Below are 57,671 nucleotides of genomic sequence, written 5' to 3'. Positions count from 1 at the left end.
CGGCCTGGTGGGCAGTGCATTGGGTATTATCTCCGGGTACACAGGTGGTATTGTGGATACGGCCATTATGCGCACCGTTGATATTCTGATGGCTGTCCCGGGAGTGCTGCTGGCTCTGTCCGTAGCCGCTGCACTGGGCCCCGGACTGATTAACATTGCACTGGCCGTAGCCGTAGCCTCCATTCCGGGATATGCACGGGTCATGCGCGGGCAGGTGATGTCTGTCAAAAGTCTGCCGTTTATTACAGCGACACGATCACTTGGCGGCTCGAGTGGACGCATTTTCTGGCGGCATGTCCTGCCTCATTCCTTGTCTCCCCTGCTGGTGATGGCAACATTGGGGGTTGGAACTTCCATTCTGACAGGTTCCGGGCTCAGTTTTCTTGGACTTGGCGTGTTGAAGGAAATTCCGGATTGGGGAGCATTGCTCTCGCAGGGGAGAGGTTACCTTACAGTAGCCTGGTGGATCTGTACCTTCCCCGGACTTGCCATTACCATGTTTGTACTTGCAGTGAATCTGATTGGAGACGATATTCGTGACCGGCTTGATCCAAGAGTAAAAGGAGCGGCTTGACCGCTATTTCAAGGAGGAGATATTCATGTCTCATGTTGTTATTATTGCCGGAGCACCTTCCAAACGTTCGCGTTTGACCGGCCTTACCGATTACAGTGAACATAAATTGGGCGAAGCAGGGATTACCGTTGAAGTCATCCATGTAGCTGACCTGCCTGCGGAAGATCTCGTGCAGGCCCGTTTCGACAGCTCCTTTGTTCGCGATGCGCTCGCTGTGGTTGAGGCAGCAGATGCGGTCATCGTGGCTACGCCGGTGTATAAAGCATCCTATTCCGGTGTGCTGAAGCTATTCCTTGATCTGATTCCACAGGAGGGGCTTCGCGGCAAAGTGTCACTTCCGCTTGTCATTGGCGGCTCCATTGCCCATCTGCTGGCCATCGACTATGCATTGAAGCCCGTGCTCGCCGCACTTGGGGGTAGACATATTCTGGGCGGTGTTTACGCGGTTGATCAAGGGGTAGATCGTCTGGATGACGGGAAATATGCGCTCTCGGAAGACATTACTGCCCGATTGGATCGTTCGCTGGATGAATTGATATTGACACTGGAAAAGAATGGTATTACGATAGCTTAAAACCGAGTAAGTTGATTGGTTAAATTGATATAAGGTCAAACGTCTGTGGACGTGGATGCGGAGGCGCTTATGAATATTGAGAACATTGAAGCATTTGTATATATCAATCATTACGGAAGCTTCAATAAGGCTGCCGAAGTACTCTTTTTGTCCCAACCATCTGTCACGGCTCGCATTCAATCACTGGAACGTGAGCTCGGCTGCAAGCTGTTCGATCGACTTGGGAAGCAGATCGTGCTTACGGATGAGGGGAGAAAATTTCTCCCCTACGCCCAGCAGGTGCTGCAGGTCATCCAGAAGGGCAGGCAGAAGATTCAGCAGCGCCGTACAACACCGGATGCGCTGCGGCTAGGTAGTACGGTGTCTGTGTCCAACTACGTCATTCCGGACTTCCTGCCCAAAATCAAGGAAGCTTACCCGGAGGTCAGCATCAAGCTGACAACGGCAACAACAGACCAGCTGATTGCCAAGCTGCTTGCTCAGGAGATTGATCTCGCCTTTGTGCGCAAGGTCATGCACCCGGCCATCCGCACGATCGCTTTTTATGAGGATCCAATCCAGCTGTATGTGTACAAGGGACATCCATTTATTGAACGCGGACATGTCAGTATGGAGGCAATTCGCAATGAGCGGCTGGTCTTCTTCGAATGCGGTTCCCTGGACTGGCTGCGTATTCACCGGGCATTCGACTCCCTGGACCACCCGCCGGATATTACATATCATGTGGATCACTCGGAAACGGCGAAGAAACTGGTTCTGCAGGGAGCAGGGATTGCTTTCCTGCCGGGGCTCACGGTGCAGAAGGAAGTGCAGGATCAGGAACTGTTTCCCATTCAGGTCCATGAAGTCGCAGGGGTATCGCTGCAGATTAGTGTCGTGACGTTAAAAGAAGAACATTCACCGTTTGCAGAGCCCTTTGGGGAGCTGCTGCGGCAGTTATAGAAGCAATAACGGGCTTGGAAGCTGACGTCGGCAGCATAATTGGAGGAGGAGAATATATGGGAATTCGTCTTGGCATATTGGATCAGACCCCGATCTATGAAGGGGAGACGCCGGTGGATGCATTCCGGCATACGATTGAACTGGTGCAGCGCGCAGAACAGCTTGGATTTCACCGGTTCTGGGTATCGGAGCATCATGATTCGGGACATGTGGCAGGTTCTTCACCGGAGGTGCTCATCTCCCACTTGTTGGCTCACACAGAGCGGATTCGTCTCGGTTCCGGAGGGGTCATGCTCCAGCATTACAGTCCTTACAAAGTTGCCGAGAATTTCAATGTGCTTGCAGCGCTTGGTCCAGGAAGGATCGATCTTGGAATCGGGCGTGCGCCAGGGGGACTGCCTCGTTCCACGCAGGCTCTGCAGCAGGGGATCCAGGAGGCAGCTTCACTGAAGGAGAAAATACGGCAAGTGAAACAGTTTATCCATAATGAACCGTATGCAGATGAATCCCATCCACTCGCTGGCCTAAGTGCTGCGCCCGTGTCTGAAATCCCTGCAGAGCTGTATGTACTCGGAGCAAGCGTCGATAGCGCCGGCATGGCGGCGGAACTTGGACTCCCTTATGTGTTTTCCTTGTTTATTAACAGCAATATTGAAGTGGCACAAGAAGCTCTCCGTGTCTACAGGGAGCGATTCGATCGTTCGAATGGCCGAGAGCCTTACGCCGTGCTTGCCATATCATTAATTGTGGCGGAGAGTGAAGAAGAAGCAGAGGAGCTGGCGAGTGAGCACATGCTGGTCAAGATCCATCTGGAGAATGGCAAAGTGCTGACGGTTGGCTCGGTGGAGCAGGCAGAAGAATTCGGGCGGCAATCGAATGAGAAATATCGCATCGAGGTCCTGGAACCAAGCGTAACCCGCGGAACGAAGGAAAAGGTAGGTCAGGCTTTGCAGAAATTTCAGAATGATTTTGCCGTGAATGAATTGATTGTCACGACAGCCACGCGTGATTTTGCCAAACGCATTCGCTCTTTTGAATTGCTGCGCGAGGCATTGGAAGAACAGGGGTTGGCCGAATTCGGGATTGAATCCCAACCTGCGCAAGCTGCTATTGGTTAGAAGGACGCAGATCTGAACGTCGTCTGCCCATAAATGAATGACGATCGAAGGAGGCCATGTTGTGAAGAGTGAGCTGAAACAGCCCGAGCAGCAAGTAGGGCAAGAAGAAGAGAGTCGCACGCAGACCATTTCTGCTGTACCGGATGAAGCATTCGCGGAGCGGTTAATTGCAATTCGTCGGCATTTGCACCGCAATCCGGAATTGTCAGGCGAGGAAAGGGAAACAACGACTGCCATTCGCGGTTGGCTGGAGGAGGAAGGGGTACGCATTGCAGATGAATATGTACTGCGTACGGGCCTGATTGCCGAGGTCGGCCAGAGTGAAGGTCCTGTGGTGGCCCTCCGAGCAGATATTGATGCCCTGCCCATCCAGGAAGAGACGAAGCTGGAGTTCGCCTCCAAGGTTGCAGGCAGGATGCATGCTTGCGGGCATGACGCACACACGGCCATTTTGGTTGGTGCCGCACGATTGCTGAAACAGCGTGAATCCCGGCTGCCGGGCAAAGTGAGGCTGCTGTTCCAGCCTTCGGAAGAAAAAGCAACGGGGGCGAGGCAGGTCATCCAAAGCGGGGCGCTGACTGACGTCCGCGCCGTGTTTGGTCTCCATAACAAGCCGGATCTTCAAGTCGGTACAGTCGGCATCCGGGAAGGAGCGCTGCTGGCAGCGGCGGACGGTTTTGTGGTGAACGTCGAAGGAGTGGGAACACATGCGGCAGTGCCGGAAGCCGGAATCGACCCGATTGTGGTTGCCTCACATATTGTAACAGCCTTGCAGGCGATCGTGAGTCGCAATGTGGGCGCACAGGAGAGCGCCGTCATCAGCGTGACCAAAATTCACAGCGGTACAGCCTGGAATGTCATTCCGGATCAAGCGATATTGGATGGCACGGTCCGGACCTTCGACGAGAAAGTCCGTGCACGTATTCGTGAACGATTCAACCAGGTCGTGGCTGGTGTGGCAGCAGCATACGGGACACGGGCAACGGTTCGCTGGATTCAGGGGCCACCTGCGGTGGTTAACGATGCTGTCCTGGCAGCCGCGGCTGAACAGGTTGCGGGGGAAGTAGGGCTGAACAGTGTCAGACCGCTGCCTTCTCCGGCAGGCGAGGATTTTTCCTTTTATCAGAAGGAGGTTCCGGGCCTCTTCCTCTTCCTGGGTACATCCGGACCGCATGAGTGGCATCATCCTGCTTTTGATCTGGATGAACGGGCACTCCCGCTGGGAGCGCATCTCCTCGCTGCTTTGGCGGAGCAGGCTCTGCAAAACTTGCAGTCACAGGGTGAATGATGCGACATGTGTAAAAACCGAATCAATGGCGACAAAAGACGGTTACCTTCATATGGTGATCGTTTTTTTTGTCTGCACAAACAGAGCAAAAAATATGAAACAAAGATACATGAGTATCCAAGAATACCAACGTACAGGAAGCATACAGGGGTGACCTCGAAATGGAAAAATATTGTTGACGGTCTCAAATTTGTATGCTATATTTTTCACGATTATTAATCGTAATAATTACTATTAAAACCACGCCGATGGAGTCAGGTGAAGCTCATCCGAATTCGAATGAACAAGAATAGAGGTAGCTGGGATGAAACAGGAAATCGAATTTATCAAGTTTAATCCAACACAGAATATGACGGTTTTGATTAAAACAAGTCACCCAGCGGAGGAATACCAACACATCGCTTCAAGGATCATGTCCTACGATCATGTGTATGCCGAACAAGTCGGATTTATCGTACCTCCCCTCAGGCGCGAAGCTGCAGCACACTTACATATGGCTGGAGGCGAGTTTTGCGGTAATGCCTGCATGGCTTTGGCAGCATATATTGCATCCGAACAGGAGATGGGACCGCAAGATTTTACTGAATTGCTGTTGGAGGTCTCCGGTACAGAGCAATTGATTGCCTGCCAAGTGAAGAAGCGGCTGAATGAATACGACTGCCAGGTGACCATGCCGCTTCCCAAACAGATTGAACGACAGACGATAAAATACGAAGGAATCGACCTGGATCTGATTATTGTCCGGTACGAGGAGTTCATCCATATCGTGGTGGAAGTCGACGAATTCGATGATGCGATCCAAAAAAGAGCGCAGAACCTGGCACGTCTGCTGGGCTTAACTCTGGGAGACAAACTGATTGGCATTTTGTTATACAAACCCCAATCGGAAGAGTTGGCTCCGCTGATTTATGTCCCTGGACTGGATAGCCTGATATGGGAAAGGGGATGCGGTTCAGGCACGGCTTCTCTGGGAGCCTATCTGGCCTGGAAGACAGGGAGAGAAATTACGGCCCGAATTAAACAGCCTGGAGGTTCAATCCAGGTCGTTGCCCAATTTGATGAGAAAGGCCTGGGGAGTATCCATATTGAAGGGTCTGTTGGCATTGTGGCACAGGGTAAAGCTTTTATTGACGTTCAACATCTGAACTTGAATAAGGGGGAAGCACATGAGTACGGTCATGGATTTTACCAAACAGTTGAATGATTTTTCAACTACTTTTGAACAACTGGCAAAGGTATACGATCATTCCGTTCAGCATTCGGAACAGATGGAGAATGCCATCAACTCCTATTCCCATTGGATCACCGATAAGCATCACGAGTCGTTTTGGGCAGATAAGGAACTGGAGAGAAGCGCGGATTTTGAACAGCTTGTACTGAATCTGAGGCAGCAATCCTCCCTTTGTGTAGCGATCATGGAGAAGTACCGGGCGATGAAGCTGCAGCAAGGTGAAGTGGAAATAGCAGATTATTTCAAAAATATTGAGGAGTGCATTGAAAAGGAATTCGGCAGCTTTCATGTCACTTCAGACTCCAAGGTGCTGCTGATTGGCTCGGGTGCATTTCCGATGACGCCCCTGCTTATAGCAAGAAGAACGGGAGCGCAGGTGGTTGGCATTGATATTGATGAGGAGGCGATTGGGCTCGGCCAGGCTGTAGTCGAAACATTGGGCGCTGGTCTCCGCATTCATTTGCAGAAGGCACTCGTTCAGGAACTCGCATATACGAAAGAAGCCACTCATATTATTTTCAGTTCCACGGTTGCCATGAAGTATGACATTCTGGATCAGCTTTATTCATTGACGAATGAACATGTGATTGTCGCGATGCGATATGGCAATGGATTGAAGTCTTTGTTCAATTATCCTCAGCAGGCGACGGATCAGCAGAAATGGCGATTGGTGGATAACATTTTGCGCCCGGACGATGTATTTGATATTGCACTGTACCAGAAAGCTTCACATGCCGGATAGTGATGAAGGAGGCCAGATATGATTGATTTTAACCGGGTCTTAATTATGGGGACAGGGCCTGCATCCGTTCAGTTAGCAGTACTTTTCAAGAAACAACGAGGGTCCTACATTGGCATTGCCGGAAGGCAATCGGTCAGATCCGATGATTTCTTCGCCTCATTAAAACAAAATGACCAGCATATTCGCGTAAGTGTTCAGAATGAGAAACACCGGAACGTGGAAGGCCAGTGTACTGTGGATCGGGTTTTTACCGCGTACAGTCGAATTGAAGGCGAGTGGGACACGCTGATTCTGTCTGTCACGACAGACGCATATATCGAGGTCTTGAGTCAGATCGACCCGGTAGTACTGAAAAAGGTTCGATGCATGGTGCTGGTGTCCCCCACATTTGGTTCGAATCGCCTCGTTCATCACTATGTCTGTGAATTAGGGTGCAGGGCCGAAGTGATTAGTTTTTCCACCTATTGCGGGGATACAAGGTGGATGGATGGTCATCCCTCCAATCATGTTGTGACAACTGGGGTGAAGAAAAAACTGTATATCGGTTCTACGCAGAATCCTTCAGAACGGATATACGAATTATGCAAAATGGTTGAGCAGCTCGGTATGGAGTTGGAAGTGATGGACTCTCCGTTTGAGGCGGAGACACGAAACATCTCGCTTTATGTGCATCCTCCATTATTCATGAACGATTTTTCTTTGAATGCGATTTTTGGAGGCTCTGATATTCAAACGTATGTCTACAAGATCTACCCGGAAGGGCCTGTAACCCAATATCTGATTCGGGATATGCTCAGAGGTTGGAAAGAAATTATGGGTATTACAGACCGGTTGAACATACCATCTCTCAACCTGCTTCAATTCATGACAGACGATAACTATCCGGTTCGTTTACAGAGTTTATCGCGTCATGATATCGAAGAGTTTATCGATTTGCAGGACATACATCAGGAGTATTTGCTGTACATACGGTATACCTCATTACTTATCGATCCTTTCTCGAAGCCGGATGAACAAGGAAAATATTTTGACTTTTCGGCCGTTCCCTTTCGAAAAATGTTCGTGAACCGGGAGGGACAGCTTGAAATCCCGAGGATGCCCAAAGAAGATTATTACCGCATCAAAATCATTCAGGGCATTGCAAGGCATCTCAGGGTGAGTTGTCCCACCATAGATAAATTCATTGCAGCCTATGAGAACAAATTGGTGCAGGTGGCACAGGAACAGAGAGATCTGCCATTGTCGGGTGCATTCCGGGTTCAAACTTTTGCTGAAGATTTGAACATGATCTGCGAGGGACTCGAAATCAATCATCAGGAGGACATGTTGTGAAAAAGGGAATATCCAGATTTGGCGTAAGTATTGTATTTGCACTGGTTTTGACCGTCATGACCGGTTGCGGCGAAAAGGGGGCCGAGCAGACAGGAGCGGCAGAGGGAGAGAAGAAAACGAGTTTAATCTATGCCTCTGCCAAAGACATTAATGATATGAATCCCCATCTATACACAGGCTCCATGCCTGCCCAAGGTATGATGTATGAGTCGCTGGTAGAGAACACGGCTGAGGGAATCAAGCCCCTGCTTGCCGAATCATGGGATATTTCTGAAGACGGAAAGACCTACACCTTTCATTTACGAAAAGATGTGAAGTTCCAGGATGGGGAACCCTTCAACGCTGAGGCGGTGAAAGTCAATTTTGACGCGGTTCAGGCGAATCGCGAGAAACATGCGTGGATTAAACTGTCTACCAAAATTGTGAGTACAAACGTCATAGATGAATATACCGTTGAATTGGTGTTGTCCAGTACCTATTATCCCACATTGGTGGAATTGTCCATGACCAGACCCTATGTGTTCCTGTCCCCCAAAGATATGATCAATGGTGGAACGAAGGATGGAGTTAATGGTTACCATGGAACAGGGCCGTACATGCTTACGGAGCACAATGTAGATGAAAATGCCACGTTCCAAGCGAACGAAAACTATTGGGGTGGCAAACCCGAAATTCAGAGCATTGTTGCCAAAGTTCTCCCGGCAGGCGAAACCACTTTTCTGGCATTGCAAAAAGGAGAGATCGACTTCGTGTTCACGGATGACCGGGGTGCTGACAGCATTGACGTCGAAGCGATGAACCAACTGGCAGATTCGGGAGAGTATCAGGTGGTACGCAGTGAACCGATGAACACAAGTATCATTGCGGCCAACAGCAGCAAAAAGGATAACCCGGTCAGTGATAAAGCGGTTCGGGAAGCGATCTGGCATGCCATAGACCGGGATACCATCAGCAATGATATTTTTGACGGGACACAGACGCCTGCTCAGACCTTGTTCTCTTCCAATGTAAATTACGCCAACGTTGAATTAAAGGTACGTAACTATGATGTGAGCTCTGCCCAGAAGCTGCTGGATGAAGCGGGCTGGATTTTAGGGAGTGGTGATGTTGTTCGAACCAAAAATGGGCAGGAGCTGGCGATGGATCTTTATTACGACAGTAACTCCTCCACCCAAAAAACGCAGGCTGAATATATTCAAAATGAACTGAAAGGCATTGGTATTCAGTTATCCATTATTGGGGAAGAATCTTCTTCTATCGCAAACAGAAGATCCACGGGTGAATATGATCTGCTGTTCAACCAAACCTGGGGACTGGCTTATGATCCTCAGAGCACGATTTCCGCTTTTGCCTCCAGTTCAGCCTATCTGCATACAACAAGCGGGATGGCTGGTGCCAAGGAATTGTATGCCAAGATTGAAGAGGTCATGGTGTCCACCGATGAGGATACAAGAAAATCGCTGTACGCTGACATTATGACCATGGTCCATGATGAGGCTGTGTTTATTCCGATTACGAACGGAAGCATGACCGTAGTTGCACCGAAAAATTTGGATGGCATTACGTTTAAGCAGACCCAATATGAACTGCCATTCGAGCGAATGAAGTTCCAATAGAAGCAATCCGATCTTGTGTGAAAAGGAGCTGGATATGGGGAGTTATATCGTCAAACGGATTCTGCTAGCAATACCCCTGCTGCTGATTATTTCGTTTCTAACCTTTGTTCTGATCAATCTCTCGCCGCTGGACCCTGCTGTTGTTGTATTACAGGCACAGGAAGTCCCGCAGATTACGGACGAATTGATTGCAAAAACCAAAGCAGAGCTTGGGATGGATCAGCCTTTTCTGATTCAGTATTGGAACTGGCTGATGGCCTGCCTGCAATTGGACTTTGGTGATTCCTATGTCACTGGTAAATCCGTCTGGTCATTGATCTGGCCCGCATTTGTGAATACGCTCAAATTGACGATCATATCGTCCGTGTTCATTATTCTGTTCTCGATCCTGTTAGGTGTGGTATGCGCCATGAGGGAAGGAAAGATGACAGACAAGTCCGTACGAGGATTCTCTTTCTTGCTGACTGCGATTCCATCTTACTGGCTTGCGGCCCTGCTGATCTGGTATTTCTCCGTCAAGCTTGATCTGCTGCCCACCAGCGGGATGGATTCGGTTCAGAGCTACATTCTTCCGGTGATCGTCATTACGGTAAGTTATGTAGGGATCTATTTCAGGAATGTGAGAAGCTCCATGCTAAGCAATTTAAATGAAGACTATGTCCTGTATGCACGAGCCAGCGGAATTCCGGAGAGAAAGGTAACTCTCCATATTTTGCGGAATTCGCTGCAGGTTTCGGTTTCGATCTTCTGCATGGCTATACCGATTGTACTTGGAAGTACGGTTGTTATTGAGAACGTGTTTGCCTGGCCAGGTCTCGGAAGGTTAAGCGTCAGATCCATTCTCAGCCGGGATTTTCCGATCATACAGGCATATGTGCTTATTTTGGCGGTCACGTTTGTATTATTCAATACGCTCTCCGATATCATTAATGCGGCGATGAACCCCAAGCTCAGAAAGGATTTCTAATGAGAATACTCCGGAATTTAAGCCAGGATAAACTCGCCATGACGTCTCTTGTCGTCATCGTTGTGATGGTCATAGCTGGCATAATTGCTCCTTGGATTGCACCGCATGACCCCGAAGAAGTGAATATGAAGCTCAGATATGCATCTGCATCCTGGTCGTACCTGCTCGGCAATGATCATTTGGGCAGGTGTATTCTGTCGCGGCTGATTTATGGCATTCGTCCCAGTGTGCTGTGGGTTCTGGTTGCCTTGCTCGCCTCTGTTCTTCTGGGGGCGCTCATCGGGTTTATCTCCGGTTATTTCAAAGGGAAAACCGATGCAATCTTGATGAGAATCTGTGATATTATGCTTTCTTTTCCGGGTTACGTGATGACACTTGCGGTGGTTGGCATTTTGGGTGCCGGCCTTGAAAATATTTTGATTGCCTTTGTTGTCATGAAATGGGCATGGTTCGCCCGGGTTATTCGTACATCGGTCATGCAATATTCGGAGATGGACTATGTGAAATTTGCCAGGGCGTCCGGAATCAGCCACCTGCGCATCATTTACAAGCACATTGTGCCTGTTACGTTCTCGGATATTGCTGTCATTTCAAGCAGCTCCGTCTGTTCCATGATCCTGCAAATATCGGGTCTGTCTTTTCTCGGATTAGGCGTTCAGGCACCGCAAGCCGAGTGGGGCATGATGCTGAATGAGGCAAGAGAGGTCATGTTCTCCAGGCCGGAGCTGATGCTCGCGCCAGGTCTGGCGATTGTTCTGGTTGTATCGGCATTCAATTTCCTGTCCGATGCGCTGCAGGTGGCTCTTGACCCCAAATTGATGACCTCCAAAACGAGCATCAAGCCTCGCGGAAGGAAGAGAGGTGAACAGGTCTCTTATGAATATATTGGAAGTTAATCAACTGAGAATATGGGATGGACACACGGAAGAGGTTATTGTACACAACAGTTCATTTCACTTAAAGCATGGTCATTGTCTCGCCATTGTAGGAGAGAGTGGAAGTGGCAAATCGATTACATGCAGGTCCATCATGCGCTTGAATAAACCGGCCATCCGGCAATCGGGTCAGATTCTGTTCAAAGGGGAGGATCTGAACAGGCTCACCGAACAGGAGATGCGAAAAAGAAGAGGTCGTCATCTGTGCATGATTCTCCAGTACGGAATGAGTGCATTCGATCCCTCCTGTGTGATTGGCGTTCATCTGAGAGAGACCCTTCAAGCCCATTACGGTTGGAATGCGAAGGAAGTGGAGCAAAACATGAAATCAGCCATGGAACGGGTGATGCTGAAAAATCCGCTGGAAATCATGAATCAGTATCCTCATCAGCTGTCGGGAGGCATGCTGCAGCGGATCATGATCGCTCTTGCGCTGGTTCTGGAGCCCGATGTGATCATCGCGGATGAACCCACAACAGCTCTGGATACAATTTCTCAATATGAAGTGGTTGAGCAGCTCATTCAATTGCGTGAACGGATGGGATGTTCGATGATCTTTATCTCGCATGATTTGGGGGTCGTACGAAAGATTGCGGATGACGTTCTGGTCATGAAGGACGGGAACATTGTGGAGTCAGGCAGCATCCGCTCGGTCTTTACGAAGCCACAGCATCCGTACACGCAGTATTTGGTATCCACCCGCTGGGAGTTAAGCAATCATTTCAGGCAATTGATGCAGGAGGAACAGATCATTGCTAAAAGTTGACCATGTTCATAAGTCCTATTCACAGGGCGGTTTGTTTACAAGGAACAAAAAGCCAGTGCTGCACGATGTCAGTTTCGAATGCTTACGCGGGGAATGCCTGGGCATCATCGGCGAGAGCGGCAGCGGGAAGTCAACCTTGGGCAGATTGATGATGGGGATGGAGCGACCGGATCAGGGGACGATTTTGTTGGAGGGAAAATCCGTGCTGGACAGCAAAGTGAGACGTGGCAGGATCAGTGCAGTATTCCAGGATTACAAGTCGTCTATCAATCCGTTTTTCACTGTCGAGGAAGCCATTATGGAACCGTTGCGAATACAAAAGAAGAAGCCGGAAGGAAACTCGGATTCGCTCAAAATAGATGTTTTGCTCAGCCAAGTCGGACTGGACAGCTCATACAGATCCAGATACCCGCATGAATTGTCCGGGGGAGAGGTACAACGGGTTTGTATCGCCCGAGCGATTTCCACAGAGCCTCAGTGCATTGTGCTGGACGAAGCGATCAGTTCGCTGGATGTATCGGTCCAGACTCAGGTACTTCATGTGCTGAAAGAGCTGAAGGAAATGTATCATATGAGTTATGTTTTTATCACCCATGATATACAGGCGGCTGCTTACATTTGTGACAGGGTGATCATTTTTAGAGAGGGCCAGATTGAAGAAATGGTACCCACCGAGCAGTTGAAACACGTGAAGTCCGAGTATGCGAGGAAGTTACTGGATCATTTAATCACATTCTAAAGGAGAACTCAGCGTGAGTGGAGCATTGTCATGGCCTTTTCTGCGTTTATATATATTGGCCCTCTTTTATTTTAGTGCTAACGCTATACTCAACGTGATTATCCCTCTTCGGGGTGAATCGTTGGGTGCAAGCAGCACAGTCATCGGCCTGGTCATGGGAGCGTACATGTTCACAACGATGTTTTTCCGGCCGTGGGCTGGCCAGATTATTCAGAAACATGGACCAATCAAGGTACTGCGGATCATCCTGATCCTCAATGGATTAGCCTTGATCCTGTATACCTTTACCGGATTGGGGGGCTATTCTGTAGCCCGTGCTCTGCAAGGTGTGTCTACCGCCTTTTTCTCCATGGCGCTCCAGATCGGTATTATTGATGCACTGCCCGAGAAGGATCGTTCACAGGGGATCTCATACTATTCACTCTTTTCCTACATTCCCGGCATTGCTGGTCCTGTTCTTGCTCTGGGACTGTGGAATACAGGAGGCATGGATTATTTCTCGATATTCATGATTGCCATTGCCATGGTGACGGGACTTTTCGGTTACAGTGTCAGGATGGACAAGACGAAGGAACACGTTAGAGAGACCACTCCGGATCAGGCAGGGAAGAAGTCCAAGATGCTGGAGTCCTTCGGTGAACTGGTCCGGAATCCGTTTTTGTTCAAATGCAGTGTCATGATGCTCATCTCGTCCATTATATTTGGCGCCATTACGGCGTTCATTCCTTTGTATGCCCCACAACTGAATAACGGAAATGCCGGTGTTTTTCTGATGATCCAGGCTGCGGTCGTGGTGGTTGCCCGCATTCTTCTCAGAAAGCGGATTCCTTCGGACGGAAGGTGGCACTCATCGTTTATGATGGGAACCATGCTGCTTCTGACATTGGCTGCAGCGTGCGTCGGTTTCTCCATCCAGGCAGGTGCGACCATTTTCTATATAGGCGCTGGGCTTATGGGGATTGCGCAGGCTATCGTATATCCAACGTTGACGACCTATCTGTCTTTTGTTTTGCCACCGTCGAACCGGAACGTATTAATCGGTTTGTTCATCGCGACGGCTGATCTGGGAGTCTCGCTTGGGGGAGTCATGATGGGACCCGTTGCCGATGTATTATCCTTTTCCTGGATGTATATCATCTGTGCCCTATTGGGAGCAGCCATGATTATTTTTGCGTATGACCGCAGGGGATTAATTTTAGGTACGAAATAGATGGAAGGCTGATGCAATGAGCGTCAGCTTTTTTTTATTCCATTCGTCATGCTGTTTAATCGTAAAGATTACAAATTCATTGACAAGAAAAGCAGTATAAGATAAATTGATTTTTTAATCCTAACCATGACGATTTAAGTGAAATTGACAGGCTAATTAACCTTGCGTTATCGACAAGCGTGCTCCGGCAATAGAGAGAAAGTGGGGACGACAGATTGGATTCTTCTGCAAAGTCATATGGCAAATTAAATCCGGTATCCTTTTCGTTTATCCGGTTTTATGTTTTGGCCTTTTTATTTTTTGCCGCCAACTCGGCTTTAACGATTATTCTTCCTCTGAGAAGTGAGGCAGCTGGTCTGAATCAGGCCGAGATTGGCTTGATGATGGGGGCGTACATGTTCACTTGTATGCTGCTGAGACCATTTGCGGCACAGCTTTTGGGGAAGTATGGCCCACTCCGGGTCATGAAGGGGTTACTCATTTTGCATGCCGTAACGCTGCTGCTGTTTATGATCGGTGATGTGGATACGTACCTCTGGCTGCGGGCATTGCAGGGCGTGGCGACTGCGTTTTTCTCCATGACCATGCAGGCTGGCATTGTGGAGAAGCTGGAGGACAAGGACCGGGCACAGGGACTGTCCATGTATACACTTTTTACGATGGTTCCATCTCTCGTTATACCGATACTGGCTATACAGATCTGGGAAAATGCCAGCGATATCTGGTTTACTGTACTGATGATCGGTTTGGCTGCATGTCCACTTCTGATCGGATATCGTGTGGATCTGCCTGGGCAGACAGTGCAAAATAAATCATATACGCTGCGGGACATGGTGTGCTCATTCAGCGGCCTCTGGCGCAGTACACCGTTATTAATCAGCAGTGTGGTCATGCTGTTCGTTTCCTGTGTATTTGGAGCAACCGCGACCTTTCTTCCGCTGTATATGGTTTCGACCGGAATGGCGAGCGCCGGGGTGTTTTTAACGATTCAGGGGCTGGTTGTTATTCTGTGCCGATTTATTTTGCGCAAAAAAATACCGTCTGACGGCAGCTGGAATACCTGGCTGATGACAGGATTGCTGCTGTGTGCGGCGCTGGGAACCCAGATGCTCGCACTGCTGGAGTTCATTGGACCACTGGTGTATCTGTCTGCAGTGTTCAGTGGTTTTGCCCTGGCCTTAATGTACCCGACGTTAACCACCTACCTGTCTTTCGTTCTCCCTGCCGACTCCAGGTATGTGCTTATGGGCATTTTCATGTCATCCTATGATCTGGGGTTCTCCCTGGGCGGGCTGGCCATGGGGCTGATTGTTCAGAGCAGTTCATACTCTACCATGTTTACGATCTGCACGTTTCTTTCGGTGGCAGCCATGATTCTGGTCTGGGCTTTCGGGCAGCGGATGGAAGCAGGGAATGGGAAAAGATCCGCTGCTGCGAACTAAGGGAGATTGGTGTGCAGAGCAAGTGTTATGTGGGTGTTAAGCACCACCCGTGCGGCTTGATTCGAACGCCTATCTGAAAGAAAAAAGTTAAAGGCTTATGGACTGACTTTTCCGGTGCGTATCATGATGATCCGAACCTGCCGGAAACAGGCCGTAGGTCTTTTTTTATAAAAATGATTTGACAACAGGAGCCAACAGGATTATAGTCATTGTTGTTAATCGTAATAATTACTAATAAGGCCGAAACCATATTGGCTGCCACTATAAGGAGTAGATTCAAATGACACAAAAGCAAGTTCCGGTAACGGTTCTCAGCGGTTACCTTGGTTCAGGCAAAACGACAGTTCTTAATCATGTACTGCACAATCGGCAGGGGCTTAAGGTCGCAGTTATTGTGAACGACATGAGTGAGGTGAATATCGATGCAGCGCTGGTCAAGGGAGAGGCAGCACTTTCGAGAACAGAAGAGAAGCTGGTCGAGCTGTCCAACGGCTGCATCTGCTGTACGCTCAGGGATGATCTGATGCAGGAAATTGAGAAGCTGGTGAATGAAGGGCGGTTCGATTATATCCTGATTGAATCCACGGGGATCAGTGAGCCTGTTCCGGTTGCACAGACCTTTACATATGCGGATGAAGAGTCGGGGATTGATCTGACGAGTCTGGCGAAGCTGGACTGCCTGGTAACGGTGGTGGATGCCAACCGGTTCTGGCATGATTTTGCCTCAGGACAGAGTCTTCTGGATCGAAACCAAGCCACAGGAGATGAAGATACCCGTGACGTGGTGGACCTGCTGATTGACCAGATTGAAACTTGTGATGTCCTGCTGCTGAACAAATGCGATCTGGTTGATGACGTAGAGCTGAACAAGCTTGAAGGTGTCATCCGTAAGCTTCAGCCCCATGCCAAAATCATTCGGACGGTGAATGGGCAGGTGAATCCTGCTGAGATTCTGAACACGGGCCTCTTCGACTTTGAAAAAGTGAGCATGTCCGCCGGATGGATTCAGGAGCTGGAGAAAGAGTCACATACCCCGGAGACGGAAGAGTACGGGATTGGCTCCTTCGTTTATCGCCGCAGAAGACCATTTCATCCCTCACGTCTGGCTGAATTCATGAGCTGCTGGCCGGAAGAGGTCGTTCGTGCCAAAGGGCTGGTTTGGCTGGCAGCCGATGGAGATGTGGCGGCAAGCCTGAGTCAGGCAGGTCCTTCCATTCAGTTCGGTCCCGCCGGACATTGGGTTGCGGCCTTGCCAGAAGCGGACAGGGAATTCATTTTTCGTACCGAGCCGGATGTGCTGGACAAATGGGATACCCAGTGGGGAGATCGTCAGACTGAGCTGGTGATGATCGGGATTGAAATGGAACGTGCCGTAATTGAAGATGAGCTGGACCAGTGCCTGCTCAGCGATGAGGAGATGCAAGCCGACTGGGGACGTTTTGATAATCCGCTGCCCTGGCCTGTAGAAGCCGTTTGATACTAAACATTCACAAAACAACTGATAAAGGAGCTGTAAACCAAACCATGGCCAAAAAATCGAAGGTCGTACGCGAAAAACAACGTCAGGCAACGGTAGCGAAGCATGCAGAGCTGCGTCGGGAGCTGAAAGAGAAAGGTGACTATGAAGCATTACAGAAGCTGCCGCGCAACGCTTCACCGACTAGACTGAAAAATCGTTGTGAACTGACGGGACGTCCAAGAGGGTATTTGCGCAAGTTCAAGGTATCCCGCATTGTGTTCCGCGAACTGGCCCATCAGGGACAGATTCCGGGTGTAACCAAGTCCAGTTGGTAAGACAGATAAACATTCATTAAATGAAGGGATGGGTTCCCCGTGTTGGACGATTTCACTGTTTGTAGAATTCAGTCAGTGATGAACGAAAATGAATTCATTGACTCTGAATTGATGATGGAGAGGCTCTAGTATTGGATGTAGTGAAAAGAAAAGGCGCCGTGCAGATGCAGCGGCGTCTTTTGCTTTTGGTATCGTATGAATAAAGTGATATGTGACTTAATGCATAAAGTGATCTGTTATTTCCCAATAAGTGTGGCGTTAATGGGCATATGAAGGTGATTGTGAGCTCGTTAGGAACCTTCTGATCAATAAAACCAAGAAAGCAGATGATCAAAGTGATCGGCTGCTTTTACTAGACTAATGGGCAGTTTAGTTCAACAACTTTTCGGAAGGAGACATGGATTTATTATTATTCGTAGCTGTACTTTATTCGGTGGGTTAGCATAGTACTGCAGGTTTTCAGTCAAGTTGATTCCTTTTGAAAAGAAGGCTGAATCACAGAGAACGATAGCATATAATTAAGACGGGTACTATGATCTTCTATATCTCCATAGAGAGGGGACCACGTATGAACCAAAGACCGTCAGAAGAAGAATACGCCGGGGACTTCAGCGAGTATATCCGGTTGGTGCCGGAAGGCAACATCATCAACATTTTGCTAGCTCAGGAAAAGCAAATGAATGAGCTACTGGCATCGTTGACTGAAATCCAGGGTGCGTATCGGTATGCGGAAGGAAAATGGACGCTGAAAGAAGTCGTGGGCCACATCGCGGACAACGAACGCGTTATGGCCTACCGCCTGCTTCGATTCTCAAGAGGGGACAAGACGACTCTACCCGGTTTCGACCAGGAATCGTTCATACCTCCTTTCGGAAACTGGACAATCGCACAATTGGCCGAAGACTACCAGGCCGTACGGCAATCGACGATCACTCTGCTGCGCGGGTTGCCGGCGGAGGCGTGGTCACTCAAAGGGACAGCCAACAACGTAAGCATTACGGCGCGCGCCCTTGCGTACGTCTGTGCGGGACACGAACTCCATCACTTGGGGATCATCCGAAATCGGTACTTGAGTTAGTGTCCTTTTTTTAGGCGTACACTTCCTGCTCCGTTTGTTAATAGGCTGATGGAAGAGAGGAAAGACAGGAGGCTTACGGGCAGCGTGAAAACATGGTGAATAAGCTCGCAGGTGGCGTTTTTCAGATACCAAAATCCGCTTGGAAGAGATCGAGCAGTTGCCTGTTGTAGATGCCACTCGCTCTGAGGAATGTCGGATTAAGCTAACGAGGACGATAGCTCAATAATATGAAAAAAGCAGCTGATCTATGTGATCGGCTGCTTTTGTTCAACTAACGGGCAGGTTAGTTGAATTTAACGTGTAAGATTAATTCATAAATGAAGAAAGTATACTGAACTTAGGGAAGAGGATCATTCATGAAAAAACAAATAAAACATTCTTTTACCAAGGTCCAATTTTTGCTTGTACCCGAAGCATTCGAGGGTTATAAAACTTATTACGACTGAATATTAAGCAATACACATGCGATTCGATACTTAAGAAGCATATTAAATGGGAAGGTGAAATGCATTATTCTGGGTCAGCTCCTAATTGGACAGCGATCCCTGTTAGTAACGGGAAACCTTATCTTAAAGTAAATGGTGATCGATTAAACTCCGATTATACAAGCGCTTACTCTACGGCTGCTACATTGTGGTCAACATATTCTCAAAAAGTTGTAATTGATAAGGTCGGTTATGGTTCTTCGAACGTTGACGTAGCTTCTGGCACAAAAGCATATTGGTCCGATAGATTTGGAGTGGGAGGGGCAGGTACATTAGGAATTGCAGATCTCAAGACAACGGATGGAATCGTAATAGATTCTTCAACTGTGCAACAGTCTTCGAAAAGGATTTCGTCAGCTCAAATATATATGACACCATATGTAGCTAACTATAGTAGTTCTAACCCCGGTAATCATAAAGTTGCTACTATCGTTCATGAAATTGGGCATGTCTTAGGTCTCGGTCATCCTAATGCTAATTATTATCCTACAAGTGTAGAATCAATTATGCGGACCGGTGGTAAATATGAAGGTTATTATGTACCTAGACAACACGATCTAAATGACATTAATAATAAATACTGAAATGAAGGAGAAAACGTTGAAAAAAATCCCATTAACAATACTATTGTTCAGCTTAGTGTTAGTCGTTTTGGGTTGCTCTAGTGATAAACAAATCGCCTCAAGTCTTTCTGACGAAAGAATAGCAGAACTCCGCACAGAGTACCCACTTTCTCAAGGAAATCCTAGTCTAGCACAAACTGTAGACGTTCCTTTCGATCAAATTCTCGAAATGTCAGATTCAGTAGTTATTGCTGAAGTTATTAAGCAAAATCCTAATTTTAAATCTACCTTAACTGCTGAACCAGGGACTCCAGAAGGTGATGCTGCGGAGAAAGACAAAGCCCGAGGTATAGAGCCTTATAAGCCAACATTTGTTTCGTATGAAGTCAAAGTGGACGAAGTGATCGTGGGAGAAGATGTGGAGGATACCACGAACTTATTTTATAATGCTGATTTCATTGGAATCGAACCAGATTTGAAACCCGGCATGAAAATCGTTGCTTCTGTGAAAAAGGGAACCGCACCTGAACAGCAAGGAAGTTATTCTTTTACGAGGTATGCCACCTATTATGTTGTTGATGAGAATTATGTTTTATCTGCATATCAAGGGGAAAGTGAAGAGATGAAGAGTTTTACGAAACAAACAGATGGAAAAACACTTAATAATCTGGTAGAGCAGGTTAAGGAACTTTGGATGAATTAGGGAACATATATCTCGATTTTACTGAGTCTTTGATGTATTAAGTAACGTCTTGCCAAATGGATCGACTTTTTTACGAATCTCTTATGCTCTGGCGTTCTTGGGCGTGGTCGCATACGAACGTCAAAATTGGATGAAGCAATTGGTGGTCGATTGTCCGAGACAAATATACTCTGCACCGATTCGTGGAAGGCATTCAGCACCTTTGCCAATACGAAAGGTTTGACTCACTATCGGTTCAAGTCAGATGGAAAACAACGTGTGAACGTGAAACTATAGCTTATTGATGACCCGAAGGCAGCCGACGACTAAGATCGGGGGAATCGTTCTATGCTGTTCCGCGATCCCGCTGGCAACCTTCTTAACCTCTTTGACCCAGTGACTGAGGATGCAATTAAACGGTTTAGAAGTAGACCTTAACGAGTAGTAAAGCGAATTATAAGTCATTCCGGGCGGGAAACGTTAGCTCAATAAAATAGCGACAGTCAATTTTCTCGTCCTTGGCTGTCGCTGTTTCTTTTTCAAATTTAGTCTAAAACATACCCAGCTTTCAATCTTCAACTTTAGAAAACTGATATTTAAAGAATTCCTTATATGTCATAGGTTTTCGGCCAATCAGACGTTCAAGATCCCCGGATTTCTCCGAAAACTCTCCAGTGTTGACTCCTCGCACCCAGCCTAATAAAAAGTCAGTCATGAAAACAGGCAAGCCATTCGCTACCATAGAGTCTATATATTCTTTTTCGCTAACTGCCTCATAAGGGATATTCATCTCACTAATCTCCGAGAGGGCTTCAGCGATGTCTGCAAAAGAGCTTCCCTCGCTGCCACTTAGAGTGTATGTCTTATTTTCGTGCCCGTGTTGGGTGAGAACGGCTACGTTAGCTGCCGCCAAATCATCCAGAGATGCAGCGGCAACTTTGCCGGAACCCTCTGGTACTCGCACGCCGGCTTTAAGCGCATCTCCGAAATACATATGCATGACTTCAAGATACGGTGGATTCCGCAGAATGGTATAAGCTAATCCGGATGCTTTAAGCGTTTGTTCAGCAAATAAGTCTGACATCGACACTTCGGGCACAATAAGATTTGAATTTTCTCTTCGTATGATCGACGTGAAGATCACTTGTTTAACACCAGCCTGCTTTGCAGCTGCGATGACATTGAAATGTTGCGTATTACGGTCGGTAAATGCTTGCGCGGAGATAAGCATGACTTTGTCAACACCATTAAAAGCTCGCAAAAGGGAGTTATAATCAAAATAGTCGCCCTGATGGGCCTCCACACCTTCTTTAACAAACCTTTCGATTTTTTCGGATTGCGGATCACGTACCAATACAGCGACCTGATCTGCCGGAACCTTTTTAAGAAGAAAGTTTAGCGTCCTGCTGCCAAGATTACCCGTTGCTCCAGTAATAAGTATTTTCCCCATATTAGTAACCCCTTTGAACTTATATTGATAAACCAGTTGCAGTATAGAATAACGTTATCGTACAGTGTATTGATCCAGCAGATTTAAATTCAATCCGGCGAGAGGTCCTCCTATTTGCTGCAGCAGACCGCCCTGGCTCAAGGATCCAAGATCAATACAGGCAAAGCCAATCTTCTCCCAAATTTCTTTCAAGACTTGTTTTACCTGGATGTTGTCACCGGACATGAACAGGACAGTCTTCGGCTTCTCTTCCGTGTAATCCTTAATCCATTCCATCGGAACACTGTTAAAAGCTTTAATTACATGAGCACCCGGAGCATATTGGGCTACGATTTCACTTGAATTCTTTCCTGACCATTCACCAAGCAGAGGTTCTGTATTTTCAAAACAGTTGGTAGCATCAATAAGAACGCGGCCTGTCCAGTCAGGAACCATTGACAAAGCAGCAGGCATTTGCGCCCACGTCACGCATAATATTACAAAGTCCTGCTCAGCTGCTTCTGACGGTGTTCCGGATTTTGCGCCAGCACCGAGCGAGCTTATTAGATCTGAGAGCGTTTCGGGACCACGGTTATTACTGAGAATAACTTCATGACCGTGAAGCAATAGATGTTTCGCCAGTGTTTGAGCAACTGTTCCAGCACCAATAAAGCCAAATTTCATAACGCACCTCCAAAAACTTATCGACCTACATACGACTCCTTTTATTAATTCTTTGATTTTCTTCATGGCCACAAGTCTTATTATGTTCCATCTATAACTTTTAAAATAGTACGTACTTTTAGGTTATATAGTAACTAAAAAGTGATAATTGCGATGAAGTGCAGAATAAATGGGTCAATGAAATTGCTCTATTCTACATTTAATCTCCGATATTCATCCTTGCTCAAGTTCTTCTCTGCATAATTTTGGCCCCAATCACAAAGAGCTCGCAAAGTGGGTTCAAGTGACATACCCATTTCTGATATTGAATATTCCACTTTTGGTGGTACCTGATTGTACATTTTTCTTATAATCAAATTAGCACTCTCCAACTCCCGCAACGACTGGACTAACATTTTCTGAGATATTGTGGGTATGAGCCTTTTCAATTCACCGGTCCGTTTAGGACCTTTTATTAAATAATACAGAATAAGAGGCCTCCACTTCCCGCCAATGACATTTAAAGTGATTTCCAGATCACAATAAAAAGTTTTCAATTAAAAAACACTACCCTTCATTAAATTTCCACTATTATAATACATGATAACCCTATTACTTGTTGATCTAACGGGAAACGTTAGTTCAGTAAAACCAAGGAAGCAGCTGACCATCGTGATCGGCTGCTTTTGTTCAACTAACGGGCAGGATAGTTGAATAGGAACGTCCTGGGTGTGTGAGTTGCGCCGGCGGGCGCTGTGGAGCAGCGTGGATCTCGTCCGGATCGGAGGGAGCAGTTTATTTCCCTCCGGACGCTCTGCGAACGAACCGCTGCTCCGTGCTGAAGCACCCCACAGGAGATCAAAAAAAGGCAGAGACTCTTCAATAGAAGAGAATCTCTGCCCTGCTGTTCTTTTAAATGACGAAACAATCAATAAAGAGCGAATTCAGCTGCTTTTGTTACTCCACGGGCTGATAAGGAGCCTCTCTGTACAAGTCAAACTCCGCCAATATCTGGTTATAGCCGTCCACAACTTCGCCTTCATCTACCCTTCCGGAAGCAACTATGCATGAGGCAGAGGCCCGGCATATCTGATAGAGATTGTTCTCTTCATCTTCTTTTCTGATTTGCTCAATAAGCTCAAATTCATCAGGACTCATGTAGTAGAAAGCGATCATTACATCCTCTATCCCTTTTTGCAGCAAGCTTCTCTGGATTAGGTCAATGTTTTTTGCCTCAGCCATTTTATCTATGCTCTTCGTTTGCTTCACATATACGTCAACAAGAGCAGAGTAATCATAATCCCCGGTTAATGTAGCGGGAGTGTATTTAGTATCCGGCATATTTCCCCAGGCCCCGTTATCATATCCGGCGTCGATTTTAATGTCTCTGCCCAAAATGGGAGATATGAGCTCCGATAATTCGCTCTTCAATTTCCCTGCCATAAGGTGATTTATGTAGTCATCCTCAATGATGCCCTTTTCTTCCCAATACTCTACCTTAAACGTTTCTTCGGGCGCATCTACCGGATAAGCCTGTGTTTCAAAGCCCACTGCATCTCCAGTGAGTTCTCCAGGAACATGTATAAAGAGATCATCAGCTGTTTTCACTGCAAATTCCTTTTCATACTTTTCCGCCAGGTGTTTTTCAATCTTCGCGGTTGCTGCTTTTTTTTCTGATGTCGAATGTCTGTCACAGGCTGTTAATGCTACTGTTAATATCAATGTGATTACAGCCAGAAACCAAATCCTCCGGTTCAAAACCATCCCTCCGCGTATTCGTTATCCGATGTGCTCAAAAATACAGTCAAGTTATAAGGTCTATTTTTTTACCATTATATACTACATCCTTAATGACTTCACAGCACTCAGTAATCTATAATTATAGTCGCAGCAGCAAATAGGTTAACGTCATTCAGGAATTTATAATCCGGACATCACTCTTAGCCTGTAAAAGAAGTACACTAGTGGGCCGTCCTGGGTGTGAGCTGTGCCTGTGGGCGCTAGAAGCTGCGCGGATCTCGTCCGGATCGGAGAGAGCAGCGGCGTGACGGTCGCCTGGGCTTCAGCTGTTCTGTGAAAATAAATTGTTAGACTGGAAAATAAAAGTATAAGACCATGAAAATAAAGTTGTAGACTGGCAGCCGGCATTAGCCAACGGGCAGGATAATAGTCGCCGAATGGAACTTGGTACTAAAAGGAGGCAGGACACATGCTAGAAGAACAGGAAATATTCGCGGGCGAAGGATATAACAGGTTGTACGCAATTGCTACGGGTATGCCGATTTTGAATCTTAGGGGCAGCATACCGCGTGAAGGTAACGGCCAACTACCGTTTCCGTGGGTGACAACGGGCATCAGGATTGATAAAGAACAGATGTTGGAAACCGTTATGAAGCAAAAGACACTCGAGTATTTGTTTAATATGCAATTCAGTAAGGAGGAGATGACCGACCGCAATTTGGTTGTAGGCTGTTATGAATACAGGAATCCGAATGACAAGGAACAAATATTGCTATATGGGCTGGTTTCGTTAAAGGAATTTCTCGCGAGATACGGCGATGAACGGGCATCGGAGATTCTGATGCGAGTTGGCTGCACATACGAGAAGATTATGGAGGAATGCGATGAAGCCATTAAAGAACACTTTGCAGTGTTGCGCCGGTCACTTCATTTAAAGAATTTGAGGGACAAATATGATGTCGTTTACGAGTGGAGTGAAGAGGAAGGGGTAAAGACGTACATAATCAGATACACCAAATCGAGTTATACGAAGATTAAAGCTAAATCATTCGAAGAGTTGACCAAACTCTATGATGAGCAACGGAAGAAGGATGCAAAGAAGACGTTCGCGATTCTGGAACCGTTAGAAGCATTTATGCAAGCCTAAGAAAACCGCCCCTTTATGGGGCGGTTATTCAACATTTCATCGAAAGAAGGTGTCTAACAATTGGGGTGCAGTTCATGTCGGGAGTGGTTTTTTTGTTTGTACAATGATGTATTTACTTAGCATTTGAATGAATTCATCACGGTGAAAGGCGTCACAAGTCATTAAGCTAACGGGAAACGTTAGTTCAATAAGACCAAAGGAGGCAGCAGATCAACATGATCGGCTACCTTTATTCAACTAACGGGCAGGCTAGTTTGAGATCATTTGCAGTGAACCGAGGAATGTTGGGGGGCTTGCGATTCAGGTAGAAAGTAAGGCTAGGTAATTTGCAAAGTTGTAAATAGTGGGGGCTCCCTAATAGATCGTAAATGCAAATTAAATTAAATTCTCACGAGTTCCCTAATAAAGCTATACTCTCCTGCAAACGTTCCACAACCTCTATCGGCATTTCCCTGACCTTAATATCTCGACCTAGGAAAAGCAGCCAATTTGTTATTTCGGCCAACTCATCCGGATGATGAACATTGATGAAAGTCTTTAAAATAGCCGTAGTCTGAAAAGGATTTGTGTATGAAATTGAGATTTTTAAGGGATGGTATTTTTTGTACTGGGCAATCGATTTTGGACCAAGTTCTAGGACAAGGTTGATGGCTTCCTCCTGCTTGCTTAGTTGTTCTAAAATCTTCTTCTTATTTATTCTTTTTTTCTTAGGGTATGGTTTGACATCTGTGAGATTGTCGACAGGAATAATCCGCCTCTTTTCCTCCTCGAGATCAAAGCCTTCAATTTGCCAAGAGCTTTTTTCGCGGTAAAGGTGCAACAAATAGATGGGATAAGATTTTATTTGCCTCGATTCCTCGACGGAAACCATTAAATAGCTGTCCATAAGAATGGTTTGGATCAATTGTTCTAACATAGGATGGGGCAGATCTGACAGATCAAGCAGGTCGGGATTGTGGGGGTTGGTTCCTTCGAACAACAGGGTTTGATTTAACAGCACGAGATCATCTTGCTGGCTCTCCGAGATAAGACCGAGTAATTTTTCCGCTAAAGAATGGCGACTCTTGAGATATGGGAGCTGTTGATTTTTTGTGGCCATGAAGGCAATAAATAGTGCTTTAATCTCATTATCGGTAAAGCGGACAGTCGGCAGGACAGAGTTGTTCATAACAAAATAACCCCCGTCCCTCCCAACCTCGGCGACAAGAGGCATCCCCATTGCTTCAATTTCTCTGATATCTCTAATGGCTGTTGAACGAGAGATGTTAAATTCTCGCATGATTTCAGAAATGGTAAATTGAGCGCGGTTATTGATGTACCGCATGATGATGTTAATCCGTTCAATTTTTTTCATTTGGCCCTCTAAACAGTATCATATTTTGACATGATTTATAGCTATTATAAACGTATCAAGTGAAATAACAAATCATTTGATCAATTCAAAATAAACGAGATCATTGGAGGAATGAGAATGAGTACGATCATCGGTAATGAAAAAATTGCGAAAGAAGAATACCGTCCTATTGGAAGGATAGTCGCTTATTGGATTGTCACAATAGTACTCGCATTCTCCATTGCATTAAGCGGTATCGGACAACTGATGCGATATGGGGGGAATGTCGATCTGGTGACCGATATTGGTTTCCCTTTATATGTCACGAACATTCTTGGAGGTTGGAAATTGCTTGGAGTCATCGTGATCGTAATGCCAGGTTTCCCCCGGCTTAAGGAATGGGCTTATAGCGGTCTCTTTTTTCTCATGACGGGTGCTGCCCTATCCCATGCGTTCGCTAACGATTACGGTGATTACGGATTCCATATTATTCTTCCGCTTTTCTATGCCGTGCTTGGCATTGCCTCTTGGGCGCTGCGTCCGAAAAGCCGCAAACTGTAATGGGTAGGGAAATTAACAAAAGTTCGTGCATGGCTCCGATAAACAGTATCACATTTTGACACGATTTATAGTTATTATAGACGTAACAAGTGAAAAACAATTCATTTGATCCATTTCAGAAAAAGGAGTGTTTATCATGGCAGTGTATACCATTGAAAAAAAAGACAGCTTTATCGTTCTAGGTATTGGCACGGAGTTGAAGAGCGATTACACGGATTATGCAGGTATGAACAAGGAGAAGCAAGACTTTTGGCAATCCGTGGCGCAGGATGGAAGGCTTGACACTTTAAAGGCCGTCGCTGCGAACGACTACATTTTTGCCGTGAACGAAGCGATAAATCACAAGATGATGTATTATGCCGGTGTCATGACCGAAGCATCGGTACCAGAAGAACACCGAGTGATCCAATTCCCTAAAGGACAATACCTCGTCGTCAAAGGGGAAGGGAAGACGGCTGATGAGTTGAGTAATAGGCTGACTGGTATCGCCTTTGGTCAAGTCTTGCCAGCAGCAGACGATTTTGCTTATGTTGGCGGGCCCAATGCAACGGTTGAGATGGGGCAGCGAGACGGCCTAGTATATGGGGAAATGTGGATTCCAGTTGTGGAGAAGTAAATGAAATCAGAGGAGGAACGAGGATGTCCCCTATCGTTGGTTTTAAAAATGTGTCCACAGTTGGTCTAGAATCTTCACCAGTAGCAGAAGCGCTTGCTGGTATGCGAGCAAATGAAGCCCGTTACTTTATGAACAAATACAAGCATGAATTTACGGTCGTACCAGCCGGCGAGAGCCAGGAGACGCTTGCGTACGTGAGCCGAATTTTGAAAGAAGAACGTGGTATTGAGTTTGCGGCCAAACCATTGGAAACATCTCATTTTCAAGTGGATAATATTAGATGGGCCTACGTCTTTTATGAAGATGGTCTGGCGGTCAACATCATGTATACATTGGATAACCCCAAAAAGCGGGCCGTTGGTTTTAAGCTTTCAGAGGGGATGGAAGTGCCTCAAGAGCTGGAAGAAAAGAAGTTTAAATTTGCTAGACAGAAGTCCAAACTGGCTGGGACAATTCGAGGTACGTTCTTTGTGATAAAAGGAGAATATTGAAGCAAACAGCACCCATAAGTTAACACTAACGGGAAATGATAGCTCAATAAAACCAAGGAGGCAGCCGATCTACATGATTGGTTGCCTTTGTTCATGTAATGGACAGTTTAGTTCAAAAGCGTATTCAACTCCTCATTTTGAGAAAATAAAATATCCCAACTATGAGTTGCTTGCATTTGATAAAGCTAATTTTGACAGTCGTTCTAGCGCTCGGGTTAACTTTGCTAATCAAAAACTCCAGCTTCAGGCGAAGAAACCCTGTCAGTACACAAACAACGCAAAGCTCGTTAATCCAGCAGGCGTTGATCATTGAATTAAATCGTCAAATGATGAGTACTCTTCGTCAAAAGTACCATGACAACTTTTTTGTACGCGAACGTCCACATGCTACCAATCCAAGGTTCGAATAATCTGGAGGCTAATTTTATTTTGAAAATGACAGTGATGAAATAAGAGCAGCCAGAAACAGTTCATATGACGTGCCGACGAGATGCAAGATTAAGTTAACGGGAAACGATAGCTTAACAAAGAAGGCAGTCGGTCAATTGTGATCGGCTGCTTTTGTTCAACTAACGGGCAGGTTAATTGAATGAAGTTGGAGAATAACCTCTGGGAGAAGTCGATAACAAAGCAAGGTAAAGGGGAGATCAAAGTTTGAAACGAATGCCTTTTGAACGACCAACGGAGCACTATGACGAACGGATTTCTAAAATTGACGAGCAAATTTGTGAGATGTTGAAACTTCGGAAGCAGATTTCAAACAACAATCCTGGTTTCCCGCCATTTGAATATATCTCTGTATGGGCTGAAACTTTTGAACTTTACGAGGACTTTCTGAAAGCTGTTTTCGGAACTTTTAGAAGTGAAGAGTTTTATAAGCCAATAATTGAACCATCACACTTTAGAAAATATATACCTGTTCTAAAGTCAGTCGAAGAAGGAAGCTTTTTCTATACTATAAATTCAATCAGGCAGTACAGTAACGCAAGTGTAGTGACTTTTAGTATCGATTGGGATGTGAATATGTCAGAGGTATCCTCCATCTCTAAGCCTCGCAGCCATTTTGAATTGCAAATTGGAGAACAATATGATTGCCGCATGATTCATGGTGGCAGCCACGCAGGTCATGCTTCAACCAATTATGTAATATCTCCGCCACTACCCGATAAAACTTCAGGACTTGAATTAACGTTCATAGAATATATTAAGCCATTCAGTGACAAGGAGACGGGAACAAAGATTGTATTTAAGCTGGAATAGCTTCAACGAGCATGGATCAAACTAACGGGAAAGTTAGCTCAATAACAATTTGGTACGATTCACCGCTATCCAGGGAGCCCAATTAAAAACAACTCCCTGATCTCATTAATGGAGGTTGTGTGCATGTTTAATAAACGGGAGATCCAAATTAAGGAAAGGATACAGGAGAGGTATGACATAACAGAAGAATTATATACAGCTTGGTTTACTAAAAATTCTGCTGTGCTAGTGGAAAGAGATAGATTCTATCAAACAGAACATATAGAGAAGCATAGAGCAATATCTTATCTATTGGATAAAGGATATATAATCGCACAACCCGTCGAAAAAAACCTGAAATGGTTGCGCTAAGCATCACTTCTGAAGGAATAGATTTCTATGAGCAAGGATATTTAACAGGTAAAGCTAATGGCTGGCAAATTGTAATTGAACAGAAAGATAGTGAGGAGTAAGGTCAGAAGTGGTTTTGTTAGAAGGTTAACGAAACCTCCCTATAAAGTTGGATTCTGTATGTTAATATAGATTTAGCTTTATGCGTCGCAAGAAGGATGTATAGCAGGTTATTAAACTAACGGGACGTTAGCACAATAAGGCGGCATCGTTTCATACGGTTCTTTAGCAAATGGACCGTCAGATATGACTACTCTTTCTGTCAAGGCGCTTACGCTGGGGTAACAATCCTGACCTGGCAGGAAGATGCGATGGCAGAAGAGCGTATGCAAGACATGGAAGCAGCTATTGAGGTAGGGACCAATTCGAAAACGATGTTATCAAGCTACACGGAATTTGATTTATCGGAAATTCACATTGCAGTGAAAGTTGTTAGTGCGCCTGAAAAAAAGGCAACATCGTTTTGAAATTTTAATTGCTACTCCTGCTGCGCTGATAACACCAATTTAATGACTTTGTTACAAGAGGAGTTCCCCAACGTAAGTGAATTGATTATGTATCACGAGAACCATGCCAGGAGTTGACCTGGTTTTGAGGCACATGATCCTTTTCTTTCACAAGAATCGTGAAGTCAAACGGAACACGACTGGGTGTTTGTGTTGAGATTTCCAAGTTTTTATAATATGTAACACTTCATATAATAAACAAACAAGCCAAACTATAATGGAGAAGCCGAATTTATTTTTATAATGATAAATGCATCATTAATGTCTAATTGTCTAATTGAAATGGTACAATGTTCTTGTTTTATCCGTTTGCTCTCCAGCAAGCGGATATTTTAATTTTACAATCAGGAAGACATATAATAGATCTCATTAGCTAGTAGTTAATTGTGTCATATATAACTGAACCACTTGCGCTGACACAGCCTCGATATCACTGTCTATTTCGTCCAATACGTAGGATTCAAGTACACCCATGGTTGCCATCCCCAAAAACTTCAAAAAAATACGCTTATCGATGATCGGAAGTGTTTCATCATTCAACTTTTTATCAATCTCTCCCATAGTAAAGGACAACAGCTTTTTGCGAAAGGCTGAAGCACTGTCACTTTGAAATAAAGCAGCAAAGAATGATTTGTGAAGCTCAAAGTAAGAAAACCACATAAGTGAACCTTCAGTTATGCCGATATCCTTTTTTTGATCACATATTTCTTGCAGTTGTGCGATATGGTCGTCCACCATTTGATCCAACAGATCGTATTTATCAAGATAATGTAGATAAAATGTTTTTCGACCTACATTGGCTTTCTCTGTCAGATGTTTAACTGTGATGTTATCAAACCCTTCCTGAATGATCATTTGCAAAAAAGTTGATTGAATCGCTTGTCTGGACTTTACGATTCTGCGGTCTATTTTATCCATAGCGTCGTCCTCCTGTACATTTCTACACATTGTATGTGGTGTGTGTATTAACACACATGTGAAGTGATGTGGTTATTGAATCTAATGCTTGATTATTTTAACCTAAATATACATAAGGCGAATAATACGCACAAGTGTCATAAATAGAAAAGGTGGTTTTATAGATGATAGTAATCCAAAAGAACGTTAAATTCCTAGCGCAGGGTCTGGCTTTAGCTGCAATTCTCCGAATACCTGAGCACGCTGAAGAAAAGAAAGGTAATCCGGCTATTGTCTGTGTTCATCCGGGTAGTAGCTGCAAAGAGCAAACAGCAGGCATCTATGCAGAGAAACTTGCCGAGTTGGGCTATGTGACGATTGTATTTGATGCATCGTATCAGGGAGAAAGTGAAGGCGAGCCTCGTCATGCCGAATACCCGTCCGCTCGTGTGGAAGATATTCGCTCTGCTGTGGATTACCTGACTACTCTGGAATATGTCGATGAGCATCGGATTGGTGTACTGGGGGTATGTGCTGGAGGAGGATATGCAGTACATACTGCAATGACGGAACGACGCATCCAGGCAGTGGCTGCGGTTTCCGTTGCGAACATAGGTCGCGGATATCGTGAAAACGATCCAATTGGAATGTTGGAGCAGGTTGCTCAGCAACGTACGGCTGAGGCACGCGGGGCAGAACCTCTGACTAACCCATGGATTCCTGGAAGCCACGAAGAAAGAGAAGCAGCAGGGATGAATGAACTTGATATTAAACAAGCAGTGGATTACTACCGCACATCCAGAGGTCAGCATCCGAACTCACCTAACCGTTTGAAATTTACAAGTGTAGATTCCATTATTGCCTTTGACGCGTTTCATCTGGCAGACTCTTTGTTAACCCAACCTTTGCAGATCATTGTCGGTAGTATACAGGGAGCGTTTGGTTCTTACCATGATGGTCATGATTTGTATCAACGTGCAGCCTCGGAACATAAAGATCTGTTTATTGTAGAAGGTGCCAGTCATTATGACTTGTACGATAAGACTGAGCCAGTGAAGAAAGCTGTTGACAGATTGGACGCTTTCTATAAAAAGTATCTTTAATGCGCTTTACGGATAACCCTCAGACAATAGACTATGATTTCTTAGCGCATGAATGTAAGAGACTATACTGATCTCTCTAAGTCATCATTCATGGGAATAAATTTGTCTAAGAAAAGAAAATTCAATTCAATACCAAGATAAAATACAAGTTACAGGCGACCTGAGCTCTGAACAATTCGGAATTTGAGCCGCCTGAAACTTGTTTGCTTTAATGTGCATTTATTGACTTAGCGAGAGTCTCTTCATAATCAAGCTCAATCTTCATGACGTCTGCCATTGTTTGTACAAACGGTTTCTTCTGGGGCTGGACTTAGAGACGTTTTGTACATTACCATAGATGGAGTGAGTCAATGATCGGTACAATAATGTACCGTTTTTTTTGTGTCCAGGGAGACTGTTTTTAAAATGGTACCTGAGAGGTGATGAATTTCCGGAATTTCATTCTCTGAGAGATGAGCTTCTGGTTAACATCGGGGGGGAGCGGGTGAGAAGCTATTTGACTCCAATGTTAAGGCATGGTCTTACGAAGATGTGGCCTTGTCTGAAAAGGAAGATCAATATCCGGTTTTATTCTATTCTCATGGTGCAGGCGCTTACCCGCAGCAAGGCACGTTGTACTGTCAAGACCTGGCTAGCTCCGGCTATATTGTCGTATCCATTGGCCACGCGGAAAGTGGTATGTATAAACTCAAGGATGGACGAATAGCTAGGATGTCAGAGAGATTCATCGATGATTTAAATAAATATGGACAAGAATTCGCCACGCTAATTACGCCACTTATGCCTCAAATTGTGGCAGAAAAGCTCGAGAAAGAAAAAGCCATTGAGATCTCTCATACATTGACTTCGGCCCCTGCAGCAGTCAATTTTTCAAAATATGTTGTGTTACAGAGTGAGGATGTTAGACATATCGCAGACCATCTATACAAAATGAATAGTGGTGACATGGAATCGATTTTTAAAGGTAGATTGCACCTTAAAATCGGTATGGGGATGTTTAGACATTCGTTTGGAGGAACGACAGCGACCATTGTTACCCGAGACGATGACCGATTTGTCGGCGGTGTAAATCTTGACGGTAATATGTTAGGTGCCGTGGATAGCGATCTTAAGAAACCCTTCATGCAGCTCAGTACTGCGCTTGCTTATAATACGAACGCATTTCTTCTTGAAACCAACAGTCAGGAAACATACTTCGTCATTATTGACAATGTGACTCACGGTGACTTTTCCGACGCCTTGTTTGCCTTCACGAATGAGGCTTCCAGAGGAACCCGGGACGCCATGGAACAGCGCAACATTATTACCTCTTATACAAAGGCGTTTTTTGATAAATATATGTTGAAAAAGGAAACAGAAATTGAAGCCTTAGCATTTATTTGCTGAAAATTGAACAAACAATAAGGTATGAAGAAGATACCTCTCAAGTGGTTGAGACAATAATATCCTGAAGTTGTCAATAGAAGTATTGATTGGGCGGACGAAGAAACAGCAGAGTATTTTAGGAGCAAGCAGAACTGAAGCTGGATGCATATAACATATATACCATTAGGCCAACACTTGCATCTCGATCATTTAGATAAGGTTTATAAATCAATTCGCTGAACTAACGGGAAACGTTAGTCCTGTAAAACCGAGGAGGCAGCCGACTTAGTGACGGCTGCTTTTATTCAACTAACAGGCAGGATAGCGAAATAAAGTGTGTTGATTCAAGATCGATTATAAATTCCTTTCTAACAACGCCCCCACTCGTTGTGCCATATAGTGAGGAGGGGAGGGCTTTCCATTCTTGAACCACCATTCCACTACCCCTACGATAGCAGCTCCAAAAAATTGAATAATCACATCTTCAGCGTCACCGTCACTTAATCCTTGAGAATTTCCTTCGGTTATGTTTTCTACATTCTTTAACTCTTGGAGGACAAACTCAAGGAACCGACTGTGAAAAAAAGGACCTCCTTGATTCGCCAACATCGTTGAAAAGAATAAATAATGACTCTCAAAGTACTCGAACCATAACAATACCGTATCATAAAAAACGGTATTATTAGCTGCTAATTCACAGAGTTTCCGTAGTTCGTAAATATGTTCTTCCATTAGCTTATCTAGAAGATCAAATTTATCTATGTAGTGAAGATAGATGGTTCTTCGGCTAACATTTGCCCTATCGGAAATTTCTTGTATAGTAATTTGGTCGATTTTTTTTTCAATCATCAGTTCAATCAGAGCTTTTTTTATCGCTTCTTGAGATTTGATTATTCTTCTATCCACCTTAGACACTTTGAGTCACCATGCTTTCTGAAATAAATTACACAACTTCAAATGATTTGTGAACAAATGCACGAATTACAGTTATTTGGTAATTGCTGACGCATTATTTTTTTGTTTATGATTATACACAGTTGTTATCTAATACTCCAGTGTGCATTTTTCTGTGGATATTAACCAGTAGGAGCCGATCTTCCTCGCGGTTGGCAAGCTGCGTCAAAGCTTTGGCAGCCACCGGTGCTGTCTAGTAAAGCAGCTATGAATACGAGTAATAATTATCACATTCGAAGGGGGAACTACTTAATGAAGGTAACAGTAATAGGGGCGACGGGTGCGACTGGCAGGAAAGTGATAGAGCGAGCACTTGATTTGGGGCACGAGGTTGTAGCCGTGGCTCGCCGGCCGGAAGTCATCGCCCCCACAGCGCGCCTCAGCGTCCGACAGGGAGATGTACTCGATGTGCCGAGCATTGCCAAGGCCTTGGCCGATACAGATGTGGTAATTAGTTGCATAGGTCCTACCGGAAACTTTTCGCAGGGTACCGTCATATCGGAGGGGATCTCGAACATCCGCAAAAACTTTTCGCCAGGAACCATCATGTCGGTGGGCATTACGAACATCCTGGCAGCCTGTCAGAGCGCCGGAGTTAAGCGCTTCGTCATGCAGAGCGGCATTGGTCTGAGCGATGGAAAAGAACTTTCAGCACTAAATCGCTTGGCCATAAATATTTCGGGTCGTATTTTCACGAAGGCGGTTGAGGACAAGGCCATTGCCGAGCGTGCAGTACAACGGAGCGAATTAGATTGGATCATTGTACGACCGCCCGCTCTTAGCGACGTAGCCGCCACTTCGAAATATACGGCAGGCCCCTCGACCCGCATTTCTCCGCTCCGGCCACTTTCCTTCGCTGACTGCGCCGACTGCCTCGTAAGGGCGGCGACGAATGAACCAACCTGGGTCAGGAAGATCGTTAACGTTGGGCGATAATGGGGTTGTCTTAAACGGAACGTTAGTTTTCGTTATTCTATTTTTGAACTGGATGGCAAATTATTATTGTTAGACCCGGTATTTACGGACTATACCCCTCCCTTTAGATTTGGTGGCAGGCGTTATAGTGAACAAATGCCAATCGAAATTGAGGTCTTTCCCGAAATTGATGCTGTACTTATATCACACGATCACTATGATCATCTAGATTATCGGGCAATCAAGAAATTAAGAAACAAAGTAAGAAAGTTTCTTGTCCCTCTCGGTGTAGGCAGCCATCTTGAGAGATGGGGGGATACTGAGCGGATTGTTGAACTTGACTGGTGGGAAGAAGTGGAGGTTTTAACCTGAAGTTCCGCTGCACACCGACAAAGCATTCTTCGGGAAGAGGATTTGGTCAGAATTTAACCTTGTGGTCTTCGTGGATCATAGATGGAAGACATACAAATGTGTTTTACAGTGGGGATAGCGGCTATAGTCCACACTTTAAAGAGATTGGTGAAAAATATGGCCCATTTATTTGACACTAATCGAATCCGGACAATATGACAATAAAGGCTGGTGGCCTTTTCATATGTTCCCAGAAGAAACGGTACAATCCCATATTGATCTCCGGGGTAACCTGTTACTTCCTGTCCACTGGGGTGCTTTTACATTGGCGATTTATGACTGGGATGAACCCATTGAACGTGCTCTCAAAGCTGCTCATGAAAGAGACGTATCCATTGCTACGCCTCGTATTGATTGGAGAAACAGTCGAAATAAGTTTATTTAATGTACCACTACTCCATGGTGGAGAGTTAACAATGGAGATTTTATATGCCCAATATAATCATACTCAAACTTATTTTAGGGGATCAGCCTCTTTTGGGGACAGCAAACAGGTTTGTCAAATGGGGGGGCGGATCTAATTGGCTGTCTGTATGTTTTGATCCTTTGCGATAGAGTTTATTGTTACGGGGAACATGTTCGTGTGTATTCACAAAGCGATTGAACTAACGGGAAACGATAGCTCAATAATGCAAAGAAGCAGCTGATCAAAGTGATCGGCTGCTTTTGTTCAACTAACGGGCAGAATAGCAAAATACGCGAATAATATATAATCGAATTCAAACGTTCCTGCCCTTGGGATTAGCAATCCAAGCAGGGTAGGAACGAATATCAATGTTACTCGAAGTTCTCAATCACGATTTTACCTGTCATACGTCCTTCTTCCAGTATCGCATGTGCCTTACGCAAATTGGCAGCATTAATGGGAGAGAGGATCTGGGCAACAGTAGTGCGTAAGCGTCCTTCATCGATCATACGGGAAACTTCATTTAATAGGTTATGTTGTTCAATCATATCCGCAGTCTGGAACAACGGTCTGGTGAACATCAGCTCCCAGGCAAAAGTGACGCTTTTGTTTTTCAGCAAGGTCAGATCGAGCAGCTCATCCGTCTCCACAATAGAGCAGATTTTCCCTTGAGGAGCAATGGCCTCAGCCATATTGATCCAATGCTTCTCCGTACTGTTTAGGCAGAAAATATAGTCAACGTGTTCCAAGCCCAGTGCTTTGAGCTGAGGGAGAAATGCTTCGTAATGATTGATGAGATGGTCGGCTCCCATATTTTTGGCCCACTCAGCCGATTCCGGGCGTGAAGCCGTGCCAATGACGGTCAAACCGGCGTGTTTGGCCAGTTGTGTCGAAATAGAACCCACACCGCCCGCAGCCCCGATGATCAAAATTGTTTTGCCTTCGTTGTGATCTGTGGCAGCCGACACGCCCAAACGATCAAATAATCCTTCCCAAGCAGTGATAGTGGTTAACGGAAGGGCGGCTGCATGGGCAAAATCCAGTGTTGCCGGTTTAAAACCGACGATTCTCTCATCAACGAGATGAAGTTCGCTATTCCCCCCAGGACGGGCAATGCTGCCAGCATAATACACTTCATCCCCCGGTTTGAACAGTGAAGATTCCGGTCCAACGTGTTCGACGACACCTGAGACGTCCCAACCGAGAATCTTTGGCGTGTTTTCGGTTCGATTTTTAGGAGCTCGTACTTTGACGTCGACGGGATTGACAGAAATGGCTTTGACTCGGATCAGTAAGTCTCTCCCTGTAGGTTCAGGTACATCCATCATTACGTCCAGCAAGCTCTCAGGATGCTCAATGGGTAAATAGTTCAGCAAGCCGATGGCTTTCATTTGTTGGTTTGACATTGTTGTTTCCTCCTTAAATACATCTATTATTGCTTTCTGGTTGTAATATAACGTATAGTGACTACCATGAATAGTACGCACAATGATGTGATGTAGTATCAATTTGTATACTGTTAATGGAGGAGGATACAAACATGCGCGACCGCAAATCGGGATACGGCCATTGCCCGAATGAAGAAGGTTGTCCCGTCGAGTATACGTTGGATGTCATCGGAGGCAAGTGGAAAGGTGTACTTTTGTACCATATGATTGAAGGTCCTATACGATTTAACAAGTTTCGCAGAATATGTCCGACCATCACGCAGAGAATGCTGACGCTACAGCTTCGAGAGCTTGAAGAAGACGGCATCGTACACCGTGAGGTGTACCCGCAAGTTCCTCCCAAAGTGGAATATTCGCTATCGGAATTCGGACGCACATTAGTGCCGATCATTATGGAAATGAAAATCTGGGGAGAGAAATATAAAAATTTATCAAGCGCTACTCCCACACAGACAGAAAACGTGGTTGAATCCATGTTGGATTCGATGTGAATTTCTAAGTCACGGTTTGATTAATACCTTTATATATAGTATTAGGGTATTTCTTAAAATGTTTAATTAGTTAATTTCAATCTGCAACTCTCATTAGACTTACGGGAAACGATAAATCAATGTAACCAAGAAAGCAGCTGATCCATGTGATCAGCTGCTTTTGTTCAACTAACGGGCAGGATAGTTTAAGATCATTCGCGCTGAACCGTACTACAAGGAAGGGCGAGTTTTTTTTATTTTACTACACATCGATTAGGTTTGAATGGCAGACTCATTCTTTAGAATAGGACGTAACCCCCTTTGAATAGAGGTTGTCCACTAACTTGAAAAACTCTTCTGACGATAAATCCTTTTGTCGCTGGAGCCAAAGACGAAATAAGGAAAGGGAGGTTGACAGGTAAAACTCAATCAAGTATGGCGTTAAGGAAGGGTTTTGCGGAACATTTAATTCCAACCGATTTAGAGTGATTTCTTTTTTTAAACGTTTTAAAAAACGGGGACTTCCATAATCACCTAAAAGGGCATTGAGAACCAAGAGATGTTCTTTTTTGTCCAGACAATGGAGCGCATCTTGAACCGTATGCATCGATAGCTCTTTTTTCGCCAATTCTTCTTTTATGTCGTTCAATAAGTCATTTTCAAGAGCATCTAACAATTCGTAAATATCAGTAAAGTATTGATAAAAGGTGCTGCGGTTATATCCTGACTTTTTCGCGATTTCCTGAACTGAAATTTTCTCGATTGGTTTTTGGCTATATAACTCACAAAAAACTTCAACAAAGGTTTGTCTTGTTTTCTCTGTTATTTGGGGTTGCTTTTTCATGTTTTCCTCCTACTAGCGTCTAAGAATATCATCCGACAAATCATAAAAAACTGATGGTTGATCAATGAATATGGAAAATTTATAATCACATCATACAACGTGTTGTCGGATAATTAAACAAGAAATAGTAATAGGTAGGAGTGGTTTTAATGCCAAATAAACAAGATCGAATTTTAATTTTTGGTGCAGGTGTCATCGGGAGCATGTACGCAATTAAGCTTATAGAAGCAGGGTTTGACGTTACCCTATTTGCACGTTCTAATAGATATAAATCATTAAGAGAAAATGGCCTGCGATATAAGGAAAAAGGTACTGTTAGATCGATAAAAGTGAATGTCATTGATACACTCGAAAACGACGATGTATACGATTTTATTTTCGTTACCGTTCGTTATGATCGGTCCGAATCAGCATTGTTAACGCTAAAAGATAATCAAAGCAAAAATATAGTTACGATGACTAGTAATTCAATGGGATTTTCTTCGTGGCTGGATATCGTAGGTGATAGACTTTTACCCGCTTTTCCGGGCTTCGGTGGACAGATTAAAGATGGAGTATTGCATGCTCGATTTCTACCAAAGATTATAGCGGCAACTGCATTCGGAGAAATTAATGGTCTAGTGACAGAACGCATAGAAAACCTCGCAATAATATTTAAAACGGCAAAGCTTCCCTACGATATTAAAAAGGATATGCAAGCGTATCTAATCACACACTCCGTATCAGACATTGCCATGTTGAGCGTTTTGCAATCCGAGAATAAGATAATGGACAAAAAAACAGCCAAAACCAGAAATACGGCACGCAAAATAACAGTCACTTTAAAAACGCATCTAAAGGCAATACAAAAAGCTGGCGTTTCAATTGATCCACCAATGCTTAAAATGGTGCTTAAATTTCCAAACTTATTTTTAGATCTTTTCTTTATGACATGGCTACGAACTAAAATGGTTAGAGATATGATGTTGCCGGATTATGCGAATGATGCTAACAATGAGATTGTGCAGCTGAGTAATGATTTAATAAAATTTTTAAGTCAAAATGGTATCAAATCGGAAATGGATTAACGACAAATCACAGTACAACTCGTTACGCTAACGGGCAGGATCGTTTAATATTAATGTGATAAATGTTAGGATGGTAGCAAAAAGGAGCGCGTAATGCCCGCTTTATTAGGAGGAAAGACGTTAAATGAGAGTCTTTTTTTACAATCCACCAAAACTGAAACCTTCAACTAAACGTATTGAGGTAAAAGATGAACAGTGAATAGTTTGTACATTTCGACGAGTTTATCCGAATATTCTAGTAAAATGGTGCAATTTTATTTTCGATTTTGACTGAACCGCGAGAGTAGAGGTAAGTTCCACAGAAGGCCATTCGATATTTCAATGCACAGCAATCGGACAGAGTATTGGCAAGGTGGTAAATGAAACCGAGCGATTGGTTTGGTACAGAGGGGTATACATATACAGTTTTTGAATTTAGTTCAACTAATGTAGAAACGATAGTTGAGATCAGACTGAACGGCAGCCGACCAAAAGGATCGGCTGCCGTTTTCACATAGGTTCTGTTAATTGTTGGGTCCAAAATAGATGTGTTATGTCCAAAAATGAGCCGCTATTTGAACTGTTCAAGAATGCTTATTTGCCAAGTTGTCTGGTGTTTCGCGATGTATTCCTCTGCTTCAATCAGCCTATCGACTAATTCTCAAGCGTGACATTTTCATCTATCGTTTCTGAACCTGCACGAGGTCGCGGTTTGGCTTTATGCTGGTAGATGGAGTTATGACTCATTTAGGGCTTAGTGCGGCTTTTGGACGTCTTCACCATTCGCACAAACCGAAGCGGTTCGTCCACGAATACTCTCATTTATCCTTTCGATTTATTGAGCTGCAACGATATGTCGTAGAATTCGAGAAGAGCATCAGCAACCATCTCGGGTGCCTCCAGTGCTGCATAGTGGCCGACGCCATCTATGGAAACCGACCGAACTTGACCCGACGCTACCTGGCTCATCGTTGCGAAGGTGAACTCACCGCCTCCGGCTCCGATTGCCAACACGGGCATGCTCAGTTTGTGGGCGGCGGCGAGAGCTGCAATGTCTTCGCCTTCTTGAAGCATAGACTGGTAGAGGCCAATCGCTCCGCGCCAACCGTCGGGACGAGAGTAGGTGCGTACGAACTCGTCGATGTCGGCTTCTGAGATTGCTCCTGGTGTCGCGCTCATGCTTGGGAACACGAATTGTCCAAGGAACTCACGCTCGCGGCCGCTGAGCAGCATTTCGGGGATGTTCGGAGCAGCAAGAACTCCGATGTACCAGGTGCCCCCGCGTGTGACGTCGGCTAGCATCTCCAGGCCGAACCCAGGTAGGCCCATCTCGATCGCGGTGAAGCTGAGCACGTCTTCCGGATGGGTTGCTGCGAGGCGGAAGATGGTTGCCCCGCTTATGTCTTGGCCTGCGAGGTGTACTGGGCCAACATTGAGCTCTTCGATAAGTAGGTGCAGGTCTTCGGCAGAGGTCTTGCTGTCGTATGTACCAGGCCCATTGTCAGAGTCGCCAAAGCCGCGTAGGTCTACGGCGAAGACACGGTGATTCTTGGCTAAAAGTGGAATTAGTTTTCGAAAGGCCCACCAAGTTTCAGGAAAACCATGGACCAGTAGGACGGGAGGGCAGGATGTCCCTGCCGATACGTAATGAAGCTTTGTTCCGTTAACCTTTGCATAGTGATGAGAGATACCGGTCAATGTAGCAGCTATTTTATCTATTGTCATTTATAAATCCTCCTCCAACTCATTTAGACAACCAAGTTGTCTAATAGGATGATAGACAACCTGGTTGTCTTTGTCAAGTGGCGTGGCCACGAGATACGGAACACCCAGCTTCAAAACATCTGGTTAAGGATGGGATTCTGGAACATGGTCTCTTTGACGATCCCCTTAGCTATGTTATTATAATATTACTATGTCTAATTTAGGTGCTACTCTTACAATGCTTTTAATTGGCGGCTATCGTTCATTGGTGGAAGCCGCGCAAGTTGAACTTGCTGCTCGCGGCTACGAGGATGTTCGTCCCGTCCACGACTTAGCAATCCGGGCCATTGCCTCAGGTGCCGACAGCGCTTCAGAACTGGGCCGACGCTTAGAGGTCTCAAAACAAGCTGCGGCGAAAACCATTGGGGTACTTCAAAAACGCGGGTACGTTGTGCGTGAAGAAGATCCAGCAGACGCTCGCCGTAAACGCCTTCGTGTCACCGCACATGGGTTAGACATGCTGCGGGAAGCTGAAGAGATCTTTGATGAGTTGCGTAATAAATGGGCTCGGAAGATCGGTATCACCCAACTCGAGGAAATAGAGAAACAACTCGCGGAGTTAATTGGTACTGATCCTATTCGCCTCGATACCTCCGGGTGGCTTGCACGAGATCTTGGTGAGTAGGTCTAACGTGCATATGCTTGGACTCAGGACTTAGGCTGGGGATGAAAGGCCCGAACTGACGGATATTTAATGATCTATTTTCGCATAGCGACAATCCGCTGTCGGAGATGAAGTAGAACCGATTAACGAATCCATATTCAAATGACGAATGCACCGCCAGGCTGCACAACGGCACTGGCGGTGTATTTTTAATGCTCCGGATTGGTTCATGGGTACCTATGAAGGGGGTATTCTTAAAATTGTATCTCCATTAAATCCAGGACTGGAGCATACCTATCAATCGATTCTTAAAGGTACGGTTCACTTGTTCACCATGTGGCTAATAAGTGAAGTCAATCAAAAGGCCCCAAAATGGATAAGGCAGGGGATAGGTGGCTATGAAGCAAAGCTGATAACTCAGGACTATATTGAAGGTAAAACGGAAGAGGCTATTCACAATCTTGCGATCCCAATGTTCGAACAATTAGATAATGATACCTGGGATTTCGAAACGATGAAGGGTTTTCAGTTCTCGTACCTATTCCTTTAAGACTGTAGAGAACGGGGAAATTATATCAGGCTGATGATTGTTCATTAAGCTAACGGGTGGTTTATTACGAATATGAGCCCAAGGGCCTTTTCTGGGAGCAGGCAATTGCGAATCACTTCCTCGATACGATACGCTCATTGCTGGTGTTTTGATCCTATTGGATCTCTAAGGTTGGATAAACTTCTGAGGCTGACAGACGCGTTGTCGACGCAACGGTGCCGCAATTGAGACACTTCGCCTGACATGGTACAATACAATCACTGGTTGCAATACCATCTTAATTTAGGGGATGTACACTATGGATATTACCGAGTCGTATGGGAAGTATATATCGGCTATTTATCGCTATCAGCAAATTCTTATATCATCCGAGCTTGCTCCTTATCGGATAGGAAGCGGGCAGTATCTCATCCTCATGGCGATCGCGCACAAAGAATCAATTACACAGAAAGCATTAAGCGAAGAACTACTCTTAGATAAAACAACGATTACGAAAGCAACCGCCAAACTCGAAGCCGAGGGTTACGTTCGAAGGGAACCCGATCCCGCGGATAATCGTTACCATTTGCTTTATTTGACAGAAGCGGGCGGAGATGTAATACCAAAGGTTAAAGAAGCATTGAATCGCGTAAGTAACCAGAGTCTTGTCGGTATCAATGAAGACGAATATGCCCTTATGTTGAGCTTGCTGAAAAAGGTGCTAGGCAACATGAGCGAATTGGTTCGTAATGGGTGAAACGGCGCTGTCCGGTCAATATTTGACATTATCAAATGACAAAGAACATGTTCTGATTATGAGAAAGCCTGCGATTTACGCTGAATTGAATCGGCCAATGTTCTTGTCACCCGACAAGCTAAGTTCGAAATTCAACGATAAAAAATAGTTGCAATATCATCTTATTAGATATACAGTATAAATAGTTGCAATGACATCGCATCTAATATTCACATTAATTAGCTGCAGTGCCATCTAAAATTGAAAAGGAGACGGTACGAAATAAATTCAATCACTTTAGTTATTAATGCAACAAGGAAATGTCTGTAAAGAATGGTGGAGTTATCGAGCAGCATCATTCGGGCTGCAAAAGATACAGGTGTCAATCATCTGGTTAAGCTCTCTGGGGTAGATCTGACTTGGAAGCCGTCACACTGACAAAGTGGCACCGAGCAGTTGAAAAAGAAATTGGACATTCTGGTATTACGCGCAGATGGGGAACCAAGGAATTGCCCTGATTGATGCGCGGGATATCGCGAAAGTAGCATTCCACGTCTTAACAACGGTAGGACATGAAAACAAGGCGTATTACCTGTCCGGTCCATCCGCTATTTCTTATAGCGAAATTGCAGATATCCTTTATTCCGGAATCTGCAAGCCAGTTAAGCAGTACATGAAAATCAGGAGGTATGATGTATGAAAGTAGCGAGTCCCTTTGTAGTGGTGGACAATTGCACGGAAGAAATCGAGTATTACCGGTCTGTGCTCGGCGGGGAAGTTAAAATTTTTAGAAAACAGGATGATAAGGTGCTGAATGCGGAATTAATTTTAGGCAGCAGTACAATTTACTTCGCCGATAGCACCGCAGCTCAGCCTTCTTTAAAAGGCGACTATGTAAAGGTCACTCTGACGCTCGAGACTGAAGAGGAATTTCGCCAAGTGTATGAAGACCTGACGGCTGACGGGACTATAGATAGCGAGGTGTTCGAGGCTCCTTTTAACGGACTTCTTGCTGGTATCACGGATCGAAACGGCATTGGCTGGGTACTTTCCTACTTCAGAAGTTAACACAATGGAGAAACAGTACCCTCTCTGGAAACTCTGGTTCGTTATGTCGATGAACTTTGTCGTATCATAGGAGCCTTTGCGCTAACGGGAAACGATAGCTCAATAAAACAAAGAAAGCAGCTGATCAACACGATCGGCTGCTTTTGTTCAACTAACGGGCAGGATAGTTCGGGAGATCTTGGTGCTTCTGTGTGTTACCTGCTTAGATAGATTTCGTTACACTACTAGCTGCAGTTTTGCTATTCTTAGAATTTGCAATTGAAGTAAAAAAGGACAGGGGTGCCCTGTCCGTTCTTAATAGATGAGTGTAAAATCCTGATGAGTTTACGGTTCGATCAAGGTTTACAGATCGACTTTCAAGGTGCCAAGCATCTTGGCGAATTTCGGATCGTGGTAGGATAAGAAAAGACTTTCCCGTGTATCGAGGGTGGCAATCTGTTGCATATCGTCTGCGCTCAACTCAAAATCGAAAATGTCGAAGTTTTCGACGATCCGCTCTTTTCTCACCGATTTTGGAATAACAACGACTTCACGCTGAACAAGCCAGCGCAGCACGACCTGGGCGACGGACTTGTTGTGTTTTTCTGCTATCGAGGCCAGCACTTCGTTGCTGAACATGTTGCCCTTTCCTTCAGCGAACGGCGCCCACGACTGGTGCTGCACTCCCTGCTCTTTCATGAAAGCGGTACTCTCGATCTGCTGGTAGAACGGGTGCGTTTCAACCTGGTTGACTGCAGGTACGATTTCGTTATGCACGATGAGGTCCATCAGACGGTCGGGCAGGAAGTTGCTGACACCGATCGCCTTGATCTTGCCTTCGCGGTATAGGTCTTCCATCGCACGCCAAGCGCCATAGTAATCGCCGAACGGCTGGTGTATAAGGTATAGATCGAGATAGTCGAGCTGTAACTTCTTCAAGGATTTGGCAAACGCCAGCTTGGCACTCTCGTATCCTGCATCTTGAACCCAGAGCTTGGTCGTGATAAACAGCTCCTCACGCGGTACGCCGCTGCGCTTGATCGCGCATCCGACCGCTTCCTCGTTCAGATAACCGGCGGCGGTGTCGATCAGGCGGTAACCGGCCATCAGCGCTTCATATACCGCGTTCTCGCATTCTTCAGCATCGGGAACTTGGTAGACACCGAAGCCGATAATCGGCATTTTCACTCCGTTGTTCAATGTTACGTTTTGCATTTTAACTCCTCCTAGTATTTAAATGTATGATAGCAAACGGCGCGTATCCCGGGAATCGGGCACTTCAGCGGTAATTCCACTTACGGCTGAATTGCATTACAATAAGCTTAGAACCTTCGTGCTACACGAAGTCAAGTCGTCTTCACAACTTTATTTTCCAAGGAGGATTTGACATGTATACGGTCAAAGAAGCCGCCCAGATAACAGGACTCACCCAGCACGCCGTGCGCTTTTACACGGATAAAGGCCTGGTGCCAAGCGTACAGCGTAATCAAAACAACGTTCGGATGTTCAACGACGAATCAATCAACTGGCTGCATGGCGTGAAATGCCTCAAGCAATCCGGGATGCCGATTGAATTCATTAAAAAGTATATCGATCTCTGTCTCGAAGGGGATTCGACCATTCCGCAACGCTTCGCACTTATGATGGAGCATAAAGAAGCGGCGCTCGTTCAGCTTGAAGAAGCCAAACGCCACGTTGCCCACCTAGAACAAAAAACCGACCTATATCAGGCCATTCTGGAGCACCGCACTCCAGACACGACCAATCCCGGTAACTGGGACAAAATTCAGCATATGCATGCTGACGTATTTTACTCGCCCTCTGTTCGGAAGGCGTGAGACATATTTTGAGCACATTAACCGTTTTGGGGAAAATCTTCGGTTTAAAACTCTTGATTGGCTTGCAATGAACAAGATTCACATCAATCTAGATTGAACTAACGGGAAACGATAGCTCAATAAAACCAAAGGAGGTAGCAGATCAACATGATCGGCTGCCTTTATTCTACTAACGGGCAGAACAGTTGAATTGAAGTCTACGTATCGGCTCAGTTGGAAGCATAGCAAAAAAACAGGGGACAGACTGCCTTGTTGGCAGCTGCCCCCTGTTTCTTTACCTTTTGCTAATTCCAAATCTAACGGTGGCTTATCGGCGATCCCTGCGCTACGTTCGAAACAGCTTCCCATGTCTCCCAAGTGGCTAAACGATCGGCATAGACTCCGCGCACCAAAGGCAAGACCCCCGAGCCGACCGCAAACCGCAGAGGTGGGTCCTCGGCGTCTATGATTTGAAGAATCGCTTCGGCCGTCGCATTAGGATCGCCTCGTTCTTCTGTCGATAAACGAACGGACACCTGATTTCGAAGTTCAGCGTAGGCTTCCAATCCCTGTGATGTCTTCATGGACAGGGGGCTTCCAAAGTCAGTTGCAAAGGCGCCCGGCTCGAGCAACGTGACCTTAATGCCGAAGCTTTTAACCTCTTGAGCGAGGCTATCGTGCAATGCTTCAACTGCCCATTTGGACGCGCAATAGAAGCCGATGAGCGGCGCCGCAACAATCCCCATGGCACTTGAGACGCCAAGAATGTGCCCGCTGCCCTGTTGTCGAAGCAGAGGCAGGGCAGCTTGGATGACACGAAGCGTACCAAAGTAATTGGCGTCAAATAGTTCGCGGACGTCGGATTCCTCAGCCTCCTCAGACGTGCCAACCAGTGTGTAACCGGCATTGTTTAGGACGACGTCCAGCCTGCCGAAATGCGCATGAGCCTGCTGAACGGCATGCTCGACCTGCTGGGAATCTGTTACATCGAGCGCTAGGGGGAGAACAGCGTCTCCAAAACGTTCCTTAAGTTCGGCGATGTTCTCGGGTGTTCGAGCGGTCGCGGCAACCTTATCCCCGCGAGAGAGTGCGGCCTCCGCCCAAATGCGCCCTAATCCGCGAGAGGCTCCTGTAATGAACCAGACTTTGTTTTCCATCGTATTCTCCTCCAATGCAGTTCCTGTGTGTAGTATTTTTAAAGCTTCTGTTTTCTCTTTCGTTCTTCTATAATGATACGGCTTAGCAGGTTGATACGGAATTTCAAATAAGTTAGCATGGTATTAACTTATGGTTTATGCAAAAGGAGGAGCCTGCCTGAATGATTGAGCAACTGAAGACGTTTGTTCAAGTGGTGGAGTCCGGAAGCTTTTCTAAGGCAGCCGAAAAGCTTTTTATTTCTTCAACCGCTGTGATGAAACAAATGAATTTGTTGGAAAAGCAAGCCGGAGTCCCACTTTTTATTCGTACCAACCACGGTGTTAGCCTTACAAAGGCAGGAACATCTTTTATCAAAGATGCGAAATATATGCTGCAGTATTTTCAAGAATCTCTTATTCGCATGCATCACTCCGCACAGGCCAATCGTCATGTTGTTCGGGTGGGTACTTCTATGCTTAACCCCTGTAAGGTTTTGATTGATTTGTGGAATGGAATTAGCGACATATATCCTCAATTCGGAATAAACATCGTTCATTTCGAAGATGACGCACATACACTCCCAACCACTTACCGCATGATTGGCCAATCACTCGATATCATTGCGGGGCCATTTCTTACAGATAACTTGAAGGACTACTACCGTATGCTTGAACTGGGGAGTTACCGCGTTTGCTTTGCCGTATCTCGGCAGCATAGGCTGGCTTCAAGAAAAACACTTTTTGTCAAAGATTTGTATGGGGAAAGATTGGCTGTAGTGAATGGTGGGAATAGTGCCGTCATTCATGACATACGTAATTTCCTGAAAATGAAACATCCTCAAATACAAATTAAGGATGTTCCGCGACTCTATGATCTTGATGTGTTTAATCGCTGCGAGGAAAGTAATACGGTTATGTTAACATTGGAGGCGTGGGCAGATATTCATCCATCCTTGGTGACAATCCCTAGTGATTTAGATTTCACAGTTCCATATGGTTTAATATATCCATTACATCCATCCAAGGAAGTTGGTCAATTCTTAGAAATCATAAAAGAAATGCAAGGTAATGTTTTACCTAAGGTTGAGTGATGTCGAGGCGCACTGTGTAAAAGACTGTTTTCGTCAAAGGTTAACCAAGATAAATATGGCGCTAGTGAAGTATGGAGGCACAAAGTAAGTTCAACTAACGGGAAACGATAGCTCAATAAAACAAAGAAAGCAGCCGATCATTGTGATTGGCTGCTTTTATTCAACTAACGGGCAGGGTACTGCATAAATAAAGATGCCACCGATTCTGATCAGCTGCATCGTTATTTATTTTTCAAAGAAACTCCCCTGAAATATAGGGAATAGCATAACGAATGTATTGATCAGCAGACAACGTACTATTAAGCTTCCAATCAAGTGTTGCTCCAAATATGCTAGCACTTAACACAGCTGCACCAACTTTAATGGACTCCGAATCTAAATTTTTATTATGGTTGTGTAAAATAGACTGAAATAATTTTTCTAATTCAAATTTTATTTTGGATTCAAAAACGTATCTAAACGAATGAAAACTTCTCTTACATTGGGAAGTTAATTCTTTTTCGAAGTCTGTCTGAAACGTTATTAGCAGCATGAAGATATTGACCAAAGTCTCTTTATTGAGAGTGTTAAAATTCTTTAGGCAACCCCCGACTTGTTCTACAATCACTTCAGAAATAGCACTTTCCATCAATTCATATTTATCCTCGAAATGACCATAAAATGTTGCTCGGTTAACCGTTGCTTGGTCAGTTATATCTTTAATAGTTATATCTTTAAAGTCTTTTTTATTTGTTAAATGCGTAAAGGCATCCACTAAGAGTTTCCTTGTACGTATAACACGAGGATCGACCTTCTTGTCCAGCATATTAATTCTCCTTTCTTCGTAATCAACAGATTTAATAAAATGTTGCTTAAGCCATAATCGAGCGAAACTGATGATTGAATTCTCCTCGAATTTCATTAAAATCAAGTATACAACATATGTTGCCTATAATAAATTTGTTGATTAGATATCATGGGGAAGCATTCGTAATGCACTCTATTACATGCATTATTCTTTAAGAAACTCGACATAATAGATTAAATGGAGTTGATAAATATAATGAGCAGAATAACAGACATTCTAGGGATTAAATATCCTATCATTCAAGCACCTATGTCTTGGGTGACATCAGCCGAACTGGTCGCAGCAGTATCTAATGCTGGTGGTATGGGGACACTTGGCCCAAATGCAGGTCAAAATACGACAGCAAATGGACCAGACGATAGTGCAGAACGTTTAAGAACAGAAATTAGAAAAACGAAAGAACTAACGGATAAGCCCTTTGGAGTCAATTATTTCCCCCCTGCTGTGGATGCAGGAGAGAATCCTTATGGAGAAGCATTATTAAAAGTTCTTGTTGAAGAGAAAGTAAAAGTTCTAGTTGTAGTTGGCGAAGCAAATGAAAAGGATATTAAAAGATTGAAGGAGTTTGGCTTCACGATCGTTTTCAGGGAACTACATCCAACAGTTTTAGGAGCCAAAAAGGCAGAAAGAGCAGGCGCTGACATTATTGTTGCTACTGGCTTTGATGAAGGAGGTTCGACGCCAGACATCCCAGTTGGAACAATGACAGTCGTTCCGATGATTGTTGATGCAGTTAATGTACCCGTCATGGCAACTGGAGGAATTTCTGATAAGCGAGGAGTCAACGCTGCTTTTGCATTAGGTGCCGAAGGAGTTTACCTTGGTACAAGATTCATTGCATCTGTCGAGTCGCCTGCACACGAAAGCGCTAAACAGGACATTGTAAAACACGGTACAGAAGATTTAATCCTTCTTCGTACTGGCTATGGTGGCTACTGGCGTGCAACTCCGCATTCGACGGCTTTAGAAGCTCAAAATTTAAATGATAATCAAGTGAATAGCACTTTATCGAAAATAGGAAATTTGAAGACGGCCATGTTAGATGGACGACTTGAAGAAGGAATCAATACAGTATCTAGTGGAATCCAGTTTATTAGGGAGATTAAAACATGCGAGGATATCGTAAATGAATTAATGGCAGATTTCATCTCAGTAAATTATTAATTGGACTTATACAATTTGTTGGTAGCTATGCTAACAAGAAACGATAGCTCAATAAAGAAAGCAGCTGGTCAATATGATCAGCTGCTTTTGTTCAACTAACGGTCATGTTAGTTGAACGAAAAGCTGCCAAACGCCGCTTAAATGGACAACTTGCAAACCGTTTAGGTAGTATGAGGACGGACTCTAGTAAAAAAAATAGTCAAAAAAGTGTTGACAGCCTTCGCATATTAATACAATAAACTATGGACAGGTTAATTGAACGGTTTATCATTTGGAGTAATTTGTAATATTACTTTAAAACTTCATGAAAATGATTATTACTAAGGTTGTAATTATTGTAGATGAAGAAAATGTATAGTCAGCTGAAATCTTTAAATCATGAATGGAGCAGGCTAATCTAGCAAGGAGTGAGAAGCATTACAAAGACTTTTTCTTTAAAATATAAAAAATTTGGACATCCACTTGAAGTGTTGGAATTAGAGCAACAGATTGAGGATTTACAACTTCAACACGATGACATAATGGTTAGAATGATTCTTAGTCCAATTAATCCTTCAGACCTAATCCCGATTCATGGTGCCTACAAACACCGAATTCAGTTGCCGACTATCCCCGGTTATGAAGGGGTAGGTGTTGTTGAGGCTGTTGGTTCATCAGTAACAACATCTCTTATAGGTAAGAGGGTATTACCTCTACGTGGGGAAGGTACTTGGCAACAGTATGTGAAAACAAAAGCCAATTTTGCAGTGCCAGTTCCCGAAGAAATAGATGACGAAACAGCAAGCCAAATGTACATTAATCCCATGACAGCATGGCTTGTTTGTACGGAAGAATTACAATTAAATTCTGATGATGTCCTGGTTGTAAATGCCTGTGGTTCTGCAATAGGACATATTTTCGCACAATTCACAAAAGTATTCGGATATAAGCTAATTGCAGTGGTAAGGAATGATATCCATATTGAAGAATTGCTATCACTTGGTGCTTGGGCTGTAATTGATACGTCAAAAGAATCACTCATTCCTAGAGTAATGGAAATGACTAGTGGATTGGGAGCGACAGCGGGTATTGATAGCATTGGAGGGCAAGAAGGGCACGACTTGATTGAATGTATTCGTCCAGGTGGTGCAGTTACCATTATTGGACTGCTTTCAGGAAGTCAATTGAATTGGTCTCATATACATGAAAAACATCCTAATATTAGGGTGAAACCATATTGGCTTAAGAGATGGATAGCAAGTGTTTCCGATGAACGTTGGTATGAAAGTTTTAATAATTTATTTGGTTTGGTAAAAAAAGGTTATTTGATTATTCAGACACCAAGAATACGTGTTAGTTTATGTGAGTATAAGAAAGGAATTGGAGAAGCTCAACAAAGTGGTCACATAGGAAAAGTGATTTTGGAACTATCTTCATCCAACTAACGGGAAACGTTAGCTCATAACAACAAGAAAGCAGCTGATCATTGTGATTGGCTGCTTTTATTCAACTACTTACAATACTCTTCAATACAACTTTTCTTTGTAAATTGCGTATTAATCTAAGCAACTATTGGCTAGTTTATACAGTGATTAGAGAGGAATGGTCAGAATGAAGAAATACCTTGCTGGATTATTAATTATTTTTCTTCTATGTTTGGGCTTACCAGGACAGGCTTATATGGAGGCGTCTAACCAACAGCCTTTGACTTTTGAGGATCTCAATCTAGAACAAGCGATTAAGTCATTATTGAATAAAAACGACGATGAATCCCTAACAAAAGAGGATTTAGAATCACTGACCGACGTTCCTTTATCGGGTAAAGGAATTAAGAGTTTGCAGGGTTTGGAGTATGCAGTCAATGTGACGAACCTCTCTTTAAGCAGAAATCAAATTGCTGATATTTCACCTCTATCCGGTGCCGTAAATTTGACGACTTTGGATTTGAGTGGCAATCAAATTGAGGATATTAAGCCCCTTGGGAACTTAACGAAGTTGACAGATTTATCGGTATCTAGGAACCAATTCAATGATCTTTCAGCGCTAGCGGGACTAGTTAATCTGAATACGTTGTCCATAAGTTCTAACAAGATCACAGATCTAAAGCCGCTAGCAGGATTGATTAATCTTTGGAGACTCGATGCTGCGGATAATAACATCAAAGATCTTGCTCCGTTATCTAAATTAACTAACTTACTTTCTCTGGATTTATCATCTAACCAGATCTATGATTTGGAGCCATTGAGAAATCTTCAAAGTTTGGCTTACCTCTATTTGAACAACAATCGAGTCTGGGATTTAGAGCCGATCCAACAACGTAGTTTTTTTCCGTATTATGATACGGGTGCATTCATTGAACCACTTGAGCTGCAAAATAACTATTTAGATTTAAGCAAGGGATCGAAAACATATAAATTATTTGTGGAACTGGCAGGAAATGAGCTGCCTGGCGGTCAGCGTAAGACACAGCGCTTGGTGATCGGCAGCACGACAGCTTATGTGGGAGAAAGTGCTTATCGAATTACCGCAGCGCCATTTATTCAGACGGGACGTACCTATGTGCCGATCCGTTTCATCTCCGAGAAGCTTGGGGCAACCGTGAATTGGAACCAGAGCACCAAAGAGGTAACGATTCAGAAGGATGGTAAAACGATTCGTTGGGCTGTAGGAAACAGGCAGGTAAAAGTAAACCAGCAAACGGTGATGCAAGATGCTCCTTTACTTCTGAAGAATGGCAGTGCGTTCGTTCCTGTTCGTTTTGTGGCGGAGCAGTTAAATACTTCCGTTGAATATATGGGAAGCAAGCATATGGTCGTGATTTTCAAAAATTAAGTAGCATAATGAAATTACAGAATAATATTTGAAGATAAGGACGTAATGACCATGCTTCAAAACAAGAGTAAAATATGCTGACCATCATTAAACTAACGGGAAACGATAGCTCAATAATACAAAGAAGCAGCTGATCAATGTGATCGGCTGCTTTTGTTTAACTAACGGGCAGGTTAGTGGAACAGATATGCCGAATATATAGTGTGAGATTCTTGTTTCTAAAAGGCAGTGGAAAATAATGATAAAGGGATGATAGTCTGTGTTTGTTAAAGTTTATCAGTATCAAATTCAACCTGGGAGAATAGAAGAGTTTTTAGAAATTCAAAAAAAATCCGCGGAGATTTATGCATCTTACATAGACTTTCATTCCTTCTGTATAAATAGTAATCAAGATAAAAGTAAGTGGTTAGAAATATCAAAATATAAAGACGAAAATGAATATAGAAAAAGCATTAATCTTATCAATGATAATACCGAGATAAGACAGCTTTTTGAAAAATTTTCATCTCTTTTGGTTAACGTTGAGACTGACTTAATTGAAGAGGAGTATACAATGAAATTTAATTTTAATAATATAAAGTATTAAACTTACGGGAAACGATATCTCAATAAAATCAAAGGAGGCAGCCGATCAACATGATCGGCTGCCTTTATTCAACTAACGGCAGTAAAGTTTAGTTATAATCCACATTTGTCATCATAAAAAGAAGCCTACTTGGTAAAATTGTGAAGTAAAAATCACAGTAACTGGAGTGGATACTATGCTTTCTGAAGAAGGTTATACGAAGGCGGTGAAAGAAGCATTACGTCAATACCCAATCATTTTGGGAAAACTTGTTTATCTCGGAAAGAGTGATAATGCTACATTCCGAGTTTAAACTAACGATGATAATCAAAAGTTTCTTATTAAAATCCATATCGCGACGAGTTCCAATAAATCAAAGGGGAATATCGCATCAGAGGTTATTTGGCTTGAAGCTTTGGTTAGGGATACAAATCTCGTTGTACCTGCACCTGAAGGCTTTAATAGACCAATATACAATTCCTAACATTTATATTCATCACTTCATCAATTAAAACAGTTAGTAAACTTAGAGCTTATATCAAGCGAAGGGTTTGTTCATGTGGAAGAGTCAGCACTTAAAATAGCAAATGTGATAAAAAGTTATAAACGATTGCCGAGTAACTGGGGAATTATTCATTCTGACTTTCATGAGAGTAATTTTGTTTTTTATGAAGACATTCCTCGACCAATAGATTTTTCGAATTGTGGTTATGGCTTTTATCTATTTGATCTGGCTGAAACATTTATGCATCTTTTATCTGAAAAAAGGAAAGTATTTATTTCATCGTTTAGCAAAGTAAATCAACTACAAGAAAACTAAGGTCGGTTAAAGACCATAAAAATCATGCAGGAATGAATTATGGAGTAAAGCTTTATAAAGAGGGAGAAATGACTGTAAATCAAATTTGTGAAATCGGAAATGTATAATAGAAAATAAACTTCATATAGAGGTGGAATTATATGCCTAAAATTGACAATATGTTAGCAATTCTATGGATGCTTCGTTCAGGTGAAAAAATTACTGCAAAACAAATTTCAGAAAAGTTAGAGTTGAATATAAGGACTGTGTATCGTTATATTGATACAATTTCAACAAGTGGCGTACCTATAATTTCAGAACCAGGACATAACGGTGGATACACTTTATTGAACAATTTTATTGAGGCTCCTCTTTTTTTTGATTTTGAGGAGCAAACTTCACTATTTCACGCTGCTGTTTTTGCAGAAGAAGCCGGATATTATGGAGGTGAAGCACTAAATAGGGCCATTTCAAAACTAAGTAAATACTCAAATCAAGAGCAGGAAACCAAGATAAACCAACATTTAACTAGTCTTGAAGTTATAAGTCGATTAAGTTCACTCACTAGGCAACCTTTTTTGAAGGAGTTGGAGCAGGCCGTAGCTGACGGGTATTCAGTAAAAATTCTCCACCATAAAAGTGGCGGAAAGCAAATAAATGATAGATTGGTTGATCCGTATAGACTTATCTATTGGAATAATAAGTGGTATGTGATTGGATTTTGTCATCTTAGGAGTGATATCCGTAGTTTTAGGGTAGATCGAATTGAAGATCTAATGCTAACCGAAAATAAGTTTGACCAGCCAGAAAATTTTTCAGCACGTGCCTTTTTTATGAAAAATTTTCTTCCAACTATAAAAGATAAGGAAGAGATTATTTCTTTGGTTATTCATGGGGATAAAAGTGTATTAGCTGATATTTGCCAACATTGGTTTTTAGGACATTATTTACAAGAGCGAACTTCAAATCAAGCCGTATTTCATTTTGAGAAAGATATGATACATACATATGTACCTTATTTCCTTTTAACGTACGGTAAATCTATTCGAATTATTGAGCCAATCAGCCTTAAGAAAAGAATGATTGAAGTTTTGTCGGAGTTAATAAATTTTCATCAAAATTGATAACTTCCCTGACGCTAGTTGTCAGTGAAGTAATGTTACAGTTGGTTATATCAATTGTGATTGGAGTGTTATTGGATGCAAACAAAAAAAGTTTTTCTATATGTATTTAATACAATGTCGGACTGGGAATATGGATATTTAATTGCTGAACTAAACTCAGGAAGATATTTTAAAAAAGAATTAGTACCTTTAAAAGTAATTACAGTAGGAGCTAATAAAGAAATGATTATGACTATGGGAGGACTGAACATAAAACCAGATATTTCCCTTGATGAATGTACTCTTGAGAGTAAAGATCTTTTAATTTTACCGGGAGGGACTACCTGGAATGAAGAAATTCATCAACCTATCTTGGAAAGAATTGGCCAAGCTTTAAAGATTGGCACTATTGTTGCTGCAATTTGTGGTGCAACTGAGGCCCTTGCGAATATGGGATACTTAGATACTAGAAAGCATACAAGTAATAATTTAGAATACACTAAAATGGTATGTCCTAACTATAAAGGAGAAAAGTTCTATGAAGTGGGATCTGCGGTATCTGATTCGAACTTAGTTACTGCATCAGGAATAGCTCCTCTGGAATTTGCGATGGAAGTACTGAAAAAATTAGATGTATTTGCACCAGATACATTACATTCATGGTATAACCTAAATAAGACTCATAAACCTGAATACTTCTTCCAGTTAATGAATTCAATAAATAGCTGAGCTAAAAAATAAACTTAGCTGTTTTACAATAGTTCAAATAAAAAATGAAGTAACTGAAAAGCTCATTTTCTCTATTTTGTTTTGCAGAGAAGTTGGGCTTTTTAATTTGGAATTTCCTTATCGTTGTAAATCCGCATCTTCCTGTCGCTATCCCTACCTGAGCATGAGTTTTTCATTGGTACGTTAGTTGTTCCTCAGTTAAGTGCTATCGTAGATTACTCACACTGCTAAGGGGGGAATTACATATCATTTTCCCAGCAAGGATGAACTCATGCACCATATTGTAGAGGATTTGTATATGAAGGGTGCATCTTTTATGTCAAATATTGCAATGGAGTCCAAGGTCCTTTTTTTAGCTTGTTAATTTTTTGAGGATGTAAATTACACTGGAAAGTATGTAGAATCTCAGCATTATAGGACTACCCGTCATATTACTTGTTATTGTTTTAAACCAATCTTAAACATAAAGTGCAGTGGTTTTAAACTTGAGTTGTTAAGCTTAAATGCATAAATACAGAGGAGTGTAAGCTTAATGAATCGATTTTTTAGAAAAGTAATATTGTCTACAGTATTATGTAGTCTCAGTGTGATGTGCGTAGGCCAGGCAGCTTATATGTCTGGATTAACCTCAGTAGACAAGAAGAATACAATGCCTACAGGGTTAATTTGGAAAGAGGCCGTTCGTTCAAATTCACATACCATCACATCAATCTATGCAGATGTAAATGATCACTACACCGATTTAATGTTTCTCAAGCCGATTTTAGCGGATAAACGAATAGTTAGCTTGGGCGAAGCTTCGCATGGAGCGTCAGAATACAACGCTATGAAAGTCAGGCTTGTAAAATTTCTGCAT

Annotated in this window: 59 protein-coding genes and 4 pseudogenes (2 of these 63 only partly in view); 50 read left to right on the top strand and 13 right to left on the bottom strand. The window is 44.0% G+C overall.

The annotated features are described in order from the left end of the window. The 21 genes and pseudogenes from AAIH57_RS23490 to AAIH57_RS23390 all read left to right on the top strand — a co-directional run. Positions 1–574, top strand: the 3' portion of a protein-coding gene (locus AAIH57_RS23490) for an ABC transporter permease (RefSeq protein WP_175395057.1). 344 nt of this gene lie to the left of the window's left edge; only the last 574 of its 918 coding nucleotides appear in the window; its start codon lies beyond the left edge, outside the window; it ends in the stop codon at positions 572–574. Positions 575–599: 25 nt separating this feature from the next. Then, positions 600–1,148, top strand: coding sequence for an NADPH-dependent FMN reductase (gene ssuE / locus AAIH57_RS23485; protein WP_430023197.1), 549 nt, complete (start codon positions 600–602; stop codon positions 1,146–1,148). A 69-nt stretch (positions 1,149–1,217) separates the two neighbouring features. Beyond that, positions 1,218–2,090: a LysR family transcriptional regulator gene (locus tag AAIH57_RS23480; RefSeq protein ID WP_175395055.1), complete on the top strand. Its 873-nt coding sequence runs from the start codon at positions 1,218–1,220 to the stop codon at positions 2,088–2,090. A gap of 56 nt (positions 2,091–2,146) precedes the next feature. Continuing rightward, positions 2,147–3,208: an LLM class flavin-dependent oxidoreductase gene (locus AAIH57_RS23475; RefSeq protein WP_430023196.1), complete on the top strand. Its 1,062-nt coding sequence runs from the start codon at positions 2,147–2,149 to the stop codon at positions 3,206–3,208. Positions 3,209–3,335: 127 nt separating this feature from the next. Continuing rightward, positions 3,336–4,496 (top strand): amidohydrolase, encoded by a 1,161-nt coding sequence (locus AAIH57_RS23470; protein ID WP_430023279.1) that lies wholly within the window; start codon positions 3,336–3,338, stop codon positions 4,494–4,496. Positions 4,497–4,800: 304 nt separating this feature from the next. After that, positions 4,801–5,700 (top strand): diaminopimelate epimerase, encoded by a 900-nt coding sequence (locus tag AAIH57_RS23465; protein WP_430023195.1) that lies wholly within the window; start codon positions 4,801–4,803, stop codon positions 5,698–5,700. Further along, entirely contained in the window at positions 5,663–6,469 is an 807-nt protein-coding gene (locus tag AAIH57_RS23460; RefSeq protein ID WP_430023194.1) for a nicotianamine synthase family protein, read from the top strand. Before AAIH57_RS23465 ends, AAIH57_RS23460 begins: the two co-directional genes overlap by 38 nt. A gap of 18 nt (positions 6,470–6,487) precedes the next feature. After that, positions 6,488–7,801 carry an opine metallophore biosynthesis dehydrogenase gene (locus tag AAIH57_RS23455; protein ID WP_430023193.1) on the top strand — a complete coding sequence of 438 codons (1,314 nt, stop codon included), beginning with the start codon at positions 6,488–6,490 and terminating at the stop codon, positions 7,799–7,801. Then, positions 7,798–9,417 (top strand): staphylopine-dependent metal ABC transporter substrate-binding lipoprotein, encoded by a 1,620-nt coding sequence (gene cntA / locus AAIH57_RS23450; protein ID WP_430023192.1) that lies wholly within the window; start codon positions 7,798–7,800, stop codon positions 9,415–9,417. The genes AAIH57_RS23455 and cntA overlap by 4 nt, the downstream gene beginning before the upstream one ends. 34 nt (positions 9,418–9,451) lie before the next feature. Then, on the top strand, positions 9,452–10,384 hold the full coding sequence (gene opp1B, locus AAIH57_RS23445; RefSeq protein WP_430023191.1) for a nickel/cobalt ABC transporter permease: 933 nt from the start codon (positions 9,452–9,454) through the stop codon (positions 10,382–10,384). Then, positions 10,384–11,280 (top strand): staphylopine uptake ABC transporter permease subunit CntC, encoded by an 897-nt coding sequence (cntC, locus tag AAIH57_RS23440; RefSeq protein WP_430023190.1) that lies wholly within the window; start codon positions 10,384–10,386, stop codon positions 11,278–11,280. Before opp1B ends, cntC begins: the two co-directional genes overlap by 1 nt. Then, entirely contained in the window at positions 11,261–12,085 is an 825-nt protein-coding gene (gene cntD, locus AAIH57_RS23435) for a staphylopine uptake ABC transporter ATP-binding protein CntD (protein ID WP_430023189.1), read from the top strand. Before cntC ends, cntD begins: the two co-directional genes overlap by 20 nt. Next, positions 12,072–12,824, top strand: coding sequence for an ABC transporter ATP-binding protein (locus AAIH57_RS23430; RefSeq protein ID WP_430023188.1), 753 nt, complete (start codon positions 12,072–12,074; stop codon positions 12,822–12,824). The genes cntD and AAIH57_RS23430 overlap by 14 nt, the downstream gene beginning before the upstream one ends. Before the next feature lie 13 nt (positions 12,825–12,837). Then, complete coding sequence (gene cntE, locus AAIH57_RS23425; protein ID WP_430023187.1) at positions 12,838–14,034, top strand: staphylopine family metallophore export MFS transporter CntE; 1,197 nt, start codon at positions 12,838–12,840, stop codon at positions 14,032–14,034. Between the two features lie 215 nt (positions 14,035–14,249). Beyond that, positions 14,250–15,476 carry a staphylopine family metallophore export MFS transporter CntE gene (gene cntE / locus AAIH57_RS23420; RefSeq protein ID WP_430023186.1) on the top strand — a complete coding sequence of 409 codons (1,227 nt, stop codon included), beginning with the start codon at positions 14,250–14,252 and terminating at the stop codon, positions 15,474–15,476. A gap of 280 nt (positions 15,477–15,756) precedes the next feature. Further along, a complete protein-coding gene (locus AAIH57_RS23415) occupies positions 15,757–16,953 on the top strand; it encodes a GTP-binding protein (protein WP_430023185.1) in 1,197 nt (398 codons plus the stop codon). Between the two features lie 47 nt (positions 16,954–17,000). Further along, positions 17,001–17,270, top strand: a complete 270-nt coding sequence (gene rpsN / locus AAIH57_RS23410; RefSeq protein WP_430023184.1) for a 30S ribosomal protein S14 — start codon at positions 17,001–17,003, stop codon at positions 17,268–17,270. Between the two features lie 568 nt (positions 17,271–17,838). Beyond that, a complete protein-coding gene (locus AAIH57_RS23405) occupies positions 17,839–18,348 on the top strand; it encodes a DinB family protein (protein ID WP_430023183.1) in 510 nt (169 codons plus the stop codon). A gap of 505 nt (positions 18,349–18,853) precedes the next feature. Next, complete coding sequence (locus AAIH57_RS23400; RefSeq protein ID WP_430023182.1) at positions 18,854–19,417, top strand: zinc-dependent metalloprotease family protein; 564 nt, start codon at positions 18,854–18,856, stop codon at positions 19,415–19,417. A gap of 16 nt (positions 19,418–19,433) precedes the next feature. Further along, the gene (locus AAIH57_RS23395; protein ID WP_430023181.1) at positions 19,434–20,099 is read left to right on the top strand and encodes a hypothetical protein; all 666 of its coding nucleotides are present in this window, start codon (positions 19,434–19,436) and stop codon (positions 20,097–20,099) included. 87 nt (positions 20,100–20,186) lie between these two features. Continuing rightward, positions 20,187–20,360 (top strand): annotated as a pseudogene (locus tag AAIH57_RS23390) (IS1595 family transposase); the annotation flags it as partial. A gap of 286 nt (positions 20,361–20,646) precedes the next feature. On the opposite strand, the gene AAIH57_RS23385 reads toward AAIH57_RS23390, so the two are convergent. The 4 genes from AAIH57_RS23385 to AAIH57_RS23370 all read right to left on the bottom strand — a co-directional run bounded on the left by AAIH57_RS23385 (position 20,647) and on the right by AAIH57_RS23370 (position 23,928). Further along, the gene (locus AAIH57_RS23385; protein ID WP_430023180.1) at positions 20,647–21,528 is read right to left on the bottom strand and encodes an SDR family oxidoreductase; all 882 of its coding nucleotides are present in this window, start codon (positions 21,526–21,528) and stop codon (positions 20,647–20,649) included. A 54-nt stretch (positions 21,529–21,582) separates the two neighbouring features. After that, positions 21,583–22,191, bottom strand: a complete 609-nt coding sequence (locus AAIH57_RS23380; RefSeq protein WP_430023179.1) for an NADPH-dependent F420 reductase — start codon at positions 22,189–22,191, stop codon at positions 21,583–21,585. 188 nt (positions 22,192–22,379) lie between these two features. Further along, entirely contained in the window at positions 22,380–22,727 is a 348-nt protein-coding gene (locus AAIH57_RS23375) for a winged helix-turn-helix transcriptional regulator (protein WP_108465545.1), read from the bottom strand. 400 nt (positions 22,728–23,127) lie between these two features. After that, complete coding sequence (locus AAIH57_RS23370) at positions 23,128–23,928, bottom strand: hypothetical protein (protein WP_430023178.1); 801 nt, start codon at positions 23,926–23,928, stop codon at positions 23,128–23,130. A 451-nt stretch (positions 23,929–24,379) separates the two neighbouring features. Here AAIH57_RS23370 and AAIH57_RS23365 point away from each other — a divergent pair, with 451 nt between their 5' ends. Then, complete coding sequence (locus AAIH57_RS23365; RefSeq protein WP_430023177.1) at positions 24,380–25,057, top strand: hypothetical protein; 678 nt, start codon at positions 24,380–24,382, stop codon at positions 25,055–25,057. Positions 25,058–25,445: 388 nt separating this feature from the next. Here the strand turns inward: AAIH57_RS23365 and AAIH57_RS23360 are convergent, their stop codons facing one another. Further along, positions 25,446–26,411 carry a helix-turn-helix transcriptional regulator gene (locus tag AAIH57_RS23360; RefSeq protein ID WP_430023176.1) on the bottom strand — a complete coding sequence of 322 codons (966 nt, stop codon included), beginning with the start codon at positions 26,409–26,411 and terminating at the stop codon, positions 25,446–25,448. A gap of 117 nt (positions 26,412–26,528) precedes the next feature. On the opposite strand from AAIH57_RS23360, the gene AAIH57_RS23355 reads away from it, so the two are divergent. The 6 genes from AAIH57_RS23355 to AAIH57_RS23330 all read left to right on the top strand — a co-directional run bounded on the left by AAIH57_RS23355 (position 26,529) and on the right by AAIH57_RS23330 (position 30,175). Further along, positions 26,529–26,951, top strand: coding sequence for a DoxX family protein (locus tag AAIH57_RS23355; protein ID WP_430023175.1), 423 nt, complete (start codon positions 26,529–26,531; stop codon positions 26,949–26,951). Between the two features lie 136 nt (positions 26,952–27,087). Further along, on the top strand, positions 27,088–27,567 hold the full coding sequence (locus tag AAIH57_RS23350; protein WP_430023174.1) for a GyrI-like domain-containing protein: 480 nt from the start codon (positions 27,088–27,090) through the stop codon (positions 27,565–27,567). A gap of 23 nt (positions 27,568–27,590) precedes the next feature. Further along, positions 27,591–28,058 (top strand): phage tail protein, encoded by a 468-nt coding sequence (locus tag AAIH57_RS23345; RefSeq protein WP_175395035.1) that lies wholly within the window; start codon positions 27,591–27,593, stop codon positions 28,056–28,058. A 663-nt stretch (positions 28,059–28,721) separates the two neighbouring features. Then, the gene (locus tag AAIH57_RS23340) at positions 28,722–29,318 is read left to right on the top strand and encodes a hypothetical protein (protein ID WP_430023278.1); all 597 of its coding nucleotides are present in this window, start codon (positions 28,722–28,724) and stop codon (positions 29,316–29,318) included. A gap of 123 nt (positions 29,319–29,441) precedes the next feature. Further along, positions 29,442–29,669, top strand: coding sequence for a hypothetical protein (locus tag AAIH57_RS23335; RefSeq protein ID WP_430023173.1), 228 nt, complete (start codon positions 29,442–29,444; stop codon positions 29,667–29,669). Between the two features lie 350 nt (positions 29,670–30,019). Then, positions 30,020–30,175, top strand: coding sequence for a hypothetical protein (locus AAIH57_RS23330; RefSeq protein WP_430023172.1), 156 nt, complete (start codon positions 30,020–30,022; stop codon positions 30,173–30,175). Positions 30,176–30,583: 408 nt separating this feature from the next. Here AAIH57_RS23330 and AAIH57_RS23325 read toward each other — a convergent pair whose 3' ends face one another. Beyond that, positions 30,584–31,132: a TetR/AcrR family transcriptional regulator gene (locus AAIH57_RS23325; protein WP_175395031.1), complete on the bottom strand. Its 549-nt coding sequence runs from the start codon at positions 31,130–31,132 to the stop codon at positions 30,584–30,586. Positions 31,133–31,296: 164 nt separating this feature from the next. On the opposite strand from AAIH57_RS23325, the gene AAIH57_RS23320 reads away from it, so the two are divergent. Further along, entirely contained in the window at positions 31,297–32,214 is a 918-nt protein-coding gene (locus tag AAIH57_RS23320; protein WP_336764628.1) for an alpha/beta hydrolase, read from the top strand. Between the two features lie 519 nt (positions 32,215–32,733). Then, positions 32,734–33,600: pseudogene (locus tag AAIH57_RS23315) on the top strand (choline esterase); the annotation flags it as partial. 333 nt (positions 33,601–33,933) lie between these two features. On the opposite strand, the gene AAIH57_RS23310 reads toward AAIH57_RS23315, so the two are convergent. Continuing rightward, complete coding sequence (locus tag AAIH57_RS23310; protein ID WP_175395028.1) at positions 33,934–34,494, bottom strand: TetR/AcrR family transcriptional regulator; 561 nt, start codon at positions 34,492–34,494, stop codon at positions 33,934–33,936. Positions 34,495–34,740: 246 nt separating this feature from the next. On the opposite strand from AAIH57_RS23310, the gene AAIH57_RS23305 reads away from it, so the two are divergent. The 3 genes and pseudogenes from AAIH57_RS23305 (at position 34,741) to AAIH57_RS23295 (ending at position 36,244) form a co-directional block, all read left to right on the top strand. After that, positions 34,741–35,469 (top strand): NAD(P)-dependent oxidoreductase, encoded by a 729-nt coding sequence (locus AAIH57_RS23305; RefSeq protein WP_430023171.1) that lies wholly within the window; start codon positions 34,741–34,743, stop codon positions 35,467–35,469. Positions 35,470–35,535: 66 nt separating this feature from the next. Continuing rightward, positions 35,536–35,993: pseudogene (locus tag AAIH57_RS23300) on the top strand (MBL fold metallo-hydrolase). Positions 35,994–36,043: 50 nt separating this feature from the next. Then, complete coding sequence (locus tag AAIH57_RS23295) at positions 36,044–36,244, top strand: hypothetical protein (RefSeq protein ID WP_175395024.1); 201 nt, start codon at positions 36,044–36,046, stop codon at positions 36,242–36,244. Positions 36,245–36,636: 392 nt separating this feature from the next. Here AAIH57_RS23295 and AAIH57_RS23290 read toward each other — a convergent pair whose 3' ends face one another. Continuing rightward, positions 36,637–37,671 carry a zinc-binding alcohol dehydrogenase family protein gene (locus tag AAIH57_RS23290; RefSeq protein WP_175395023.1) on the bottom strand — a complete coding sequence of 345 codons (1,035 nt, stop codon included), beginning with the start codon at positions 37,669–37,671 and terminating at the stop codon, positions 36,637–36,639. A 134-nt stretch (positions 37,672–37,805) separates the two neighbouring features. Here AAIH57_RS23290 and AAIH57_RS23285 point away from each other — a divergent pair, with 134 nt between their 5' ends. Further along, positions 37,806–38,204 carry a winged helix-turn-helix transcriptional regulator gene (locus AAIH57_RS23285; RefSeq protein ID WP_175395022.1) on the top strand — a complete coding sequence of 133 codons (399 nt, stop codon included), beginning with the start codon at positions 37,806–37,808 and terminating at the stop codon, positions 38,202–38,204. Between the two features lie 271 nt (positions 38,205–38,475). Here AAIH57_RS23285 and AAIH57_RS23280 read toward each other — a convergent pair whose 3' ends face one another. After that, entirely contained in the window at positions 38,476–39,027 is a 552-nt protein-coding gene (locus AAIH57_RS23280; protein WP_175395021.1) for a TetR/AcrR family transcriptional regulator, read from the bottom strand. 149 nt (positions 39,028–39,176) lie between these two features. Between AAIH57_RS23280 and AAIH57_RS23275 the strand changes: the two genes are divergently transcribed. Next, positions 39,177–40,094 carry a ketopantoate reductase family protein gene (locus AAIH57_RS23275; protein ID WP_430023170.1) on the top strand — a complete coding sequence of 306 codons (918 nt, stop codon included), beginning with the start codon at positions 39,177–39,179 and terminating at the stop codon, positions 40,092–40,094. Positions 40,095–40,895: 801 nt separating this feature from the next. On the opposite strand, the gene AAIH57_RS23270 is transcribed toward AAIH57_RS23275, so the two are convergent. Next, positions 40,896–41,798 (bottom strand): alpha/beta fold hydrolase, encoded by a 903-nt coding sequence (locus tag AAIH57_RS23270; protein WP_430023169.1) that lies wholly within the window; start codon positions 41,796–41,798, stop codon positions 40,896–40,898. 217 nt (positions 41,799–42,015) lie between these two features. On the opposite strand from AAIH57_RS23270, the gene AAIH57_RS23265 reads away from it, so the two are divergent. The 4 genes from AAIH57_RS23265 to AAIH57_RS23250 all read left to right on the top strand — a co-directional run bounded on the left by AAIH57_RS23265 (position 42,016) and on the right by AAIH57_RS23250 (position 44,774). Next, positions 42,016–42,462 carry a MarR family winged helix-turn-helix transcriptional regulator gene (locus AAIH57_RS23265; protein WP_217506355.1) on the top strand — a complete coding sequence of 149 codons (447 nt, stop codon included), beginning with the start codon at positions 42,016–42,018 and terminating at the stop codon, positions 42,460–42,462. Positions 42,463–42,670: 208 nt separating this feature from the next. Beyond that, entirely contained in the window at positions 42,671–42,991 is a 321-nt protein-coding gene (locus AAIH57_RS23260; protein WP_430023168.1) for a hypothetical protein, read from the top strand. Between the two features lie 298 nt (positions 42,992–43,289). Further along, the gene (locus AAIH57_RS23255) at positions 43,290–43,727 is read left to right on the top strand and encodes a MarR family winged helix-turn-helix transcriptional regulator (protein ID WP_175395017.1); all 438 of its coding nucleotides are present in this window, start codon (positions 43,290–43,292) and stop codon (positions 43,725–43,727) included. Positions 43,728–44,402: 675 nt separating this feature from the next. After that, positions 44,403–44,774 carry a VOC family protein gene (locus AAIH57_RS23250; protein ID WP_430023167.1) on the top strand — a complete coding sequence of 124 codons (372 nt, stop codon included), beginning with the start codon at positions 44,403–44,405 and terminating at the stop codon, positions 44,772–44,774. Between the two features lie 342 nt (positions 44,775–45,116). Here AAIH57_RS23250 and AAIH57_RS23245 read toward each other — a convergent pair whose 3' ends face one another. Further along, positions 45,117–45,968, bottom strand: coding sequence for an aldo/keto reductase (locus tag AAIH57_RS23245; protein ID WP_430023166.1), 852 nt, complete (start codon positions 45,966–45,968; stop codon positions 45,117–45,119). Positions 45,969–46,141: 173 nt separating this feature from the next. Here AAIH57_RS23245 and AAIH57_RS23240 point away from each other — a divergent pair, with 173 nt between their 5' ends. Beyond that, a complete protein-coding gene (locus tag AAIH57_RS23240; protein WP_175395013.1) occupies positions 46,142–46,591 on the top strand; it encodes a MerR family transcriptional regulator in 450 nt (149 codons plus the stop codon). A gap of 296 nt (positions 46,592–46,887) precedes the next feature. Here AAIH57_RS23240 and AAIH57_RS23235 read toward each other — a convergent pair whose 3' ends face one another. Next, complete coding sequence (locus AAIH57_RS23235) at positions 46,888–47,727, bottom strand: SDR family NAD(P)-dependent oxidoreductase (protein ID WP_430023165.1); 840 nt, start codon at positions 47,725–47,727, stop codon at positions 46,888–46,890. A 161-nt stretch (positions 47,728–47,888) separates the two neighbouring features. Between AAIH57_RS23235 and AAIH57_RS23230 the strand changes: the two genes are divergently transcribed. Then, entirely contained in the window at positions 47,889–48,797 is a 909-nt protein-coding gene (locus AAIH57_RS23230) for a LysR family transcriptional regulator (RefSeq protein ID WP_430023164.1), read from the top strand. Positions 48,798–49,029: 232 nt separating this feature from the next. Here AAIH57_RS23230 and AAIH57_RS23225 read toward each other — a convergent pair whose 3' ends face one another. After that, a complete protein-coding gene (locus tag AAIH57_RS23225) occupies positions 49,030–49,602 on the bottom strand; it encodes a TetR/AcrR family transcriptional regulator (protein WP_430023163.1) in 573 nt (190 codons plus the stop codon). Positions 49,603–49,839: 237 nt separating this feature from the next. Between AAIH57_RS23225 and AAIH57_RS23220 the strand changes: the two genes are divergently transcribed. The 9 genes and pseudogenes from AAIH57_RS23220 to AAIH57_RS23180 all read left to right on the top strand — a co-directional run. Beyond that, a complete protein-coding gene (locus tag AAIH57_RS23220) occupies positions 49,840–50,808 on the top strand; it encodes an NAD(P)H-dependent flavin oxidoreductase (protein WP_430023162.1) in 969 nt (322 codons plus the stop codon). A 407-nt stretch (positions 50,809–51,215) separates the two neighbouring features. Next, positions 51,216–52,232, top strand: a complete 1,017-nt coding sequence (locus AAIH57_RS23215) for a zinc-dependent alcohol dehydrogenase family protein (RefSeq protein ID WP_430023161.1) — start codon at positions 51,216–51,218, stop codon at positions 52,230–52,232. Between the two features lie 166 nt (positions 52,233–52,398). Beyond that, positions 52,399–53,619, top strand: coding sequence for a stalk domain-containing protein (locus tag AAIH57_RS23210; RefSeq protein ID WP_430023160.1), 1,221 nt, complete (start codon positions 52,399–52,401; stop codon positions 53,617–53,619). Positions 53,620–53,878: 259 nt separating this feature from the next. Next, positions 53,879–54,205 carry a hypothetical protein gene (locus AAIH57_RS23205; RefSeq protein WP_175395002.1) on the top strand — a complete coding sequence of 109 codons (327 nt, stop codon included), beginning with the start codon at positions 53,879–53,881 and terminating at the stop codon, positions 54,203–54,205. A 538-nt stretch (positions 54,206–54,743) separates the two neighbouring features. Further along, the gene (locus AAIH57_RS23200; RefSeq protein WP_430023159.1) at positions 54,744–55,004 is read left to right on the top strand and encodes a phosphotransferase; all 261 of its coding nucleotides are present in this window, start codon (positions 54,744–54,746) and stop codon (positions 55,002–55,004) included. Then, positions 54,998–55,111, top strand: a pseudogene (locus AAIH57_RS23195) (recombinase family protein); the annotation flags it as partial. The gene AAIH57_RS23200 and the pseudogene AAIH57_RS23195, both read left to right, overlap by 7 nt. Before the next feature lie 33 nt (positions 55,112–55,144). Then, on the top strand, positions 55,145–56,107 hold the full coding sequence (locus AAIH57_RS23190) for a helix-turn-helix transcriptional regulator (RefSeq protein ID WP_430023158.1): 963 nt from the start codon (positions 55,145–55,147) through the stop codon (positions 56,105–56,107). 75 nt (positions 56,108–56,182) lie between these two features. Then, complete coding sequence (locus AAIH57_RS23185; RefSeq protein WP_430023157.1) at positions 56,183–56,815, top strand: type 1 glutamine amidotransferase family protein; 633 nt, start codon at positions 56,183–56,185, stop codon at positions 56,813–56,815. 532 nt (positions 56,816–57,347) lie between these two features. After that, positions 57,348–57,671: the 5' portion of an erythromycin esterase family protein gene (locus AAIH57_RS23180; protein ID WP_430023156.1), read on the top strand. It continues 1,068 nt past the right edge of the window; only the first 324 of its 1,392 coding nucleotides appear in the window; the start codon lies at positions 57,348–57,350; the stop codon falls past the right edge of the window.

Source organism: Paenibacillus sp. MABNR03 (genome assembly GCF_050455445.1).
Classification (GTDB): domain Bacteria; phylum Bacillota; class Bacilli; order Paenibacillales; family Paenibacillaceae; genus Paenibacillus; species Paenibacillus xylanilyticus.
This window is presented reverse-complemented; position numbering and strand designations above follow the sequence as displayed.

Bases quoted from the DNA above. Each gene is read 5' to 3' on its own strand.
- cntC (WP_430023190.1), top strand. From the start codon at position 10,384: ATGAGAATACTCCGGAATTTAAGCCAGGATAAACTCGCCATGACGTCT.
- AAIH57_RS23290 (WP_175395023.1), bottom strand. From the start codon at position 37,671: ATGTCAAACCAACAAATGAAAGCCATCGGCTTGCTGAACTATTTACCC.
- opp1B (WP_430023191.1), top strand. From the start codon at position 9,452: ATGGGGAGTTATATCGTCAAACGGATTCTGCTAGCAATACCCCTGCTG.
- AAIH57_RS23465 (WP_430023195.1), top strand. From the start codon at position 4,801: ATGAAACAGGAAATCGAATTTATCAAGTTTAATCCAACACAGAATATG.
- AAIH57_RS23340 (WP_430023278.1), top strand. From the start codon at position 28,722: ATGCCTTTTGAACGACCAACGGAGCACTATGACGAACGGATTTCTAAA.
- AAIH57_RS23185 (WP_430023157.1), top strand. From the start codon at position 56,183: ATGCAAACAAAAAAAGTTTTTCTATATGTATTTAATACAATGTCGGAC.
- AAIH57_RS23355 (WP_430023175.1), top strand. From the start codon at position 26,529: ATGAGTACGATCATCGGTAATGAAAAAATTGCGAAAGAAGAATACCGT.
- AAIH57_RS23360 (WP_430023176.1), bottom strand. From the start codon at position 26,411: ATGAAAAAAATTGAACGGATTAACATCATCATGCGGTACATCAATAAC.
- AAIH57_RS23260 (WP_430023168.1), top strand. From the start codon at position 42,671: ATGGGTACCTATGAAGGGGGTATTCTTAAAATTGTATCTCCATTAAAT.
- AAIH57_RS23330 (WP_430023172.1), top strand. From the start codon at position 30,020: ATGGCAGAAGAGCGTATGCAAGACATGGAAGCAGCTATTGAGGTAGGG.
- AAIH57_RS23400 (WP_430023182.1), top strand. From the start codon at position 18,854: ATGCATTATTCTGGGTCAGCTCCTAATTGGACAGCGATCCCTGTTAGT.
- AAIH57_RS23255 (WP_175395017.1), top strand. From the start codon at position 43,290: ATGGATATTACCGAGTCGTATGGGAAGTATATATCGGCTATTTATCGC.
- cntD (WP_430023189.1), top strand. From the start codon at position 11,261: ATGAATATATTGGAAGTTAATCAACTGAGAATATGGGATGGACACACG.
- AAIH57_RS23225 (WP_430023163.1), bottom strand. From the start codon at position 49,602: ATGCTGGACAAGAAGGTCGATCCTCGTGTTATACGTACAAGGAAACTC.
- AAIH57_RS23350 (WP_430023174.1), top strand. From the start codon at position 27,088: ATGGCAGTGTATACCATTGAAAAAAAAGACAGCTTTATCGTTCTAGGT.
- AAIH57_RS23380 (WP_430023179.1), bottom strand. From the start codon at position 22,191: ATGAAATTTGGCTTTATTGGTGCTGGAACAGTTGCTCAAACACTGGCG.
- AAIH57_RS23335 (WP_430023173.1), top strand. From the start codon at position 29,442: ATGTTTAATAAACGGGAGATCCAAATTAAGGAAAGGATACAGGAGAGG.
- AAIH57_RS23365 (WP_430023177.1), top strand. From the start codon at position 24,380: ATGCTAGAAGAACAGGAAATATTCGCGGGCGAAGGATATAACAGGTTG.
- AAIH57_RS23385 (WP_430023180.1), bottom strand. From the start codon at position 21,528: ATGGGGAAAATACTTATTACTGGAGCAACGGGTAATCTTGGCAGCAGG.
- AAIH57_RS23240 (WP_175395013.1), top strand. From the start codon at position 46,142: ATGTATACGGTCAAAGAAGCCGCCCAGATAACAGGACTCACCCAGCAC.
- AAIH57_RS23405 (WP_430023183.1), top strand. From the start codon at position 17,839: ATGAACCAAAGACCGTCAGAAGAAGAATACGCCGGGGACTTCAGCGAG.
- AAIH57_RS23415 (WP_430023185.1), top strand. From the start codon at position 15,757: ATGACACAAAAGCAAGTTCCGGTAACGGTTCTCAGCGGTTACCTTGGT.
- AAIH57_RS23275 (WP_430023170.1), top strand. From the start codon at position 39,177: ATGCCAAATAAACAAGATCGAATTTTAATTTTTGGTGCAGGTGTCATC.
- AAIH57_RS23285 (WP_175395022.1), top strand. From the start codon at position 37,806: ATGCGCGACCGCAAATCGGGATACGGCCATTGCCCGAATGAAGAAGGT.
- AAIH57_RS23475 (WP_430023196.1), top strand. From the start codon at position 2,147: ATGGGAATTCGTCTTGGCATATTGGATCAGACCCCGATCTATGAAGGG.
- AAIH57_RS23325 (WP_175395031.1), bottom strand. From the start codon at position 31,132: ATGGATAAAATAGACCGCAGAATCGTAAAGTCCAGACAAGCGATTCAA.
- AAIH57_RS23295 (WP_175395024.1), top strand. From the start codon at position 36,044: ATGTTCCCAGAAGAAACGGTACAATCCCATATTGATCTCCGGGGTAAC.
- AAIH57_RS23235 (WP_430023165.1), bottom strand. From the start codon at position 47,727: ATGGAAAACAAAGTCTGGTTCATTACAGGAGCCTCTCGCGGATTAGGG.
- AAIH57_RS23250 (WP_430023167.1), top strand. From the start codon at position 44,403: ATGAAAGTAGCGAGTCCCTTTGTAGTGGTGGACAATTGCACGGAAGAA.
- AAIH57_RS23480 (WP_175395055.1), top strand. From the start codon at position 1,218: ATGAATATTGAGAACATTGAAGCATTTGTATATATCAATCATTACGGA.
- AAIH57_RS23280 (WP_175395021.1), bottom strand. From the start codon at position 39,027: ATGAAAAAGCAACCCCAAATAACAGAGAAAACAAGACAAACCTTTGTT.
- AAIH57_RS23320 (WP_336764628.1), top strand. From the start codon at position 31,297: ATGATAGTAATCCAAAAGAACGTTAAATTCCTAGCGCAGGGTCTGGCT.
- AAIH57_RS23230 (WP_430023164.1), top strand. From the start codon at position 47,889: ATGATTGAGCAACTGAAGACGTTTGTTCAAGTGGTGGAGTCCGGAAGC.
- AAIH57_RS23190 (WP_430023158.1), top strand. From the start codon at position 55,145: ATGCCTAAAATTGACAATATGTTAGCAATTCTATGGATGCTTCGTTCA.
- AAIH57_RS23460 (WP_430023194.1), top strand. From the start codon at position 5,663: ATGAGTACGGTCATGGATTTTACCAAACAGTTGAATGATTTTTCAACT.
- AAIH57_RS23455 (WP_430023193.1), top strand. From the start codon at position 6,488: ATGATTGATTTTAACCGGGTCTTAATTATGGGGACAGGGCCTGCATCC.
- ssuE (WP_430023197.1), top strand. From the start codon at position 600: ATGTCTCATGTTGTTATTATTGCCGGAGCACCTTCCAAACGTTCGCGT.
- AAIH57_RS23210 (WP_430023160.1), top strand. From the start codon at position 52,399: ATGAAGAAATACCTTGCTGGATTATTAATTATTTTTCTTCTATGTTTG.
- rpsN (WP_430023184.1), top strand. From the start codon at position 17,001: ATGGCCAAAAAATCGAAGGTCGTACGCGAAAAACAACGTCAGGCAACG.
- AAIH57_RS23245 (WP_430023166.1), bottom strand. From the start codon at position 45,968: ATGCAAAACGTAACATTGAACAACGGAGTGAAAATGCCGATTATCGGC.
- AAIH57_RS23305 (WP_430023171.1), top strand. From the start codon at position 34,741: ATGAATACGAGTAATAATTATCACATTCGAAGGGGGAACTACTTAATG.
- AAIH57_RS23265 (WP_217506355.1), top strand. From the start codon at position 42,016: ATGCTTTTAATTGGCGGCTATCGTTCATTGGTGGAAGCCGCGCAAGTT.
- AAIH57_RS23220 (WP_430023162.1), top strand. From the start codon at position 49,840: ATGAGCAGAATAACAGACATTCTAGGGATTAAATATCCTATCATTCAA.
- AAIH57_RS23345 (WP_175395035.1), top strand. From the start codon at position 27,591: ATGTCCCCTATCGTTGGTTTTAAAAATGTGTCCACAGTTGGTCTAGAA.
- AAIH57_RS23270 (WP_430023169.1), bottom strand. From the start codon at position 41,798: ATGACAATAGATAAAATAGCTGCTACATTGACCGGTATCTCTCATCAC.